Annotated in this window: 52 protein-coding genes (2 of these 52 running past the window's edge); 23 read left to right on the forward strand and 29 right to left on the reverse strand. The window is 72.6% G+C overall.

From position 1 onward, the window contains the following. Positions 1-991 carry the 3' portion of an exonuclease SbcCD subunit D gene (locus JW592_RS24390; RefSeq protein ID WP_209267357.1) on the forward strand. The gene continues 290 nt to the left of window position 1, outside the view, so only the last 991 of its 1,281 coding nucleotides appear in the window; the start codon falls outside the window, past its left edge; the stop codon is at positions 989-991. Next, positions 988-4,221, forward strand: coding sequence for an AAA family ATPase (locus tag JW592_RS24395; RefSeq protein ID WP_209267358.1), 3,234 nt, complete (start codon positions 988-990; stop codon positions 4,219-4,221). Before JW592_RS24390 ends, JW592_RS24395 begins: the two co-directional genes overlap by 4 nt. Before the next feature lie 92 nt (positions 4,222-4,313). Here the strand turns inward: JW592_RS24395 and JW592_RS24400 are convergent, their stop codons facing one another. The 4 genes from JW592_RS24400 to JW592_RS24415 form a co-directional block, all read right to left on the reverse strand. After that, positions 4,314-6,026 carry a DUF885 domain-containing protein gene (locus JW592_RS24400; protein ID WP_209267359.1) on the reverse strand — a complete coding sequence of 571 codons (1,713 nt, stop codon included), beginning with the start codon at positions 6,024-6,026 and terminating at the stop codon, positions 4,314-4,316. Positions 6,027-6,118: 92 nt separating this feature from the next. Beyond that, a complete protein-coding gene (locus JW592_RS24405; protein ID WP_209267360.1) occupies positions 6,119-7,333 on the reverse strand; it encodes a GNAT family N-acetyltransferase in 1,215 nt (404 codons plus the stop codon). Positions 7,334-7,441: 108 nt separating this feature from the next. Then, positions 7,442-7,972 (reverse strand): DUF1990 domain-containing protein, encoded by a 531-nt coding sequence (locus tag JW592_RS24410; RefSeq protein ID WP_209267361.1) that lies wholly within the window; start codon positions 7,970-7,972, stop codon positions 7,442-7,444. Between the two features lie 16 nt (positions 7,973-7,988). Next, positions 7,989-9,572, reverse strand: coding sequence for an alkaline phosphatase D family protein (locus JW592_RS24415; RefSeq protein ID WP_209267362.1), 1,584 nt, complete (start codon positions 9,570-9,572; stop codon positions 7,989-7,991). A gap of 225 nt (positions 9,573-9,797) precedes the next feature. Between JW592_RS24415 and JW592_RS24420 the strand changes: the two genes are divergently transcribed. Continuing rightward, entirely contained in the window at positions 9,798-13,004 is a 3,207-nt protein-coding gene (locus JW592_RS24420; RefSeq protein WP_209267363.1) for a hypothetical protein, read from the forward strand. Positions 13,005-13,024: 20 nt separating this feature from the next. Here JW592_RS24420 and JW592_RS24425 read toward each other — a convergent pair whose 3' ends face one another. After that, the gene (locus JW592_RS24425; RefSeq protein WP_209267364.1) at positions 13,025-13,900 is read right to left on the reverse strand and encodes an alpha/beta fold hydrolase; all 876 of its coding nucleotides are present in this window, start codon (positions 13,898-13,900) and stop codon (positions 13,025-13,027) included. A gap of 179 nt (positions 13,901-14,079) precedes the next feature. Between JW592_RS24425 and sigJ the strand changes: the two genes are divergently transcribed. After that, a complete protein-coding gene (gene sigJ / locus JW592_RS24430) occupies positions 14,080-14,982 on the forward strand; it encodes an RNA polymerase sigma factor SigJ (RefSeq protein WP_209267424.1) in 903 nt (300 codons plus the stop codon). A gap of 19 nt (positions 14,983-15,001) precedes the next feature. Here the strand turns inward: sigJ and JW592_RS24435 are convergent, their stop codons facing one another. Further along, positions 15,002-15,775: an SDR family oxidoreductase gene (locus JW592_RS24435; RefSeq protein ID WP_209267365.1), complete on the reverse strand. Its 774-nt coding sequence runs from the start codon at positions 15,773-15,775 to the stop codon at positions 15,002-15,004. A gap of 228 nt (positions 15,776-16,003) precedes the next feature. Here JW592_RS24435 and JW592_RS24440 point away from each other — a divergent pair, with 228 nt between their 5' ends. After that, positions 16,004-16,759 (forward strand): GntR family transcriptional regulator, encoded by a 756-nt coding sequence (locus JW592_RS24440; protein WP_209267366.1) that lies wholly within the window; start codon positions 16,004-16,006, stop codon positions 16,757-16,759. 62 nt (positions 16,760-16,821) lie between these two features. Here the strand turns inward: JW592_RS24440 and JW592_RS24445 are convergent, their stop codons facing one another. Continuing rightward, the gene (locus tag JW592_RS24445; protein ID WP_209267367.1) at positions 16,822-17,985 is read right to left on the reverse strand and encodes an ROK family protein; all 1,164 of its coding nucleotides are present in this window, start codon (positions 17,983-17,985) and stop codon (positions 16,822-16,824) included. Positions 17,986-18,139: 154 nt separating this feature from the next. Here JW592_RS24445 and JW592_RS24450 point away from each other — a divergent pair, with 154 nt between their 5' ends. Further along, positions 18,140-18,550 (forward strand): hypothetical protein, encoded by a 411-nt coding sequence (locus JW592_RS24450; protein ID WP_209267368.1) that lies wholly within the window; start codon positions 18,140-18,142, stop codon positions 18,548-18,550. On the opposite strand, the gene mug is transcribed toward JW592_RS24450, so the two are convergent. From mug to bioB, 10 genes are all read right to left on the reverse strand, one after another. After that, positions 18,536-19,039 carry a G/U mismatch-specific DNA glycosylase gene (mug, locus tag JW592_RS24455; RefSeq protein ID WP_209267369.1) on the reverse strand — a complete coding sequence of 168 codons (504 nt, stop codon included), beginning with the start codon at positions 19,037-19,039 and terminating at the stop codon, positions 18,536-18,538. The two genes, JW592_RS24450 and mug, sit on opposite strands and share 15 nt — an antisense overlap. Positions 19,040-19,086: 47 nt before the next feature. Further along, positions 19,087-20,517 (reverse strand): adenylosuccinate lyase, encoded by a 1,431-nt coding sequence (purB, locus tag JW592_RS24460; RefSeq protein ID WP_209267370.1) that lies wholly within the window; start codon positions 20,515-20,517, stop codon positions 19,087-19,089. 122 nt (positions 20,518-20,639) lie between these two features. Continuing rightward, entirely contained in the window at positions 20,640-21,344 is a 705-nt protein-coding gene (locus JW592_RS24465; protein ID WP_229376760.1) for an SGNH/GDSL hydrolase family protein, read from the reverse strand. A 163-nt stretch (positions 21,345-21,507) separates the two neighbouring features. Further along, complete coding sequence (locus JW592_RS24470; RefSeq protein ID WP_209267372.1) at positions 21,508-22,518, reverse strand: hemolysin family protein; 1,011 nt, start codon at positions 22,516-22,518, stop codon at positions 21,508-21,510. Then, positions 22,515-23,876: a hemolysin family protein gene (locus JW592_RS24475; RefSeq protein WP_209267373.1), complete on the reverse strand. Its 1,362-nt coding sequence runs from the start codon at positions 23,874-23,876 to the stop codon at positions 22,515-22,517. The genes JW592_RS24470 and JW592_RS24475 overlap by 4 nt, the downstream gene beginning before the upstream one ends. 221 nt (positions 23,877-24,097) lie before the next feature. Further along, positions 24,098-24,532 carry a GNAT family N-acetyltransferase gene (locus JW592_RS24480; RefSeq protein ID WP_209267425.1) on the reverse strand — a complete coding sequence of 145 codons (435 nt, stop codon included), beginning with the start codon at positions 24,530-24,532 and terminating at the stop codon, positions 24,098-24,100. A gap of 66 nt (positions 24,533-24,598) precedes the next feature. Next, positions 24,599-24,784, reverse strand: a complete 186-nt coding sequence (locus JW592_RS24485) for a hypothetical protein (RefSeq protein ID WP_209267374.1) — start codon at positions 24,782-24,784, stop codon at positions 24,599-24,601. A 157-nt stretch (positions 24,785-24,941) separates the two neighbouring features. After that, positions 24,942-25,703 carry a dethiobiotin synthase gene (gene bioD, locus JW592_RS24490; protein ID WP_209267375.1) on the reverse strand — a complete coding sequence of 254 codons (762 nt, stop codon included), beginning with the start codon at positions 25,701-25,703 and terminating at the stop codon, positions 24,942-24,944. Positions 25,704-25,716: 13 nt separating this feature from the next. Next, positions 25,717-27,069, reverse strand: a complete 1,353-nt coding sequence (locus JW592_RS24495) for an adenosylmethionine--8-amino-7-oxononanoate transaminase (RefSeq protein WP_209267376.1) — start codon at positions 27,067-27,069, stop codon at positions 25,717-25,719. Further along, on the reverse strand, positions 27,062-28,147 hold the full coding sequence (gene bioB / locus JW592_RS24500; RefSeq protein ID WP_209267377.1) for a biotin synthase BioB: 1,086 nt from the start codon (positions 28,145-28,147) through the stop codon (positions 27,062-27,064). Before bioB ends, JW592_RS24495 begins: the two co-directional genes overlap by 8 nt. A gap of 161 nt (positions 28,148-28,308) precedes the next feature. Between bioB and JW592_RS24505 the strand changes: the two genes are divergently transcribed. After that, positions 28,309-29,493 carry an 8-amino-7-oxononanoate synthase gene (locus tag JW592_RS24505; protein WP_209267378.1) on the forward strand — a complete coding sequence of 395 codons (1,185 nt, stop codon included), beginning with the start codon at positions 28,309-28,311 and terminating at the stop codon, positions 29,491-29,493. 226 nt (positions 29,494-29,719) lie between these two features. Beyond that, a complete protein-coding gene (locus tag JW592_RS24510) occupies positions 29,720-30,151 on the forward strand; it encodes an ATP-binding protein (protein WP_209267379.1) in 432 nt (143 codons plus the stop codon). Positions 30,152-30,193: 42 nt separating this feature from the next. Here the strand turns inward: JW592_RS24510 and JW592_RS24515 are convergent, their stop codons facing one another. From JW592_RS24515 to JW592_RS24530, 4 genes are all read right to left on the reverse strand, one after another. Next, on the reverse strand, positions 30,194-30,853 hold the full coding sequence (locus JW592_RS24515) for a GNAT family N-acetyltransferase (RefSeq protein ID WP_209267380.1): 660 nt from the start codon (positions 30,851-30,853) through the stop codon (positions 30,194-30,196). Positions 30,854-30,862: 9 nt separating this feature from the next. Further along, complete coding sequence (locus JW592_RS24520; RefSeq protein WP_209267381.1) at positions 30,863-31,831, reverse strand: DMT family transporter; 969 nt, start codon at positions 31,829-31,831, stop codon at positions 30,863-30,865. Positions 31,832-32,071: 240 nt separating this feature from the next. Beyond that, on the reverse strand, positions 32,072-32,395 hold the full coding sequence (locus tag JW592_RS24525; protein ID WP_209267382.1) for a hypothetical protein: 324 nt from the start codon (positions 32,393-32,395) through the stop codon (positions 32,072-32,074). A 7-nt stretch (positions 32,396-32,402) separates the two neighbouring features. Continuing rightward, the gene (locus JW592_RS24530; RefSeq protein ID WP_209267383.1) at positions 32,403-33,050 is read right to left on the reverse strand and encodes an ATP-dependent Clp protease proteolytic subunit; all 648 of its coding nucleotides are present in this window, start codon (positions 33,048-33,050) and stop codon (positions 32,403-32,405) included. A 195-nt stretch (positions 33,051-33,245) separates the two neighbouring features. Between JW592_RS24530 and JW592_RS24535 the strand changes: the two genes are divergently transcribed. Then, positions 33,246-33,569, forward strand: coding sequence for a type II toxin-antitoxin system Phd/YefM family antitoxin (locus JW592_RS24535; RefSeq protein ID WP_209267384.1), 324 nt, complete (start codon positions 33,246-33,248; stop codon positions 33,567-33,569). Between the two features lie 18 nt (positions 33,570-33,587). Here the strand turns inward: JW592_RS24535 and JW592_RS24540 are convergent, their stop codons facing one another. Further along, entirely contained in the window at positions 33,588-34,532 is a 945-nt protein-coding gene (locus JW592_RS24540; RefSeq protein ID WP_307805529.1) for a M28 family metallopeptidase, read from the reverse strand. 452 nt (positions 34,533-34,984) lie between these two features. Here JW592_RS24540 and JW592_RS24545 point away from each other — a divergent pair, with 452 nt between their 5' ends. The 7 genes from JW592_RS24545 (at position 34,985) to JW592_RS24575 (ending at position 41,382) form a co-directional block, all read left to right on the forward strand. Next, positions 34,985-35,287, forward strand: coding sequence for an urease subunit gamma (locus JW592_RS24545; RefSeq protein ID WP_209267386.1), 303 nt, complete (start codon positions 34,985-34,987; stop codon positions 35,285-35,287). 22 nt (positions 35,288-35,309) lie between these two features. Further along, positions 35,310-35,621 carry an urease subunit beta gene (locus JW592_RS24550; RefSeq protein ID WP_209267387.1) on the forward strand — a complete coding sequence of 104 codons (312 nt, stop codon included), beginning with the start codon at positions 35,310-35,312 and terminating at the stop codon, positions 35,619-35,621. Next, positions 35,614-37,335: an urease subunit alpha gene (locus JW592_RS24555; protein WP_209267388.1), complete on the forward strand. Its 1,722-nt coding sequence runs from the start codon at positions 35,614-35,616 to the stop codon at positions 37,333-37,335. The genes JW592_RS24550 and JW592_RS24555 overlap by 8 nt, the downstream gene beginning before the upstream one ends. A 15-nt stretch (positions 37,336-37,350) precedes the next feature. Beyond that, on the forward strand, positions 37,351-38,016 hold the full coding sequence (locus JW592_RS24560; RefSeq protein WP_209267389.1) for an urease accessory protein UreF: 666 nt from the start codon (positions 37,351-37,353) through the stop codon (positions 38,014-38,016). Between the two features lie 104 nt (positions 38,017-38,120). Beyond that, positions 38,121-38,834: an urease accessory protein UreG gene (gene ureG / locus JW592_RS24565; protein ID WP_209267390.1), complete on the forward strand. Its 714-nt coding sequence runs from the start codon at positions 38,121-38,123 to the stop codon at positions 38,832-38,834. Beyond that, positions 38,831-39,598, forward strand: a complete 768-nt coding sequence (locus JW592_RS24570) for an urease accessory protein UreD (protein ID WP_209267391.1) — start codon at positions 38,831-38,833, stop codon at positions 39,596-39,598. The genes ureG and JW592_RS24570 overlap by 4 nt, the downstream gene beginning before the upstream one ends. Before the next feature lie 119 nt (positions 39,599-39,717). Beyond that, positions 39,718-41,382: an alpha/beta hydrolase gene (locus JW592_RS24575; protein WP_209267392.1), complete on the forward strand. Its 1,665-nt coding sequence runs from the start codon at positions 39,718-39,720 to the stop codon at positions 41,380-41,382. Between the two features lie 184 nt (positions 41,383-41,566). Here JW592_RS24575 and JW592_RS24580 read toward each other — a convergent pair whose 3' ends face one another. Next, on the reverse strand, positions 41,567-42,316 hold the full coding sequence (locus tag JW592_RS24580) for a lysophospholipid acyltransferase family protein (RefSeq protein ID WP_209267393.1): 750 nt from the start codon (positions 42,314-42,316) through the stop codon (positions 41,567-41,569). A 701-nt stretch (positions 42,317-43,017) separates the two neighbouring features. On the opposite strand from JW592_RS24580, the gene JW592_RS24585 reads away from it, so the two are divergent. Genes JW592_RS24585 through JW592_RS24600 form a run of 4 tightly spaced genes read left to right on the forward strand, consistent with a single transcriptional unit; the run spans position 43,018 to position 48,351 of the window. Continuing rightward, positions 43,018-43,827, forward strand: a complete 810-nt coding sequence (locus JW592_RS24585) for an AfsR/SARP family transcriptional regulator (RefSeq protein WP_209267394.1) — start codon at positions 43,018-43,020, stop codon at positions 43,825-43,827. A gap of 6 nt (positions 43,828-43,833) precedes the next feature. Further along, complete coding sequence (locus tag JW592_RS24590; protein ID WP_229376728.1) at positions 43,834-46,824, forward strand: beta-ketoacyl [acyl carrier protein] synthase domain-containing protein; 2,991 nt, start codon at positions 43,834-43,836, stop codon at positions 46,822-46,824. Continuing rightward, positions 46,814-47,977, forward strand: a complete 1,164-nt coding sequence (gene redW, locus JW592_RS24595; protein WP_209267395.1) for an L-prolyl-[peptidyl-carrier protein] dehydrogenase — start codon at positions 46,814-46,816, stop codon at positions 47,975-47,977. The genes JW592_RS24590 and redW overlap by 11 nt, the downstream gene beginning before the upstream one ends. 56 nt (positions 47,978-48,033) lie before the next feature. Continuing rightward, entirely contained in the window at positions 48,034-48,351 is a 318-nt protein-coding gene (locus JW592_RS24600) for a RedY/HapK family protein (protein WP_209267396.1), read from the forward strand. A 118-nt stretch (positions 48,352-48,469) separates the two neighbouring features. Here the strand turns inward: JW592_RS24600 and JW592_RS24605 are convergent, their stop codons facing one another. The 6 genes from JW592_RS24605 to JW592_RS24630 all read right to left on the reverse strand — a co-directional run bounded on the left by JW592_RS24605 (position 48,470) and on the right by JW592_RS24630 (position 53,865). Beyond that, positions 48,470-49,120 carry a response regulator transcription factor gene (locus tag JW592_RS24605; protein ID WP_209267397.1) on the reverse strand — a complete coding sequence of 217 codons (651 nt, stop codon included), beginning with the start codon at positions 49,118-49,120 and terminating at the stop codon, positions 48,470-48,472. Between the two features lie 386 nt (positions 49,121-49,506). Beyond that, complete coding sequence (locus JW592_RS24610; protein ID WP_209267398.1) at positions 49,507-50,673, reverse strand: nitroreductase family protein; 1,167 nt, start codon at positions 50,671-50,673, stop codon at positions 49,507-49,509. 9 nt (positions 50,674-50,682) lie between these two features. Further along, positions 50,683-51,486: a 4'-phosphopantetheinyl transferase family protein gene (locus JW592_RS24615; RefSeq protein WP_229376730.1), complete on the reverse strand. Its 804-nt coding sequence runs from the start codon at positions 51,484-51,486 to the stop codon at positions 50,683-50,685. After that, positions 51,473-52,360 carry a DUF6206 family protein gene (locus tag JW592_RS24620; protein WP_209267399.1) on the reverse strand — a complete coding sequence of 296 codons (888 nt, stop codon included), beginning with the start codon at positions 52,358-52,360 and terminating at the stop codon, positions 51,473-51,475. The genes JW592_RS24615 and JW592_RS24620 overlap by 14 nt, the downstream gene beginning before the upstream one ends. Positions 52,361-52,393: 33 nt before the next feature. Beyond that, positions 52,394-53,623 (reverse strand): beta-ketoacyl-[acyl-carrier-protein] synthase family protein, encoded by a 1,230-nt coding sequence (locus JW592_RS24625; protein ID WP_209267400.1) that lies wholly within the window; start codon positions 53,621-53,623, stop codon positions 52,394-52,396. Continuing rightward, complete coding sequence (locus JW592_RS24630; protein WP_209267401.1) at positions 53,620-53,865, reverse strand: acyl carrier protein; 246 nt, start codon at positions 53,863-53,865, stop codon at positions 53,620-53,622. Before JW592_RS24630 ends, JW592_RS24625 begins: the two co-directional genes overlap by 4 nt. A gap of 350 nt (positions 53,866-54,215) precedes the next feature. Between JW592_RS24630 and JW592_RS24635 the strand changes: the two genes are divergently transcribed. The 3 genes from JW592_RS24635 to JW592_RS24645 form a co-directional block, all read left to right on the forward strand. Then, on the forward strand, positions 54,216-55,217 hold the full coding sequence (locus tag JW592_RS24635) for a beta-ketoacyl-ACP synthase III (RefSeq protein WP_209267402.1): 1,002 nt from the start codon (positions 54,216-54,218) through the stop codon (positions 55,215-55,217). Positions 55,218-55,279: 62 nt separating this feature from the next. Continuing rightward, the gene (locus JW592_RS24640; RefSeq protein WP_209267403.1) at positions 55,280-55,543 is read left to right on the forward strand and encodes an acyl carrier protein; all 264 of its coding nucleotides are present in this window, start codon (positions 55,280-55,282) and stop codon (positions 55,541-55,543) included. After that, a protein-coding gene (locus JW592_RS24645; protein WP_209267404.1) for an aminotransferase class I/II-fold pyridoxal phosphate-dependent enzyme crosses the window boundary here: on the forward strand, positions 55,540-56,810 show its 5' portion. 667 nt of this gene lie beyond the right edge of the window; only the first 1,271 of its 1,938 coding nucleotides appear in the window; it begins with the start codon at positions 55,540-55,542; its stop codon lies off the right edge, out of view. The genes JW592_RS24640 and JW592_RS24645 overlap by 4 nt, the downstream gene beginning before the upstream one ends.

A 56,810-nucleotide genomic window follows, 5' to 3' on the forward strand; every position in this document is an offset into this window, starting at 1 on the left:
GGGCCGCGCGGGCGTCCATCTGCGCACCGACCCACGCGAGTGCGGCACACCCGTGCTGCTCGACGGCGCCGACTCCGGCGGCCAGGTCGCCGTCTACGGGCTGCCCTATCTGGAGCCGTCGCTGGTGCGGCAGACGCTCGGCGCCGAGGGCACCGGGCACCCGGCGGTGCTCCGCGCCGCGATGGACCGGGTCCGCGCCGACCTGGCCACCAGGCCCGCCGGCACCCGCTCCGTCGTCCTGGCGCACGCCTTCGTCACCGGCGCCGAAGTCTCCGACAGCGAACGGGACATCACCGTCGGCGGGGTGGCCTCGGTGCCCGCCTCCGTCTTCGACGGCGTCGACTACGTGGCCCTCGGCCACCTGCACAACTGTCAGAGCATCACCGAACGGGTGCGTTACTCCGGCACGCCCCTCGCCTACTCCTTCTCCGAGGCCGGGCACCCCAAGTCCATGTGGCTGGTCGACCTCGGCCCCGCAGGGGAACTCGCCGCGGAGCGGCTGCACTGCCCCGTGCCACGCGCACTCGCCCGGCTGCGCGGCACACTCCGGGAACTCCTGGAGGACCCGGCGTACGAGCAGCACACGGAAGCCTGGGTGGAGGCCACCCTCACCGACGCAGCGCGCCCGCACGACCCGATGGCGCGGCTGACCAAGCGCTTCCCGCACACCGTCAGTCTCGTCTTCGCACCGGAGCGGGAGGAGACCGACGACGGGCGCTCCTATGCCGTACGGCTCAAGGGCCGTACCGACCGGCAGATCGCCGAGGACTTCGTCGGTCATGTACGCCCCGGCAGGCGGGCCGCGCCCGAGGAACGCGACATGCTGGGCCAGGCGCTGGAGGCGGTGCGGGTCGCGGAGGCGACCGAGCCGGACGACTCGCCCGCCGTGTCCCGTACGGGACCCGCAGCCGGGCCGCATACATCCGGGCAACACGCCGGTACGGGCAATGGCCCAGCGGCGCGCGAAGGCCACCGCGAGGTGGCCCGATGAGGCTCCACAGGCTCACCCTCACCGCCTTCGGCCCGTTCAGCGGCACCCACACCGTCGACTTCGACGCCCTCTGCTCGGCCGGGCTGTTCCTGCTGCACGGTCCCACCGGCGCGGGCAAGACCTCCGTGCTGGACGCCGTCTGCTTCGCCCTCTACGGCGGCGTACCCGGCGCCCGCCAGCAGCCGGGCGGCACCCTGCGCAGCGACCACGCCGACCCGCGCACCCGTACCGAGGTCGTCCTGGAACTCACCGTCGCCGGCCGGCGCCTGGAGCTGACCCGCGCTCCGGAACAGCTCCGACCCAAGGCCCGCGGCACCGGCCTCACCCGCGAACGGGCCCGCTGCGAACTGCGCGCCTGGGACCCGGCGACCGGCCAGTGGCACGGCCTCAGCCGCTCGCACCAGGAGACCGGGGAGGAGATCAAGCAGGCGCTCGGCATGAGCAAGGACCAGTTCTGCCAGGTGGTCCTGCTGCCGCAGGGCGACTTCGCACGATTCCTGCGCTCCGGCGCCGAGGACCGCGCCAAGCTGCTGGGACGCCTCTTCGACACCGGCAGGTTCGCCGCGGTGGAGGAAGAGCTGGCGCGGATGCGCAAGGGCGCGCAGCAGGAGGTCGCCACCGCCGACGAGGAACTGCTGGGCCTCGCCCACCGGATGCGGCAGGCGGTCGGGGACCCGCCGGAGCTGGCCGGAGGTCCCACGGACGCCTCCGAAGCGGACCCGTTCCCGGACCCGCTCCCGAGCCAGCGCACCGCCCCGGCGGCCGGTGCCCGCGCGGGCGGGCGCGGCGCGCGACGCGGTGGCTCGCGTGCCCAGCAGCCCAAGGCCCCCGGGCGCGCCGGGCTCGCTCCCGGCGACCCCGGCCTCGCCGACACGGTGCTGATCTGGGCCGCGCAGGCCCGCTCGTACGCCCGTGAGCGCCTCACGTGCGCCGCGCTCGCCGCCGAGACCGCCCACGAGCGGCACGGGGCCGCTGCGGGGGAACTGGAGGCGGCCCGCGAACTGGCCCGCGAGCAGCAGCGGTTCGCCCGCGCCCGGCAGCGCGCCGACGAGCTGGCGGCCAGGGCAGGGGAGCGTGAGGCGCTGCGGCGACAGCTGGAGCGGGCGCAGTCCGCCGAGGCCGTGGCCCCCGCACTCCACCTGCGTCGCGCGGCACACGACGGACACTCCCGCGCCCAGGAGGCCGAGCGGGAAGCACGTGCCCGTCTGCCCGGGACCCTGGCGGGGGCAGCGCCCGAGCAGCTGGCGGAGTTCGAGCGTGAGCTGCGCCAAGAGCTGGGCGCACTGTGCGCCGCCCGCGAGGAGGAGCCGCGAGCCGCCGGGATCGAGACCGAACTGCGCCGCTTGGACGCCGAGTCCAGGGCCGACGAGGAGGTGCTGCGCGAGGCGGGGGAGTGGCTCGCGGGCTGGGAGGAGCGGCGGCCCGCACTCGAACGCCGTATCGAGGAGGCCCGGGACGCCGCTCTCCGCGCCGAGCACCTCGGTGGCCGGCTCCACCCGGCCCGCGCCCGTCTCCAGGCCGCGCGCCGCCGTGACCAGCTCGCCGGCGAGATCGAGGCAGCCGTGGAGAACCTGCGGGGCGCCCGCGACGAGGCAGCCGAGGCCAAGGAGCGCTGGCTCGCCGTGCGCGAGCAGCGGCTGCGCGGTGTCGCGGCCGAACTCGCCGCGAACCTGACCGAAGGCGAGCCCTGCGCGGTCTGCGGCTCCACCTCCCATCCGGACCCCGCCCGCGAGGAGCCCGGCCACGTGGACCGCGCGGCCGAAGAGGCAGCGCTCACCGTCTCCCAACAGGCGGTGGAGCGCCGCCAGTCGGCCGAACAGCGGCTCGCCGCGCTCCGCGAGAACCACGCCGCTGCCGAGGAGGAAGCGGCAGGCGGCCGGACGGAAGCCGTGACCGAGGGAGAAGCCGACAGCGAGGGAGCCGCCGTCGGCGAGGGCGCGGAAGCGGAAGGGCCCCCGAGCACCGAGGCCCTCGCGGACGCCGTCGCCTCGCTGGAGCGGGAGCACGCGCAGGCCCGTGCCCAGGCGTCCGGCATCCGCGAAGCGGAGGAGGAACTGGCGGTCGCCGAGCGCGAGTACACCGAGCGGCAGGCGGCGCGCCAGGAAGCCGAGCGCCGCCTCGCGGCCGGCACCTCCACTCGGGACGCGCTCCAGCGTGAACTGGCCGCCCTCACCGAGCGGCTGACGCGGGCCCGGGGCGAAGCACCCAGCGTCGCGGCCCGCTTCGCGGAGCTGGAGCGCCGCGTCGGACTGCTGTCCCAGGCGGCGGAGGCCGGCCACGCGGCGGCCCGCGCCGCCGACCGGCTCACCGAGGCGGCGGAGCAGCTGGCCGAGGCCGCCGACCGGGCGGGGTTCAGCACGCCCGAAGAAGCCGAGCGGGCCGTACTGCCCGAGTCCGAGCAGCATCGGCTGCGTAGCCTGCTGGAGCAACTGCGGGCCGAAGAGGCGGCCGTCCGCGAGGAGTTGGCCGACCCCGTGCTCGCGGCGGCGGCCGCCAGGCCCCCGGCGGACCCGGAGCGGGCGCAGGCCGCTGCGGAGGCCGCCGAAGGGCGGCTGCGCGCGGCGGACGCCGAACACCACGCCGCGCGCGCCCGGGTCGAGGCGTTGGACGGGCTGGGTGCGCGCGCCACCGACCGCGCCCGCAGGCTGGCTCCACTGCGTACGGCCTACGACCGTATCGCCCGCCTCGCCGGTCTCGCGGCAGGCACCTCGGCCGAGAACGAGCGCCGGATGCGCCTGGAGTCGTATGTGCTGGCAGCGCGGCTCGAACAGGTGGCCGCTGCGGCATCCACGCGCCTCGCCCGGATGTCCGGCGGCCGCTACACGCTGGTGCACTCCGACGAACGGGCCTCGGGGCGGGGCAGATCCGGGCTCGGGCTGCATGTGGTGGACGCCTGGACCGGCGCCGAGCGGGACACCGCCACACTTTCCGGCGGCGAGACCTTCTTCGCCTCGTTGGCTCTCGCCCTCGGCCTGGCCGACGTGGTGACCGAGGAGGCAGGCGGCACCCGGCTGGAGACCCTGTTCATCGACGAGGGCTTCGGCACCTTGGACGAGCAGACGCTGGACGAGGTGCTGGACGTGCTGGACTCGCTGCGCGAGAGGGACCGCTGTGTGGGCATCGTCAGCCATGTGACGGACCTGCGGCAGCGGGTGCCCGCACAATTGGAGGTCGTCAAGTCACGGTCCGGCTCCACATTGCGCCACCACACCACCCCGGCGGATGTCTGACGTCCGCCCCCCGACGCACCCGTCCGGCGGTGCCGGACCCGCCCCGGCCCAGGGCGAATCCGGCACCGTCACAGAGCGGGAAGAGCGTCAGCTCACAGCACCGACAACTCCGCGACCAGGTCGTCCAGTCCCAGCGAACCCAGCGAGAGCGCTGCCATGTGCCACGCCTTGGCATCGAAGGCGGCGCCGCGCTCGCGCCGCGCCGCGTCGCGGCCCTCGAGCCAGGCCCGCTCGCCCAGCTTGTAGCCGATCGCCTGGCCCGGAATGCCCAGGTAGCGCACCAGCTCGCTCTCCACGAAGTCCGCGGGCCGGCCGCTGTGCATACCGAAGAACTCCTGTGCCAGCTGAGGTGTCCAGCGTTCACCGGGGTGGAAGGGGGAGTCGGCCGGGATCTCCAGCTCCAGGTGCATGCCGATGTCGACGATCACCCGGGTGGAGCGCATCATCTGGGCGTCCAGGTAGCCCAGCCGCCGCTCCGGGGTGGTCAGGAAGCCCAGCTCGTCCATGAGCCGCTCGGCGTACAGGGCCCAGCCCTCGGCGTTGGCGCTGACCATGCCGACGGTCGTCTGGTAGCGCGAGAGCTTGTCGGCGACGTACGTCCACTGCGCCAGCTGCAGATGGTGTCCCGGCACGCCCTCGTGGTACCAGGTGGTGACCAGGTCGTAGACGGGGAACCGGGTCTCGCCCATGGTGGGCAGCCAGGTGCGGCCCGGCCGGGAGAAGTCCAGCGACGGCTGGGTGTAGTACGGGGCCGCCGCGCTGCCGGGCGGGGCGATCATGGCCTCCACCCGGCGCACCGGCTCGGCCAGCTCGAAGTGGGTGCCGTCCAGCTCGGAGATGGCCTCGTCCATCAGTCCCTGGAGCCACTCGCGCACCGCCTCGACGCCCTCGATGGCCTCGCCGTGCGTGTCCAGGTGGCGCAGCGCCTCCCAGGGGGTCTTCGCGCCGGGCAGGATCTTCGCCGCCTCGGTGCGCATCTCGTCGAGCAGCCGGTGGAACTCCTCCCAGCCGTAGCGGTATGCCTCTTCCAGGTCGAGGTCGGCGCCGTTCCAGTAGCGCGCCCAGCGCGCGTACCGCTCACGGCCCACCGTCTCCGGGGCGCCGACGATGCCCGGTGCGTACACGTCCCGCAGCCAGTCGCGGATCTCCGCGACGGCGCGGGTGGCTTCGGCGGCGGCCTCGCCGAGCTCGGCGCGCAGCGCGTCGGGACAACCGCCGGCGAACTGTGCGAACCAGCCGCGGTCGTCGTCCGAGTCCTTCTCGCCCAGCCACTGCGCCAGTTGCCCCAGCACGGTGGAGACCTGCCGAGGTCCGGTGTACAGACCGCGCGAGAGCCCCTCGGCGAGGGAGGCGCGGTAGCCGTCGAAGGCGAGGGGCATGGCCCGCATCCGGTCGGCGACCGCCTTCCAGTCCTCTTCCGTCTCGGTGGGCATCACGGTGAAGATGCCACGCACCGAGTGGAGCGGCGAGCTGATGTTGCTGAGGGCGCGCAGTCCCTCGCCGGCCTCGTGGATGGCCAGCTCGGCGGTCAGCCGCTCGCGCAGCAGCCGCGCGCAGCGCCGCTCCTCGTCGTGGTCGCCGCCGGGCCGCGCCTCGGCCGCGGCCAGCTCCGCCAGGGTGGCGCGGCTCAGCGCTGCGATCGCCTCCTGGCCCTCGGGAGAGAAGTCGGGCAGCTTGCTGTGGCTCTCGGGCACCCCGAGGTAGGTGCCGGCGATCGGGTCGAGTTCGACGAGCGCGTCGACGTAGGTGTCGGCCACCTGACGGGGCAGGGAGCCGGTGGTCGCTGTGTTGATCGAATCGGACATGGGCCCCATCCTCGTATGCCGGTCGCCCTGCCGTCAGCACCGGGAGGCGCCCGGGAGATGCCGGGATGTGCCATGTCACGCCGCCCGGCGGGTCAGCGCCGGGCCACCGCCGCCGGGGTCAGCGCGGCGGTCACCACCAGGGTGCCCTCCTCCACCTGGTAGTCGAGCGGCAGCCCGAGCCCCCGCATTGTCGCGGCCATGCCCGTGTTGGACGACTGGGTGACCGCGTAGACGCTCTCGCAGCGCGCCTCGCGGGCCATCGCGACCAGCCGCCGCAGCAGTGCCGAGCCGATGCCGCGCCGCTGCCAGGCGTCCTCGACCAGCAGCGCGGCCTCCGTCTCGTCGCCGTCCCACAGCAGATGGCCGAGGGCGACCAGCTCACCGGCGGGCGACTCGACGGCCAGGGTGCGGCCGAAGCGCGGCGAGAGCAGGTGCCGCAGATAGCGGTCGGCGTCCTTGACCGGCCCGTGGTAGCGGCGGCCGAGCGTCTGCCGGGAGCAGCGGGCGTGCATCGCCAGCGCGGCCTCCAGGTCGCCCTCGTCGGCCCGGCGGATCGTGACGGCACGGCCCTCGGGAAGGGTGTACGCGTGCTGCTCGCGCGGGGTACGGCGCCCCAGCCGCGCGTCGAGCTCCACCAGGGCCTGTGCCCGCGCGAACTCGGTGGGGGTGAAGGGCACATGGTGCCGTTCCACGACGATTTCTCCTCCGGCAGGGTCGGGCAGGCGCAGCGACGTTCCCTCCAGTGTGCCCTCCCGAGGTGTACTGCCGGGGACCGAACGGATGGTGCAGCGGCCCAGCAACGTGCGCAGCGCCATGGGGAGTTCGGCGGTGTCGACGGCTGCGCGGGTGGCCAGGCCCAGTATCCGGGTCGGGGTGTCGACCAGATCGTGCGCGTCGGCCCGCTCGCTCCAGGTGTCGCTGCCGCCGGCGTGCGACAGCAGCCGTGTCAGCTCGTGCGGCTCCAGCGCCGCGGGGGCGCGCAGCAGGAACTCGTCCACTGTGCGGTCCCCGAGCGGGTGGGTCTGGAGGGTCAGGATGTCGACTCCGGCAGCCGCCAGCGCGCCGCACACCCGCGCGAGGGAGCCCGGTTCCTCCCGTACGGTCGTGCGCACCCGCCACAGCGTGGTGGCGTCCTTGTGGCGCGGACGGTCACCCGCCACGCGGCCCCCGCCGGTGCGCCCGTCGCGTGTCCGCCGGGCGTGCCACGCCCGCCACCCGTCCCGCGCCGCCGTCCTCGCGCGGAGCCAGGGGCGTGTCGCCGCTCCGGTCGTGGTGCCGGTCTTCCCGTCGGCAGAGTCATCAGCCATACGTCCACCCTTCTGGACGGTCATTGCCTGACCACGAACGAGGCGTGACAGGTGCGTAAAAAGAGCACCTGGCGGCCAAACGTCCTATTCAGGCCATCTGTTGACCATTCATCCTCCGGTGGGTCGCTCCCGGACCAGCCGCCGCAGCACCTGCCCGCACCGGTGCGCGTAGAGCCGCTGCAGCGCCGGCACCACGGGGCCCGCCGCACGCGTCCACCACACAGCCGGCCTGCTGTAGGCCCACACGGACAGCCGGACCCGGCCGTCCTCGGCGTGCTCGACCCAGAACGCCTCCTCGCCGCACTGCGGGTGCCCCGGCAGCGTTCCGTACGCCCAGCCGGCCCGCCGCTCCCCGTCGACCGCCCACACCACCCGGCACGGCCCGTGCACCCGCAGCCGACCGGCGCCGAGGCCGACCGTCACCCGGACGCCGGGCGCCGCTCGTTCGGCGTCGGTCACCATCCGCACGCCCATCGCGCGGTGCATACGCCACTCCAGCACGGCCCGCGAGGCCGCCGCGAAGACGGCCTCGCCGGAGCCCAGCCAGGTGTGTACGCACAGCGCGCGGAAGGCGGGCGGCGTCACCCCGTGGGCGGTGCGGCCGACGGGCGTGTAGCTGAAGTCGGGGCGTGCGGTCACGGCCTCGCCGCCCGCGCTACTGGCCCACCCGGCCCGGCTGCAGAACCTTGGTGAACAGCACCGCGCCGCTCTCCTCGCGCAGCCGTACCGTCAGCTCGCCGGTCGAGCCGTCGATGTCCACCTGGCCGAAATACTGCCCGCCCTCGGTCGGCGGCGTATTGGCGCGGTCCGGGGCCTTGAGGAACTTCTGTTCGGGGCCGAAGGTGCCGTCCAGCTTCAGCGCCTTGAAGCCACCCGCGTTCAGCGGCCCGGAGACGAACTCCCAGAACGGCGCGAAGTCCTTGAAAGCCGCCCGCTCGGGGGCGTACCGCTGGGCGCTGGTGTAGTGCACATCCGTGGTGAACCACACGGTGCCGGTGATCCGCCTGTGCTTGATGTGCCGCAGCAGCTCCGCGATCTGCAGTTCCCGGCCGAGCGGCGCGCCCGGATCGCCCTGCGCGACGGCCTCGAAGTCGGTCTTGCCGTCCGCTACGACCAGCCCCAGCGGCATGTCAGAGGCGATGACCTTCCACACCGCGCGGGAGCGCGACAGTTCCCGCTTGAGCCACTTGAGCTGCCGCTCGCCGAGGATGCCCTGGGTGTCGTCCGGAAGGCGGCCCGGCGAGTTGGCGTTCCGGTAGGAGCGCATGTCCAGCACGAAGACGTCCAGCAGCGGCCCGTGCCGCACGACCCGGTAGACGCGGCCCTCTTCGTCCTTCGGCGGCAGAGTGCTGATGGGGAAGTACTCGCTGAAGGCCCGCAGCGAACGGGCCGCGAGGGTGGAGACATCCTTGACGGTGTAGCGGTCGTCGTCCAGGATCTCGCCCGGATACCAGTTGTTGAGCACCTCGTGGTCGTCCCACTGCACGACGCACGGCACCTGCGCGTTGAACCGGCGCAGGTTCTCGGCCAGCAGGTTGTAGCGGAAGTTGCCGCGGAACTCCGCCAGCGTCTCGGCGACCTTGGACTTCTCCTCGGTGGTGACGTTCCGCCACACCCCGCCGTCCGGCAGCTCCACCCGCTCCTGGATGGGGGAGTCGGCGTAGATGGTGTCGCCGCTGTTGAGGAAGAAGTCCGGGTCCAGCTTCCGCATCTGATCGAAGATCGGATAGCCGCCCCGGTCCGGGTTGATGCCCCAGCCCTGGCCCGCCAGGTCACCCGACCACAGGAACCGCACATCGCGGCGGCGCGCCGGCGCGGTACGGAAGGTGCCCTCGACCGGCCGTCCGGAGCGCCGCGGGTCGTCGGGGTCGGTCAGCGTCACCCGGTAGTGGATCTGCTCGCCCGGCGGCAGCCCGTGCAGCGCCGTACGCCCCGTGAAGTCGGTCTGAGGACCCACCACGGGCCCGTACCACCGCTTCGGGTTGCGGAACGTTTCGGTGGCCGAGGTCTCCACCACCATCCGCGCCGGGCGGTCCGCACGCACCCACACCAGCCCCGAGGACATCGTCACGTCCCCGGCCTGCACCCCCCACTCGGCCGACGGGCGGCCGCGCCGCGCCTGCGCCGGTGCCGCGCCGCTGAGCAGCGGCACGGACAGCGTCGCCCCCGCACCGACCGTGCCGCGCAGCACCGCCCTCCGCCCGGGGGATCTGCCGGTCGCCGGATCGCCTTGTGCCATGTGCGGGCCTCCCTGCAGCGTGTCAGCTCTTACCGGTCTCTCGGATACCTGTATCCCGGTCGTGTGCCGTGCACACGAAGCCCCAGTGAACACCGGTGTCACACCGGACAGAAGGGGGCAGCCCGCTACGGGTGTCCCGCAGCGCCGGGCGGCCTAGGATGCCGCTCCACGGACCACTCCACCCGCATGCCGCCCGCTCCCCCCCACCCCGGCCCAGGAGGCCCGATGAGCACCAGCCGTACGCACGCGCAGCTCCGCGCGGACATCCGGGCGTGCGGATCGGAGCCGCACGGCCCCGAGCGCGTCGCCCGCGCCGCCGACCTGGTGGCGGAAGCCGAGGCCCTGGTGGCGGAAGACGAGGCACGCGCGGCGGAAGGCGAGGTATCGGCGGCGGGCACCCGGGAGGCGCGTGCCGCGCTGGGAGCCGCGCTGGTGCACCTGGCCGCGAGCCGCGCCTTCGGCTCCGCCGGACGCACCACAGCGGCCCCCGTGGCCCGCGCGCTGCGGCTGCGGGACGAGGACCCGGAGGCGTTCGACGACGAGACCGCTTTCGCACTCCTGTGGTCCCTCCGATGGGCGGTGGAGGACCTGATCGCCGACCCGGCGACACCGGTCGCGGACGTCGAGGAGTGGCTCGCCCTGATGGCCCGCGCGCACACCGAGGCGGGACTGTCACAACGCGCCGTACACGCCCGCGAGTTCCTCGCCGCGCAGCGGTTCGGCGACCGGCAGCGTGCCGCCCGCGCCTACGACGCCTGGCTGGAGGCGGAACGCGACCGCGGCGCCGACTGCGCGGGCTGCGAGCTGGCCTGGCGCGGCCGGGCGCACGCCGCACGCGCCGAGGAGGCCGAGGTCCGGGCACCTGGCAGTGGCGCCGCCGAGGACGAGGCGGCGCTGCGGATGTGGGAGCCGGTGCTGCGCGGCGAGTACCCGTGCGCCGAACAGCAGCCGTACCTGCTCGCCGCCTCGCCGGCCCCGCTGCTGCGCCTCGGCCGCACCACCGAGGCCCGCAGCAGGCACCTCGCGGGCCAGTTGCTGGTCCGTGAGGACCCGACCGGCCGCGGTGCCCTCGCCCGGCACGTGGAGTTCTGTGCCCTCACCGGCAACGAGCCACGCGGACTGGAGATCCTCGCCGAGCAGGACGAGACCCGCTGGGAGTGGCAGGACGACGCCCCCGGCCACCAGGCGTGGATGTGTGCGGTGGCGCTGCTGATGCGGCGGCTGGACGAACAAGGGCAGGGCGCCCTCCCCGTCCCCGGGCCCCGCGGGCGGGCGTGGAACGCGGCCTCGCTGCTGGAGTACGCGGCCGCCCAGGCGCAGGACGTGGCCGACCGCTTCGACCGGCGGGCCGGCACCACGGTGCACGGCGCCGCCGTCCGGGCCCGGCTCGCCGCACCGCAGCTGGTCCCGTTCCTGCCGCTCGGCCTCGGCGCGGTGGTACTCCCGCAGGCCGGGCCCGTCGCGGGGACCACCGAGGCCGCTGATCCGTACCGGCTGCTGGACGAGGCGCGGCGGTTGAGCGCCGAAGGGCACCCGGACGCGGCAGCCCGGTGGGCTGCAGCCGAGGACGCGGTCGCCCGGGCCGGCCTGCGGCTCCCGCAGCGCGAGCGGGCCGAACTCCTCGACCACCGCGCCATGGAACAGGTCCGCACCGCCCCCGGCGCGGCTGCCGCCCGCTTCACCGAGGCGGCGAGCCTCTTCGCCGGTGCCGGACTGCCCGGCGAGGCCCTCGCCTGCCGGGCGCGCGCCGTCTTCTCCGCCTCCTTCGCGCCGGAAGGCGATGCCGTGCCGCCCGAGCCGGTCGACGCGCTCTGCGCCGAGGCGCTGCGCCTGCACGCCGACGGGCGCGTCGGGACCCGGCACGCCACCGCCGTACTGCTGACCCGCGCCCGGATGCGGGCCCACCACCTCGGCGGGACGCGGGACGGCGAGGCGGGCGGCGAGGGTACGCCGTTCGACGCGGGCTACCCGGCCCGGGCGACCGTCACCGGGACGGAGCACACCGACGGCGCCGCGGACCGGCCGGGGCCGGCCGCCCACCCGTTGGGACCGGCCGCCGACCCGCTCGGACCGGCCGCCGACGCGCTCGACGCGGAACTGGCCGACCTGGTCGTCCTCGCGCTGCCCGACAGCTCCGAGCCCGCGGTCCGCGCCCGGATCGCCGAGGCCACCGAGACCCGCGGGCGGCTGGCAGCCCGGCGCGGTGACGCGGTACGCGCGAGCGAGCTGTTGGCCGAAGCCGCCGGTCTCTTCCACGAGGCGGGCCGCCCCTGGTCGGCCACCGGGCCCGAACTCGCCCTGGCCCGGCTGCTGAGCGAGACCGGCGACCACAAGCGCGCCGCCGAGGTGCTGCGCGGCGCCCTGTACGACCGCCGGGGCGCGACCCGCACCCCTGCCGACCTCGCACGGCTCCATCTGGCGCACGCTGATGTGCACGCGGCCCAGGGCCTGCTGGCCGAGGAGGCCGAATCCCTCCGGTACGCCGTGCACGCGCTCCAGAGCTCGGGCGGCGACGCCGAGGCCACCCGTGCCAGGCTCCGGCTCGGTGGCTGCCTGCTCGCCCTCGAACAGCCCGACGAGGCGGCGGCCTTCCTGGTCGCGGCCCTCGGCGAGCTGCTGGAGGAGCCCGAGCCGGCCGACGAACCGGGCATCGTGCAGTCCTGTGTGTGGCTCGGCCAGTCCTGCGCGCGGCCCGCACAGCTCAGTGCTGCCGCAGGATTGTTCCGCCGGGCGGCCGAGCCGCCGCGTCCGTGGCGGGACCGGCACGGGTGTGCCGTCGTCACCCACCTGGCCGCCGACACCCACCGCGCTTCCGGCCGGTACGCCGTCGCCGCGGAGCTGTACGCGGGCGCCGAGGGGCTGTGGCGGGAGGTGGGCGACCCGCACGCGGTGATCCGTACGCTCCACGCGCGCGGCTGGCTGGCGATGGAGTCGGGTGCCCCGGTGGAGGAGTCGCTGCGCTTCATGGACGCGGCCCAGCGCGAGATCGCCCAGGTGCTCGGCGACCCGGAGGGCGTACTGGACGAGGAACAGCGGCTCAGGCTGCGGCTGGAGACGGGCCACACCTACCGGCAGACCGCCGAACTGCTGGTGGAGCCGGTGGCGGTGCCGCCGGCTGCGGCGCCCGGCGAGCCGGGCGCCGTGCGGGGTGCGGCCGCGCTGGACCGCTTGGCGCGCGGCATCGAGTACGCGGACCGAGCCGTGAGCGCCTTCCACGCCTGCGGCGAGGCGGGGCTGCACGAGGCGACGAGTGCCCAGCTGCGTGCCGCCGGACTCGAAGTGGAACTAGGGCGGTACGACCAGGCCGTCGACCGGCTCACCCGGGTGCGGGCCGCCTACCCGGCGGGCACGCCCGACCCGTACGGTGCGGTGGCGGAGCGGGTGAGCGAGGCCGAGGCGCTGGAGCTGCGGATCGAGAGCGCGCTGAGCTGAGCGGCGCCTCAGTCTCAGTCTCAGGCGAGGGCGCGGGCGGTGTCCGTGATGACGCGGGCGACCGTGGCGGGGTCGTCGTTCATGGGCACGTGACCGCAGCCGCGCAGCCGGACGAGGCGGGCGCCGGGGATCGTGCGCTTGGCCCGTATGCCCTGCCGCCGCAGCAGCAGCCGGTCGCGGTCGCCCCAGCCGATGGTCACCGGGATGTCCGGGACGTCCTGGCTGAAGAGGGCTCCGGGACGCTGCCCCTCGGCCAGTACCGGCGCGAAACCGGGCGCCTGCCGCAGGGCGCGGGTCTCGGCGACCACCGCGTCGGCGGAACGCCGGCCGGGGCGGGCGTAGATGGTGCTGGTCAGCGTGGCACGTCCGGCGGCGGTACGGGCGAGCAGCGAGAGAACCGGGTCCGGCAGCGCCCGTGCGCCGGCGCGCATCCCGCGCAGCACCGCGTAGGCGTAGACGCGTTCGGGACGGGTGAAGAATCCGGCGGGGGAGAGGGCGGTGACCGAACGGGCGGAGCCGTGCAGCCCCATCTCCAGTGCCAGCAGGCCACCCAGCGAGTTGCCCACCACGTGCGGGCGGCCCACACCGAGCGCCGCACAGGCTTCGGCGAGCAGCGGCACCACGCTCTCCAGCCCGTAGGAGACGCCCTCGGGCAGTCCCGGCGAGTCACCGAACCCCGGCAGGTCGAGGGCGATCACGTCGTAGCTTCCCGCGAGCACGGTCAGTACCGGCTCCCACGCCTGCCAGTGGTGTCCGATGCCGTGCAGCAGCAGCATCGGCTCGCCTCGGCCCCGGCGCTCGTAGGCGAGCTGGACCGTCGGCCGCCCGTCGGCCCCGACCTCCACGACGGAGGCGGAGCGTCGGGCGGGAGTCTGCGGGGTGAAGACGGCTGGCATGGCCACTCCTACGGTTCCTGCGGTGCTGGGCGGCGGGGCGCGGGGCCGGTGAGCCTGGGCCCGGGCGCCGCCGCGGCTCATGGGCTCGTTGACACGATGTCAGCAAGCGTCCGTCCGGGGAAGCCCCCGGGTGGCCCGCCGCCGCGTGCCCGGTGCATGATGACGGCGTGAGCGCTGACCTGACCGCTGATGTGACCAAGGTCTTCGAGGAGCACCGGCAGGTCCTCGACGGGGTCGCCTACCGGATGCTGGGCCGGGTGGCCGACGCCGAGGACGTGGTGCAGGAGGCGTGGCTGCGGTGGTCGGCGGCCGACCGCGCGCAGGTGCGCGAGCCGCGCGGCTACCTGGTGCGGATCACCACCCGGCTGGCGATCGACCGACTCCGTCAGGCCCAGGCCCGGCGGGAGTCCTACGTCGGCTCCTGGCTCCCCGAGCCGCTGGTCACCGACCTGGCCCTGACGGCGGGGCGCACACAGGATGGCGAGGAACGGGCGGTGCTGGCCGAGTCGGTGTCCCTGGCGGTGCTGGTGGTGCTCGAATCCCTCTCACCGCTGGAGCGCGCGGTTTTCGTACTGCGCGAGGCGTTCGGCTTCCCGTACGCGGAGATCGCCGAGACGCTGGAGCGCAGCGAGGCCGCCGTGCGCCAGCTCGCCGGACGAGCCCGGCAGCACGTGGCGGAGCGCAAGCCGCGCTTCGAGGTCGACCCCGAACAGCGCCGGAATCTCACCGAGCGCTTCTTGAAGGCCGCCGTGGAAGGCGATGTACAGGGGCTGGTCTCGGTGCTGGCGCCGCAGGCACGGCTGGTCTCCGACAGCGCGGGCGGTGCCAAGGCGCCGCGCCGCGTCATCCTGGGCGCCGACAAGGTCAGCCGCTTCGTCGCGGCGGTCGCCCCGGAGGGTGCGCGCGACCCGGCGTTCGGCATCCGGTTCCTGGAGCTCAACGGCGGCCCCGCCGTGCTGACGACCTACCAGGGACGGCCCGACACGGTCTTCTCCGTGGATGTGGCCGACGGGGTCATCCGGGCCGTCTACCTGATCAGGAACCCGGCCAAGCTCGCCCACCTGGCTCAGCTCGCGGAGTGAGGCGCCCGGCGGCTCGCCGTCACAGGCCGCCCGCGACCCTGAGTACGGCGCCCGAGGTGTAGGACGCCGCGTCGGAGAGCAGCCAGGCGACGGCGTCGGCGATCTCCTCCGGCTCGCCGGGGCGCCCGGCCGGGGTGATCCCGGCCTTCTTCCACGCCCTGTCCGGGTCGCCCATCTTGGCGTGCATCTCGGTCAGCACCGAACCCGGCTGTACGCAGTTGACGCGTACGCCCTCACCGCTGAACTCCTTGGCCAGCCCCACCGTCATGGCGTCTACGGCCGCTTTCGAGGCGGCGTAGTGCACATATTCACCGGGGGAGCCGAGGGTGGCGGCGCTGGAGGAGATGTTCACGATGGCGCCGCCGGACCCGCCGTACGCCGTGGACATCTCCCGCAAGGCACGACGCGCGCACAGCAGTGTGCCCGTCACGTTGACGTCCACCACCCGGCGCATCACCTCCGGCGACGTCTCGGTGAACCGGCCGAGTGGCCCGGAGACGCCCGCGTTGGCGACCAGCCCGGTGACCGGACCGAGCGCTTCGCGCACGGTGCCGAAGAGGCGGTCCACGGCGTCGGCCTCGCTGATGTCCACCTGGACGGTGACGGCTTCGCCGCCTGCCTCGCGTACCACGGCCGCCGTACGGGCCGCGGCCTGCTCGTCGGTCGCGTAGCCGATGCCCAGGTGGTGGCCGTCCCGGGCGAGCCGCAGCGCTGTGGCGGCACCGATGCCGCGGCTGCCGCCGGTCACCACGGTGACCCGTTGCCGGGAGGCGGGGCTGAGGGGACGGGCCATGGGGTCCTCCGGGCGTCGGTGACCGGTGGCGGTCGAGGGATGATCGATGATCGATCAAAGCACTCGCGCCGCAGGTCGGCAAGTGCCAGGGGCCAGGGGCATTGGTCTTGACCAAGGGTGGGGGCCGTCCTATGGTCTGGGCATACGCAAGAACCTTTAAAAAACAAGTGCACGTAAACACCGCCACACACACCGCCCGTTGGGCGCACGGGGATCGCGGAGGCAAGGGTGGGGACCACGCAGCTGGAGACGGTGCCGGAGCCGAAGTACTGGCACTTGAAGACGGTGCTCTCCGAGGCGCTCGACTCCGAGTTCACGGTCGGCGAGATCCTGCCGAACGAGCGCGAGCTGGCCGCCAGATTCGGCGTGGCCCGCGCGACGCTCCGTCAAGCCCTCGAACAGCTGGAGCTGGAGGGCCGCCTCCAGCGTCGCCGCGGCGTCGGCACCACCGTCGCGCCGCCCCGGATGGGCGTGGACGTCGGCTCCGAAGCCGGTCCGCACGCCTGGCCGGGCGCCCCGGGCGACGCCTGGCACACCGAGGAGCACCGGACGGCCCCCGCCCCGGCGCCGGTGGCCCGGATGCTCGGCGTGGCGCGTGACGCTGCCGTGCACGCGGTGCTCCGCAGCCGGACCACCGGTGGCCAGCAGGTGGCCTCCGAGGTGCTGTACGTGCCGGCCGAGTCGGTCCCCGCCATTCCGGCCGGTGCCCAGGAGGAGCCGAACACAGCGGCCAGGGCCCGCGCTGTGCTGCGCGAACTCCACCGGCTCCAGCTCGCCGGGCAGGACCGTACGGTCGAGCTGGGCTCGGCGCGCGCCGACGACGCACGCCGGCTCGACCGGCTGCCCGGCGCCCCGGTGCTGGTCGTCACGACGCGGTACGTCGCCGAGGGCGGCACCGCCGCGGTCTCCGTCGCGACCTACCGCGCCGACACCTGCCGGCTCTCGTTCAGCGACGGTGAGGACGTCTCGCTGCTGGCGAGCTGACTCAGAGCCGGGCCGACCCAGAGCCGGGCCGACCGGGGGCCGGTCGCGGCTCGAGGCGGCCGTCAGCGCGCCGGCTCGGTCTCCTCCAGGGTGAACAGCTCGCTCTCCGCGTGGTCCAGGGCGACTCGCAGCGCCCCTGTCGCCACCGCCGTCTCGCCCAGCCGGGAGAGGGCCACCCGCGGCGGGCGCAGGCAGTAGCGCTCCAGTTCGGCGCGCAGCGGGTCCAGCACGCCGTCCAGCCCCGAGGCCCAGCCGCCGACCACCAGCAGCTCCGGGTCCAGCGCCAGCACCAGCGCCGCCACGTCGTGCACCAGCCGGGCCAGGAAGCGGTCCATCGCCCGGCGCGCCCGGTCGTCCCCGCCCCGGGCCCGCGCGAACACCTGGGCGACGGCGGCTTCGTCGAGCGGGTGCAGCGGCTCGTCCGTCGTGGACAGCAGCCGTTCGGGCCTGGCCTCCCTGCCGAGCAGGTGCAGCGCCCCGATCTCCCCGGCCGCACCGCCGAACCCACGGTGCAGCCGACCGCCGATCAGCGAACCCGCGCCAGGACTCAGCCCCGCCAGCACCATCACCACATCGTCCACGCCGCGCGCCGCGCCCTTCCAGTGCTCGGCCAGCACCGCCGCGTTGGCGTCGTTCTCCACCAGCACCGGGCAGCGGAACGACCGCCGCAGCCGCTCGCCCAGCGGCAGGCCCGTCCAGCCGGGCAGCGCCGTGCCCAGCCGCACCGTTCCGTCGGCCTCCACGATGCCGGGGGTGCCCACCCCGACCGCGCGCAGGGTGTCGCGCGCGGTGCCCGTCCTGCGCAGCAGTTCGGCGACGGTGGCGCGGATACGCTCCAGCCGCGCGTCGGCCTCCGCCGTCTCGACCACCTCTCTGGAGAGGGAGCCGGTGAGGCGGCCGGTCAGGTCCGAGAGGACGGCCGCCACCCGGTGCGGTCCGATCTCGAGCCCCAGCAGCTGGCCCGCCTCGGCACGGAAGCGGAATCTGCGCGCCGGGCGTCCCCGTCGTGCCGTACCGCCCGGCTCGTCGGCGGCCTCGGCCACCAGACCCGCCTCGATCAGATCCTCGACCACGCCCTCGACCGTGGGCCGGGACAGCTCGGTGGCGTGCACCAGCTCGGTGAGGGTCAGCGCCGACGGGGTCGTGGTGCCGCGCAGCGCCCGCAACACGACCGTGGAGTTGATCCGCCGCAGCAGGGACGGGTCCCTTCCGGTCAGCCTGCTCACGCTCCGCCTCCCTGCCTGTGCGCGTGGGGCGGATCGTAACCGCTGTGGGGAGTCACGGCGAGCGGCCGGGGTACTCCGGCCGACCCCACGGTGACGCCCTGCGTCCCCATCGGCCGTTCAACCGGCTGTCAGTGCCGGGAGGTTGACTGTTCTCATGCGACTCGCACAGCATCTCGCCGCCATCGGCAGCCTGCAGGCCGAGCCCGCCGCCCAGGCCGCCGTCTTACGCACGGCCGACCCGGACCCCGAGGGCGACCCTGTCGCGCTGCTGGAGGCCGAGCAGGAAGTGCGGGCCGACCACGAGGCGCTGGTCGTGCTGCTGTCCCAGCAGTGGGGCGAGCCGGAGACCGTCGATCTCGACGCGCTGCTGCTGGCAGCCGCCGAGGGGAAGCCGCTGCCCGAACCCGAGCGCACGCTGTGCTGGCGCGTCGCCCAGCTGTCCGTGTGGCGCGTGGACCAGCGCTGGATGGGCGTCGGCCTGGCCCGCCGCGGTGAGGAGATACCGCTGCAACTGCTCGCGGCGGTGGGGGAGCCGGGCAGGAGCGCGGTCTCAGTCCTCGGCTGAGGCGCTCACCCGCAGCTTGCCGAACTCCTCGGCCAGCGCCGCGGGCGTGTAGTGCGCGTTGAGCCCGCTGGGGTTGGGCAGCACCCACACCGGCACCCCGCCGACCAGCCGCTCCTGCGGCCCCACAGCAGCGGCCGGCTCGTCGAAGGCGGCGCGGTAGGCCGTTATGCCCAGCACCGCCAGCCACTTCGGTCGCAGCCGCGCCATCTTCGCCTCCAGCTGTCGGCCGCCCTCGGTGAACTCCGTGCGGGTCAGCTCATCGGCACGCGCCGTCGCCCGTGCGACGACGTTGGTGATGCCCAGCCCGTACGACAGCAGCTCACGCTCCTCGTCCGGGCGCAGCCTGCGCGGGGTGAACTCGGAGGCGTGCAGTGCGGGCCAGAAGCGATTGCCGGGGCGGGCGAAGTGGTGCCCCGTCGCCGCCGAGAGCAGCCCCGGGTTGATGCCGCAGAACAGCACCCGCAGCCCCTCGGCGGCCACATCGGGCACCAGCTTGCCGCGGGCCGCCTCCAGCTCCTGCTTGGTGAACCGCGGACTCAGAGGATCGCTCCCGGACGGTAGGCGGCGGCCTCGGGGTGCAGCTCGGCGACCTCCTGGACTCGGCTGACCACTTCGGCCGTCTGCGCTGCGGCAGCGCCGGTGAACGACAGCCGGTCCGCCATCAGCTCGCCGAGCGCCGCGCGGTCCAGCGGGATGCGCGAGTCCGCCGCCAGCCGGTCCAGCAGCTCGTTGTGCTCGGCGCCCTCGCGCATCGCCAGCGCGGACGCCACCGCGTGCTCCTTGATCACCTCGTGTGCCACCTCCCGGCCGACCCCGGCGCGCACGGCGCCCATCAGCACCTTGGTGGTGGCCAGGAACGGCAGGTAGCGGTCGAGCTCCCGGGAGACCACGGCAGGGAAGACACCGAACTCGTCCAGCACCGTCAAGAACGTCTCCAGCATCCCGTCGAAGGCGAAGAACGCGTCCGGCAGTGCCACGCGCCGTACCACCGAGCAGGACACATCGCCCTCGTTCCACTGGTCACCAGCCAGCTCGCCCGCCATGGAGGCGTAGCCGCGCAGGATCACCATGAGGCCGTTGACGCGCTCGCAGGAGCGGGTGTTCATCTTGTGCGGCATCGCCGAGGAGCCGACCTGCCCCTCCTTGAAGCCCTCGGTCACCAGCTCCTGGCCCGCCATCAGCCGGATCGTCTTGGCCAGCGACGAGGGGGCACCTGCGAGCTGCACCAGCGCGGTGACCACCTCGTGGTCCAGCGAGCGCGGGTAGACCTGCCCGACGGAGGTGAACACGCGGCCGAAGCCGAGGTGCTCGGCGATCCTCCGCTCCAGGTCGGTCAGCCGCTCCTGGTCACCCCCGAGCAGGTCCAGCATGTCCTGCGCGGTGCCGACCGGGCCCTTGATGCCGCGCAGCGGGTAGCGGCGCAGCAGCTCCTCCAGCCGCTCGAAGGCGACCAGCAGCTCGTCGGCGCCGGTCGCGAACCGCTTGCCCAGCGTGGTGGCCTGTGCGGCGACGTTGTGCGAGCGGCCGGCCATCACCAGCGCCGCGTGCTCGCCCGCCAGCGAGCCCAGCCGGTGCAGCAGCGCGACCGTACGGTCGCGGGCCAGCTCCAGGGAGAGGCGGATCTGCAGCTGCTCGACGTTCTCCGTGAGGTCGCGCGAGGTCATGCCCTTGTGGACGTGCTCGTGGCCGGCCAGCGCGTTGAACTCCTCGATCCGCGCCTTCACGTCGTGCCGCGTGATCTTCTCGCGCTCCGCGATCGAGGCGAGGTCGACGTTCTCGACCACCCGCTCGTAGTCGGCCAGTGCCTCGTCCGGCACGGCGATGCCCAGGTCCCGCTGCGCCTTGAGGACGGCGAGCCACAGCCGCCGCTCCAGCACGATCTTCGACTCCGGGGACCAGATGCGGACCAGTTCGGGGGAGGCGTAGCGGGACGCCAGGACGTTCGGGATGCGCGGCTTGTCACTCACGTCGCCCGAGTCTACGGGCCGCTGCGCGGTGTCTGGACCGCCCCTCGCGGGAGGGGTGCCCCCCTTGCTCGAAGAGCTTGGGGGAGCAGGGTCGGCAAGCGCAGCCCCCATGCCGGGTGCGCCTACATGGGGGCCAGCTCCGGCCGTTTGGGGGTGCGGCCGTCGCCGGAGGAGCGGCCGGTGAGGCGGCGCCCGATCCACGGCAGCAGATGGATGCGGGCGAACCGCAGGTCCGCGGCCCGGCGCGCGGGCCAGGAGGGTGGGGCCGCAGGGGGCAGCGGGGCGTTCCAGTCGGACTCGGCGGGCAGCCCGAGGCGTTGCCAGACGGCCTCGGCCACCCGCCGGTGCCCCTCATCGGTGAGGTGCAGCCGGTCGTCCGCCCACATCCTCGGGTCGCCCAATGCCTCCGAGGCGAAGAGGTCCACCACCACAGCGCCGTACCGGCCGGCCAGGTCCTCGATGAAGTCGAACAGCTGCTCCATCCGGGGCCGGTAGCGCTCCAGTACCGGGCCGCGCCGGCCCGGGCTGCGCATCAGCACCAGCGTGCCGCAGGAGGGCGCGAGCGTGGCGACCGACTCCTCCAGCAGCGCGCACACCCGCGCGGTGTCGCAGCCCGGCCGCAGGACGTCGTTGAGGCCGCCCACCAGCGTCACAAGGTCGGCCTTCATCGCGGCGGCCGGGGCGATCTGGTCGGCCGTGATCTGTCCGATGAGCTTGCCGCGCACCGCGAGGTTCGCGTACCGGAACCCGGGCTCCAATTCCGCCAGCCGGGCCGCCAGCAGGTCGGCCCAGCCCCGGTAGCTGCCGTCCGGCAGTACGTCCGACATGCCCTCGGTGAAGGAGTCGCCGAGGGCGACGAAGGAGCGGAAGGCGGGAGACGGTTGAGTGCCTTCCGGGGAGGCGGTGATCGCTGCACTGGTCACGGTCGCCGATGGTATCCGGTTGCCCGGAGCAACGACTGCCCGCCCAGTGCAACGACCTCCGGTGGGGCTACGCCTGCCCCACCAGCTCCCGCAGCACGTCCTCCATCGTCACCACGCCCGTCGCGCGCCCGTCCGGCCCGGTGACGGCCGCCAGATGGGTGCCGCTGGAGCGCATCGCGGCCAGCACGTCGTCCAGCGGCAGCGAGGCGCGCACGCGGGCGATGGGGCGCATCGCCGTCAGCGGGAACGGTGCCTCCCGGGGCGCGGCGTCCAGCGCGTCCTTGACGTGCAGATAGCCCAGCACGCGCCCGTCGTCGTCCACCACGGGGAAGCGGGAGAAGCCGGACCGCGCCGAGAGGTTCTCCAGCCCCTCGGGCGTCACGCCACGGCCTGCCGTGACCACCTTGGGCAGCGGCTGCGCCACATCGCCGATCGGTCGCCTGCCCAGCTCCAGCGCGTCCCGCAGCCGCTCGGTCGAGCGGTCGTCCAGCAGCCCCGCCTCACTGGAGTCGGCCACCATCTGTGCCAGGTCGTCGTCCGAGAACGCGGCCTCGACCTCGTTCCTGGGCTCGACCCGGATCAGTTTGAGCAGCCCGTTGGCGAAGGAGTTCACGGCGAAGATCACCGGGCGCAGCGCCCGCGACAGCGCCACCAGCGGCGGACCCAGCAGCAGCGCAGCACGCTCGGGACCGGCCAGTGCGATGTTCTTGGGCACCATCTCGCCCAGCAGCATGTGCAGGTAGGTGGCCAGCGACAGCGCGATGACGAAGGAGACACCGTGTGCCACGCCGTCGGCCACGCCCATCGCATGGAAGACCGGCTCCAGCAGGTGCGCGATCGCCGGCTCGGCCACGGCGCCGAGCACCAGGGTGCACAGCGTGATCCCGAGCTGGGCGGCGGCCAGCATCTGCGACACATGCTCCAGGCCCCACAGCACCTTGCGGGCCCTCTTGTCGCCGTCCTCGACCAGCGGTTCGATCTGGGCGCGCCGCACCGAGATCAGGGAGAACTCGGCGCCGACGAAGAACGCGTTGGCGACCAGCGTCAGCAGTCCGAGCAGGAGCTGGAGTACCGTCATCGTCGCGCCTCCGCCCGGTCGGTGTCCTCCGCGTCGGCCGCCTCGTCGCCCGGCCTCGGTCCGTGCAGCCGCACCTGCGCCGCCCGCCGTCCGGTCGCGTCCATGACCTCGATCAGCCAGCCGGCGACCGAGACCGTGTCACCGGCGGCCGGGATGCGTCCCAGCTCGGTGGCGATCAGCCCGGCGAGGGTCTCGTAGGGGCCCTCAGGGGCGCGCAGTCCGATGCTCTGCAGCTGGTCGGTGCGGGCGGAGCCGTCGGCGACGTAGAGGCGCCGGCCCTCCGCGTCCTGCCCGGCGGGTGCCAGGTCGGGCACCTCCAGCGGGTCGTGTTCGTCGCGGACCTCGCCGACGACCTCCTCGATGATGTCCTCCAGGGTGACCACGCCCGCTGTGCCCCCGTACTCGTCGATGACCACCGCGATGCTGCGGTCACCGCCCGAGAGCTGGTCCAGCAGCCGGTCCACGGTCAGCGACTCGGGCACCAGCAGCGGCTCGCGCATCAGGTCGGTCACCGGGCGCAGCCGCCGCTCTGCTGCGGGTACCGCCAGCACGTCCTTGATCCGTACGATGCCGACGACGGTGTCCAGGTTCCCCCGGTAGACGGGGAAGCGGGACAGCCCCGTGGCGCGGGTGGCGTTGGCGACATCCTCCACCGTGGCCTGTACCTCCAGCGAGGTGACCTGCACGCGCGGCGTCATCACGTTCTCCGCCGTCAGCTCGGCCAGGTGCAGGGTGCGCACGAACAGATCCGCGGTGTCCTCCTCCAGCGCGCCCTCCTTGGCGGAGTGCCGGGCCAGCGCCACCAGCTCCTGCGGCGAGCGGGCCGAGGCCAGCTCCTCGGTGGGCTCGAGGCCCATCCGCAGCAGCACCCGGTTGGCGGTGTTGTTCAGGTGGCGGATCAGCGGGCGGAAGGCGGCCGAGAAGACCCGCTGCGGGGTGGCCACCCTCCGGGCCACCGGCAGCGGCTTGGAGATCGCCCAGTTCTTGGGCACCAGCTCACCGACCACCATCAGCACGATCGTGGAGAGCCCGGTACCGAGCACCAGGGCGACCGACGGGGCGGCCGAGGCCGGTACGCCGAGCGAGCGCAGCGGTCCGGCGATCAGCTTCGCGACGGACGGCTCAGCGAGCATACCGACGATCAGGTTGGTGACGGTGATGCCCAGCTGTGCGCCGGAGAGCTGGAAGGTGAGGGACCGCACAGCCGACAGCGCGCTGGCGGCGCCCCGGTCGCCGCGCTGCTCGGCCCGCTCCAGCTCGCTGCGCTCGACGGTCGTCAGGGAGAACTCGGCCGCCACGAAGCCACCGCAGGCCAGCGACAGCAGCAGTGCCACGAGCAGCAGCAGAACTTCCGTCATCGGCCCTTCACCTCCTTCCCATCGTGGGGCAGGGGGCGCCGGGGCGCGCGATGTCGGTGGTTGCTACGGGAGCCACTACTGGGAGGGTCGCCCATGGGCGGACGCTCACACCTTTCGAATCCGATGACTGTGCCGGGCCCGCGGGAATGCGGGCCCGGCGCTGTACAGCGTAAACGGAGCGGACGGCTGACCGGTTCCCCGCGCCGGCGCGAGGGCGCGCCTCACGGGGTGAGCGTTTTGACCCAGCGGCTCCACTGGGGTTGCGGGGTGTAACCGGCGGCCTGCCATGCCCGGTGTGCCCGCTCGTTCTCGTCCAACACCATGGCGTCGCCGCGCCGCCCGCCCAGCGCGGTGAACCGCTCCTCGGCCGCGGCCAGCAGGGCGCGGGAGATCCCCCGCCGCCGCTGGGACGGCAGCACGGCCAGCCGGTAGAGCGAGCAGCGCCAGCCGTCCCACCCTGCGATCACGGTGCCGACCAGGTGCCCTTCACGTTCCGCCAGCAGCAGGGCCTCCGGATCGCGGGCGATCAGCCGGGCCACCCCCTCCCGGTCGTCGCTGACGCTGGTGCCCTCGGCTGCCTCCCGCCAGAAGGCCAGTACCTGGTCGATGTCCCGCTCGTCGGCGGCCCGTATCGAAAGATCGCTCATGGGCCGCATCCCAGCACCGCCCGCGCGTCGGCCGCCACCGCGTTTCGCCTGGTGAGCCACTGGCCGACGGTGTGGCTAGCGCTCCCGGTGGGCGCGCAACTGCTCGGCCATCTCCCTGGAGGAGCCCAGGAGGAGGGCCGGATACGCCAGCAGCTCCTCGTCGCTCATCGCCGGACCGTACGGGCGCAGACGCTCCAGCGCCTCGCCGGGGTCGGCCAGCAGTCGGCTCACCTCGGCGACGACGTGCTCCAGGTGTGCCACCCGACCACCCGGGGAGGCCCACGGCAGACCCGCCTCGCTTGCGTACCCGGCGTCGGGGGCTGCGCTCGCCCACCCTGCTCCCCCGGGCTCCGGCCGGGAGGTGCCCCCACAGCCACGAGGTACCCGCACTCCGCAACCGTCGGACAGGGGCACCTCCTTACCGGAACACGGGGGGAGACACCCCCTCGGCGGTCCCGCCCAGCTCAGGCACCAGCCAGCCAGGCGCCGCCGCAGCGAACCGCGGCGGAGGCAGCGCCCCGGCGCCCTCGGGCAGAGCCCCCAGCAGTGGCAGCCCCGAGTACCGCGGCAGGTCCCCGAGGTTGCAGCGCTCCGCGAGTCCCGGCTCAGCGGGCATGCTGCCGATCACCAGCCCCGCGCCCTCCACCCGCCGGGCCCGCAGCGCCTCGGCCGTCAGCGTCGCCGTGTTCAGCGTGCCCAGCCCCGCCTGGACGACGACCAGCACCGGTGCAGCCAGCAGCCGGGCGGCGTCCGCCAGGGTCGAGCCCAGGTCGTCGAACCGCACCAGCAGCCCGCCCGCGCCCTCGACCAGTACGAGGTCATGCGAGGCCGCCAGCTTTTCGGCCGCCTCCGCGACCTGAGCGGCCGAGACGTAGGGCAGCTCCGCGCGGCGGGCCGCCGTCTCGGGTGCCAGCGGTTCGGGGTACCGGGCCAGTTCGGCGCCGGTCAGCGCGCCCGGCGCCGTGCTCCGGCCACCGGCCAGCCGCAGCACCTCCGCCACGTCCCCCGGCATCCCGGCCGGCACGCCCGTCTGCGCGGGTTTGAGCACGGCCACCGAGCGGCCGGCGCGCAGCGCGCACGCCGCCACCGCGGCGGTCGTCACCGTCTTGCCGATCTCCGTCCCGGCACCGGAGACGCACAACACGCCGCTGGTGCCTGGTATGTCCGGGCTGTTCCGCATCCTCGGCCTCCCGTCAGCCTTCCCGCGCGGCCGCGCACATCGCGGCGGCGATCCGTGCGACGTCCTCGTCCTGGGTGACGTACGGCGGCATGGCGTAGACCATGTCGCGGAACGGCCGCAGCCACACCCCGGCCCGTACGGCGGCCCGGGTCGCCGCGGCGAGGTCCACCTCGTGGTCCAGGCGTACGACGCCGATGGCGCCCAGCACGCTCACCTCCCGCACCCCCGGCAGCGCGGCGGCCCCGGCCAGCCCGGCACGCAGGCCCTCGCCCACCCGCCGCACCTCGCCACGCCAGTCCTGGGAGAGCAGCAGATCCAGCGAGGCGCCCGCGATCGCGGAGGCCAGCGGGTTGCCCATGAACGTCGGGCCGTGCGCCAGCACCGGCACCGAGCCCCTTGCGATCCCCCGCGCCACACGCGGTGTGCACAGCGTGCCGGCCATCGACACATAGCCGCCCGTCAACGCCTTGCCGACGCACATCACATCCGGGGTGACACCGGCGTGCTGCGCGGCGAACAGCTCCCCGGTACGGCCGAACCCGGTCGCGATCTCGTCCAGCACCAGCAGCACACCGTGCTCGTCGCACGCCTCGCGCAGCGCCCGCACATACGCGGGGGAGTGGAACCGCATCCCGCCCGCGCCCTGCACCACGGGCTCGACGATGACGGCCGCCAGCTCGTGCGCGTGCTGCTCCACCATCTTGTGCAGGTGGGCGACGTACTCCTCGTCGGGTTCCGCAGCGAAGCCCGACGGCGGCGCCTCGGCGAAGACCTGCACAGGCAGCGCACCCGACCACAGATGGTGCATACCGCCCTCCGGGTCGCACACCGACATCGGCTGCCAGGTGTCCCCGTGGTAGCCGCCGCGCCAGGTCAGCAGCCGCCGCTTCTCCGGCCGCCCCAGCGAACGCCAGTACTGGAGGGACATCTTGACGGCCACCTCGACCGAGACCGAGCCCGAGTCGCACAGGAAGACGTGCTCCAGGTCGCCGGGTGAGATCTCGGCGAGCCGTGCTGCCAGCCGTACTGCGGGCTCGTGGGTGAGTCCGCCGAACATCACATGGCTCATCCTGCCGAGCTGGTCACGCGCTGCCTCGTCGAGCACCGGGTGGCCGTAGCCGTGGATGGCAGACCACCAGGACGACATCCCGTCGATCAGTTCCCGCTGCCCGTGCGCCGCCTCGGCCAGCCGCAGCCGTACGCCGGAAGCGGACTCCACCACCAGCGGGTCGCTCTTCCCCGGCATCGGCGCGTAGGGGTGCCACACATGCTGCCGGTCCAGCGCGCGGAGTGCGTCGGTGGCGCTCCCGGGCACCTCGCCCGGCTCTCGGCCGTACGGTGTCCCGGGGGTGGTGCTCTCAGGCATTGGGCGGCAGCTCCGTCCCCGCTCCCCGCAGCCGTACGGCCACTCGCTCGTGCGGACGGGCCCGCTCCTCGCGCCGGTGCTCGGGCAGCGTGGTCTCCTCGGTGCCCTCCACCTCGAATCCCGAATCGGCGATCATCTCCAGGTCGGCCTTGCCCGCCTGGCCCTCACTGGTGAGGTAGTCCCCCAGGAAGAGGGAGTTGGCCAGGTGCAGCGCCAGCGGCTGGAGCGAACGCAGATGCACCTCGCGCCCGGCCGCCAGCCGCACCTCCACGTCCGGGCAGACGAACCGCACCATGGCCAGGATGCGCAGCGCGCGCTGCGGCGTCAGGTTCCACTCCTCGGCCAGCGGCGTGCCCTCGAACGGCAGCAGGAAGTTGACCGGCACCGAGTCCGCGTCCAGCTCCCGCAGCGAGAACGCCACATCGACCAGGTCCTCGTCCGTCTCGCCCATCCCTGCGATCAGCCCGGAGCACGGCGAGAGCCCGGCGCCCCGGGCCTGCTTGACGGTCTCCACCCGGTCCTCGTACGTGTGCGTGGTGCAGATGTCGCCGTAGGTGGCCTCGGACGTGTTGAGGTTGTGGTTGTAGGCGTCGGCCCCCGCCTCGCGGAGCCGCTCAGCCTGACCGTCGGAGAGCAGGCCGAGGCAGGCGCACACCTCGACGCCCTCGTTGCGGTCCTTGATGGCCTCGATCGTCCTGGAGACCCGGTCGATGTCGCGGTCGGTGGGTCCCCGCCCGCTGGCCACCACGCAGACCCGCTTGGCGCCCCCCTGCACACCGGCGGCCGCCGCGTCGGCCGCCTCCTCGGGCTTGAGCCAGGTGTACTTGAGAATGCCGGCCTCGGAGCCGAGTCGCTGCGAGCAGTACGAGCAGTCCTCGGGGCACAGTCCGGACTTGAGGTTGACCAGGTAGTTGAGTTTCACCCGCTTCCCGAACCACCGGCGGCGCACCTTGCCGGCCGCCGCCACCACATCGAGCAGGTCGTCATCCGTGGTCCGCAGCACCGCCAGTGCCTCGTCGCGGGTGGGCGTCTCGCCGCGGAGCCCCTTGTTCACCAGTGAGTTCAGCAGGTCGTCCATGGGCACGATCCTTGCCCATGCGACCGTGCCGGGTAATGGAGGAAGCCTACAAGACCGCTTGAGCGAGGTGTGGATGTTGTCACACGTCGACGTCCGGCATGGCAGGTTAGGTTCTATTGACTGCCAACAAACCGAACACTCCGGCGACGAAGAGAGCCGCCATGCCCCAGGACCCCTCAGCCCATGCCGCGGACCCCTTCGGATGGACCGCAGCGGCGCTGGAGACCCGCCGCGCCGCCGGGCTGCTGCGCACGCTCGTGCCGCGCCCTGCCGACTCGCCGCTGCTCGACCTGGCGGGCAACGACTACCTCGGGCTCTCCCGGCACCCCGAAGTCGTCTCCGCCGCCGCCGATGCGGCCCGCCACTGGGGCGCCGGGGCCGGCGGCTCCCGGCTGGTGACCGGGTCCACCGAACTCCACGCCCGACTGGAGCGCGAGCTGGCCGCCTTCTGCGGCTTCGAGGCGGCACTCGTCCTCTCCTCCGGGTACGCCGCCAACCTCGCAGCCGTCACCGCGCTCACCAACGCGCCGGGCGGCGGGGGACTGCTGGTCTCGGACGCCTACAACCACGCCTCGCTGATCGACGGCTGCCGCCTCTCGCGTGCCCGTACCGCCGTCGCCGCGCACGCCGACCCGGAGGCCGTGGCCAAGGAACTTGAGGGGCACACCGACGACGGGCCGGCGCTCGTCGTCACGGACTCCGTCTTCTCCGTCGACGGCGACGCCGCACCGCTGGCCGAACTCGCCACCGTCTGCGCCGCGGCGGGCGCCGGGCTGCTCGTCGACGACGCGCACGGCCTCGGCGTGCTCGGCGACGGCGGCCGCGGCGCGCCGTACGCCGCCGGGCTCGCGGGCAGCACCGGCACGGTGGTGACCGCCACCTTGTCCAAGTCGCTGGGCAGCCAGGGTGGCGCCGTCCTGGGGCCGGCGCACGTCATCGCGCATCTGGTCAACACCGCACGGACCTTCATCTTCGACACCGGCCTGGCACCCGCGGCGGCCGGTGCCGCGCTGGGCGCCCTGCGACTGCTGCGCCGCGAACCGGAGCGCGCGGCGCGCACCCGCGCCGTCGCCACCGAACTGCACGCCAGGCTGACAGCAGCCGGGCTGGACGCCACCCGTCCCGACGCGGCCGTCGTCTCGGTACGCGCGCCCTCGCCGCAGGCCGCCGTCAGATGGGCCGCCGACTGCCGGGCCGCCGGGCTCCATGTCGGCTGCTTCCGCCCGCCGTCCGTCCCCGACGGCGTCTCGCGCCTCCGCCTGACCGCGCGTGGCGACCTGTCCGCTTCCGTGCTCGCCCGGGCCGCCGACACCGTCATCGCGACGGCACCCACCACGGCCGCCTGACCCGGAGCGGGCCGTGCGGCTCGATGTGCGCTCACCTGGCAGAGTTCACCGCTTCGGGCGACAGAACTCCGCGCAAGCAGGGGGATCGGCCGCACGGCGTCGCCGGGAGTGGCACTCTGTCGCGCAGCGGTTCCGGGACGCTCTCCGTCTCTTCGCGAGGGCGGAGCGCGGGCCCGCTGCCGCGCGACTGAGGAGCCAACGGCCCGGGGAAAGGGACGGCCTCGCCATGGCAGACCACCAGGAAGCGACGATCACCCTGCCGAGTGCGCCCGCTTCCGTCACCGCCGCCCGCAGACATCTCACCGACACCCTCCTGGCCTGGGGGCTGCCCGAGGGCGCGGACGCCGTGGAGTCGCTGCGTCTGATCGTCTCCGAGCTGGCCACCAACGCCGTCCAGCACACCTTCGGCAGGTCTCCCACCTTCACCGTCCAGCTGCGGCTGGAGAGGGCCGAAAGGCTGTGCCTCGGCGTCACCGACAGCCACCCCGGCAGGCCGCGCCGGCTACCCGCCGCCGTGCAGCAGGACAACGGGCGCGGGCTGGTGATCATCCGTACGCTGGCTGCCGAGTCCGGTGGCAGGCTGCGGATCACGCCCACGCCGGACGGCGGCAAGACGGTCTGGGTCGAGCTTCCCTGGCTGCCGGTGCCGGCGGCGTGAACCTGCACCGTGCGTTGTGCTCGGCGGTGCGCTGCGCCGTGCTCAGCGCGGGACGTCCGGCAAGGAGAGCAGCACCTCGGCGCCGACCGGTGTGAACCCCGCCGCCAGGAAGGTCCGCAGGCTCGCCGCGTTTCCCGGTGCGACCTGCGCCCACAGCGTCTCGTCCGCCGGTGCCAGGGTCCGGGCCGCCGCGGCCAGCTCCCGGCCCAGTCCGGTGCCGCGCGCCGCAGCGTCCACCTCGACGGCGACCTCCCAGCGGCCCGCGACACCGCGTCCGGTCAGCACTGTTCCGCCGTCCGCCGACGTCCATACGCGCACCTCCGAACGGTGCGCCAGGGCTCTGACCACGCGCGGATGGGACTGGTCCGTGGTCTCCACCAGTTCCTGGGCGGTGGCTCCGTGCCCGGCGGCGCCCCTCCCGGGCGGGAGGGCGAGCAGCACGTCGATGCTGCCCGCCTCCCGGCCGGTACGGGCGCACAGGGCCGTCAGGAACGGCGGCCCGAGCGGAGCGCCGAGATCATCCGGTGGGACCTGGCGCCGTATCCACCCGGATGGCACATCGGCGAAGACGACCGCGTGCCCGGTGAGTGCCAGCACGCCCGCGTCACGCGGTGACGGCTGCGGCAGTACGGTCAATCCGCCGTCAGCGGGCGGGAATTCGCCTCGCGCGGCGGCTTCGAGGATCTTCGCCAGCTCGTCCACCCGTGGAGCCTAAGCGGTCCTCGCCGCCTCGGCACGGGTGAGGAAGACCACTGCGCTCAGCAGCACCAGCGTGCCCACCACCATCGGCACCGTCAGCCGTTCGCCGAGCAGTCCGACCGCCAGCACAGCCGCGCTGACCGGCTCGATCAGCATGACCACCGAGGCGGTGGCGGCACGTACGACTGCCACACCGGCGAAGTAGAGCGGGTACGCCAGCGCCGTGGGCACCGCGCCCACGTACAGCAACAGCAGCAGCACCCGCAGCGGTTCACCGGAGTGCGGCCAGATCCCCTCGGCCACCGCGAACGGCAGCAGGACGACGGCGCCCACCCCGAACGACCACGCGGTGAGGGTGAAGGAGCTCTCCGCCGGCCCGGCGCTGCCCACCCACCGGGCCAGCAGCACCGAGCCGGCGAACGCCGCGGCGGACAGCAGCGCGAGGGCCACACCGCCCAGCCGCGCCTGGCCGCCTTCGTCACCCAGGACCAGCACGGTCAGCCCCGTCAGCGCCGCGGCGACGGCACCGGCGCCGCCCCAGCCGGGCCGCTCGCGCAGCGCTGGCCAGGCACCGAGCGCCACGAACACCGGCGCACCGCCCAGCGTCACGATGGTCGCGACGGCCACCCCGGTCGCCGGTACGGCGGCGAAGTACGCGGTCTGGAAGACGGCCAGCAGCAGCCCGGTCGCCAGCCGCAGCGCGAACCGGGACCGGGGCAGGGCCGGGCGCAGCCGGGGCGATGCAGCCGTGCCGTGTGGACGCAGCCGCAGCAGCACGGCCCGCCCGGTCAGCAGTAGAGCCAGCCCGCTGACATAGCGCCAGAAGGAGGCGGCGACAGGGCCCAGATCGCTGGAGGAGAAGAGGAGATCGATGGCCGCGCCAGTGGTGCCCCAGGTGGCACCGGCAGCGGCGAGGAACAGCAGCCCGCGCCCGACGGGCAGGCCGCAGGAGCCGGCGGAACCGGCGGAAGATGTCGACAAGAGTGCTCTCCGCGCAAGGAGGGTCGGATGGTGGTCCCGTCTGCGGGCACCACCGACCCCCGCGTCGGACGGTCATCCGTCCGACGCGGCAGTCACGCGTGGCCGCCCGCCTTACGCGGTGGGCGGGGAGAGCGTCAGCTTTGCCGAAATCATGGTCGGCACTCTAAACACCCGGCCCGACAGCCGTCACCTGGAATTCGACCGATCCCCGCAGGGGCGCGGGGAAACATCCCCCGCGGTCTAGGACTTACCGGGCTTCGGGCCGGGCGGTCCGACCAGCCCGGCCCGTCGCTCCCCGTCAAGGACCCGCAGCGCCCGCTCCAATGTCGCCGCGTGCAGTTCGTTCTCCCCGCGCTCGTGCATCAGTACGAGCGCGTCCCGCAGTCGTGCCGCCTTGCCGACCAGGCCCTGTGCGGCACGCAGTCCACCGTAGGTGTCGCGGCCGCGTGCCGGGTTGATGCGGCCGAGCAGATCCAGCACCTCCAGGTAGGCGTCCACCACCTCGCACTCGGCGCGGGTCAGCGCGGGGAGCGGTGGCAGCTCCGGCGGCCACTGGCGGTCCATCCGTGCCTCACCGCCGCACCGGCGAGACGGGTGCCGATTTGCGGCTGGTGGTGAGCCGGTCGATGAGGCCGTACTCGACGGCCTGCCGCGCTGTGAAGATCCTGTCGCGCTCGATGTCCTGACTGATCTTGTTGCGCGGCTGTCCTGTGTGGCGCTCGTAGAGCTCCTCCAGCCGTTCGCGGGTCCGCAGCAGTTCCTGGGCCTGGATCTCCAGATCGGTCGCCTGGCCCCGCAGCGGCTCGTGGAGCGAGGGCTGGTGGATGAGGACGCGGGCGCCCGGTAGCGCCAGCCGCTTGCCGGGCGTTCCGGCGGCCAGCAGCACGGAGGCGGCGGAGGCGGCCTGGCCCAGGCAGACGGTCTCGATGTCGCAGGAGACGAATCGCATCGTGTCGTAGATCGCGGTCATCGCCGTGAACGAGCCGCCCGGCGAGTTGATGTACAGCGAGATGTCCTGATCGGGCGCCGCGTGTTCGAGGTGGATGAACTGTGCCATCACATCGTTGGCGGAGGTGTCGTCGATCTGGGTGCCGAGGAAGACGATCCGCTCCTCCATCAGCTTGGAGTACGGATCCATCGTCCGCATGCCGCTGCTGGTGCGCTCGGTGAACTCGGGCAGGACGTACCGGGCCGTCGGGGCTGTCGGCTGGTTCCGCATGGCGTCGCACTCCGCTCTCGGGCGAGAAAATGTACAGGACGTACAGAACGTACGTGTGGCAGCCTGCCACGTCCGGCACCCAACGTCCCCCCGAGCAGGGCGGATTCCGCTGAAGGCGAAGCGGTACGAGCCGGTGAGAAGACCCCGTGATGCCGCTCTGACCTGCGGTTTCGAGCTCGCCCCTAGAATGGCGGCATGGCTTACGAGATTCCGGTGACGCAGGCGCGGGCCGAGCTGGCGGATCTGATCAATCGGGTCGTCTACGGCGAGGAGCGCGTGGTGGTCACCCGGCACGGAAAGCCGCTCGTCGGACTGGTTTCCGCCGCCGACCTGGAGCGCCTGGAGGCCCTGGACGCCGCCGAGCGGGAGCAGCCGGAGTCCGAGGAGATCATCAGCACCGTCTCCGGGTTCCGTGAGATCGGCCAGGGCGCGGTGCCGCGCGAGGCGCGGCGGTTCGGGATCGCCGCCGAACACCGCGGCCCGGCCGCCGGGGAGCGGCGGCCGGGCCGGGAGAAGTGAGCCCCTGCGGGCCGAAGGTCAGGAGCTGAGCTTCCAGACCGCGTGCGCGATGGCGTCACTGTGCAGGTCGAGCACCTTCTCGTCGATGTTCGAGGTGTCGTCGCAGGCCGAGTGGTAGCACGGGTCGTACGGCCGGCCCGCCTCGCCGCCCCACTTGGCCGCCTGCGCCTGGGTCTTCCGCTCGCCCGCGCCCGTGAAGGTGCCGCCGACGGTGACGCCCGCCTGCTTGAACGGGGCGTGGTCGCTGCGCCCGTTGGTCTCCTCGGACGCCTCCGTGGACACGCCCTTGGCGCTGAACCAGTCCTTGAAGACCGACGCGACAGCGGCGTCGTCGTCATAGACGAAGTGGCCCGCGTTGGGTGAGCCGATCATGTCGAAGTTCAAATAGGTGTCGATCTTGCCAAGTTCGTCCTTCGACAGGCTCTTGACGTAGTGGCCCGAGCCCACCATGCCCCGCTCCTCGGCTCCCCACCAGGCGAACCGCAGATGCTTGGCGGGCTTCAGATCCGCCTTGGCGACGGCCAGCGCGGTCTCCAGTATCCCCGCGGAGCCCGAGCCGTTGTCGTTGATGCCAGGGCCCGAGGTGACCGAGTCCAGGTGGGAGCCGGCCATGACGGTCGCGCCCGTGCCGCCCTTGGGCCAGTCGGCGATCAGGTTGTAGCCCGTGGCGCCGCCGCTGGTGAACCTCTGCACGGTGGTCTTGAAGCCGACGGCGTCCAGCTTCTTCCTCACGTGGTCGAGGGAGGCGCGGTAGCCGGGGCGGCCGTGGGCGCGGTTGCCGCCGTTGGCCTCCGCGATGGACTGGAGGTCCTTCAGGTCCCGCTGTACCGCGGCGACGTCGATATCGGGCGCCTCCGCCGCCCTGCCGTCGGAACTGCCGCCGCTCCCGGGGTGGCCGGCGGTGCCTTCGGGGTCCGCCTGCGCGGCTGAGCCGGCCGCGCCGAGCAGAGCGAGTGCGAGCACAGTGCTCGCCGAGGCGGTGAGGGCAGCACGGCGCTGGTGTCTGTGGTGTCCGCGTATCACTGCTGAGCTCTCCGATGGTGTGGGGGTGGTGGGGGGTGGGTTGCCGGGCGCGGCACGTGCCGCCCGGAGCGGCGGCTTGGGGTGATACCGGTACGCACTGGGGGCATCCGGCCCGGCGTGTGCAGCATTTTTGACGCGAGCATGAGAATGCTGCGGGCGCTTCGGCCCGTCAAGAGCGCATACCGGACAGGCAGTTGCGGAGAGCGGAAGGTCATCGCTCTGAACAGGGCCGGAGCATGCCCGGTGAGTGTTAACACCGGTGAAACGGCGCTGCCGTAACCTCCGGGGAGTTGGCGGCTCCATGGCATGTGTGTGATACATCTACCGGGCGTGTGTCGTCGCAGCGAGCGTCCCGGCATCCCGGGCCCGGCGACGACGATGAGGTGGAGAGTATGCGATTGACCCCCCATGAGCAGGAGCGGCTGCTCATTCATGTCGCGGCGGACGTGGCACAGCGGCGCAAGGACCGCGGGCTGCGCCTGAACCACCCCGAGGCCGTCGCCCTCATCACGGTCCATGTCCTCGAAGGCGCCCGCGACGGACGGAGCGTCGCCCAGCTCATGGAGTCGGGACGCGAGGTACTCACCCGCGGCGACGTCATGGAAGGCATTCCCGAGATGCTCCACGACGTCCAGGTCGAGGCGACCTTCCCGGACGGCACCAAGCTCGTCACCGTCCACGAGCCCATCTCCTGACCGCGCCGACGAGGAGTCGCCCATGATCCCCGGAGAGATCCACTACGCCGAGGAACCCGTGCCGCTCAACGCGAGCGCCCAGGTCACCCGGCTGACCGTGCTCAACGCGGCCGACCGGCCCGTACAGGTCGGCTCCCACTACCACTTCGCCGAGGCCAACCCCGCACTTGACTTCGACCGCCAGGCCGCGTGGGGCATGCGGCTCGGCATCGCCGCCGGCACCGCCGTCCGCTTCGAGCCCGGCATCCCCGTCGAGGTCGCCCTCGTCCCCATCGGCGGCAACCGGATCATCGCTGGGCTGCGCTCGGCGGCGGGAGGCGCCCTCGATGCGTGAACTGTCCCGTGCCGAGTACGCCGATCTGTTCGGCCCCACCACCGGCGACCGGGTGCGGCTCGCCGACACCTCGCTCTTCGTCAAGATCGAGGACGACCTCTCCGGCGGTCCCGGACGCGCCGGCGACGAGGCGGTCTTCGGCGGCGGCAAGGTCATCCGTGAATCCATGGGCCAGGCGCTCACCACCCGCGCCGAAGGCGCCCCCGACACCGTGATCACCGGCGCTCTCGTCCTCGACCACTGGGGCGTCGTCAAGGCGGACCTCGGCATCCGCGACGGCCGCATCACCGCACTGGGCAAGGCCGGCAACCCCGACACCATGGACGGCGTACACGCCGACCTCGTCATCGGCCCCGAGACGGAGATCATCGCGGGCAACGGGAAGATCCTCACCGCCGGTGCCATCGACGCCCACGTCCACTTCATCTGCCCCCAGCTCGCCGACGCGGCCCTCGCAGCGGGTATCACCACGCTCGTCGGCGGCGGCACCGGGCCCGCCGAGGGTTCCAAGGCCACCACCGTCACCCCTGGCGCCTGGCACACCGCGCGCACCCTGGAGGGCATGGACGGGCTGCCGGTCAACGTCGGTCTGCTCGGCAAGGGCAACACCGTCTCGCGCGCCGCGATGCTCGCCCAACTGCGGGGCGGAGCTGTGGGCTTCAAGATCCACGAGGACTGGGGGGCGACCCCCGCCGTGATCGACGCCTGTCTGTCGGTCTGCGACGAGACCGGCGCCCAGGTCGCCATCCACACCGACACCCTCAACGAGGCCGGGTTCGTCGGCGACACCCTCGCCGCGATCGCCGGACGCGGCATCCACGCGTACCACACCGAAGGGGCCGGCGGCGGGCACGCGCCCGACATCATCACCGTCGTCGCCGAGCCGAACGTGCTGCCCTCCTCCACCAATCCGACGCGGCCGCACACCGTCAACACCATCGAGGAACACCTCGACATGCTGATGGTCTGCCACCACCTCAACCCGGCCGTGCCCGAGGACCTCGCCTTCGCCGAGTCCCGCATCCGGCCCAGCACCATCGCGGCCGAGGACACCCTGCACGACCTCGGTGCCATCTCGATCATCTCCTCCGACTCGCAGGCCATGGGCCGCATCGGCGAAGTGGTGCTGCGCACCTGGCAGACGGCGCACGTGATGAAGCAGCGGTACGGAGCCCTCGCGGGCGACGGACGCGCCGACAACCTGCGCGCGAGGCGCTATGTCGCCAAGTACACCATCAACCCGGCGCTCGCCCAGGGCATGGACGCCGAGATCGGTTCCGTAGAGGCCGGCAAGCTCGCCGATCTGGTGCTGTGGGACCCGGCGTTCTTCGGCGTCAAGCCGCAGCTCGTACTCAAGGGCGGACAGCTCGCCTACGCCCAGATGGGGGACGCCAACGCCTCCATCCCCACCCCGCAGCCGGTGCTGCCGCGCCCCATGTTCGGCGCCAAGGGCCGCGCCCCGGGCAGCAACTCCGTCAACTTCGTGACGCGGACCGCGCTCGACGACGGGCTCCCGGACCGGCTCCCGCTCGCCAAGCGGTTCGTCGCCATCCGCGACACCCGCTCCGTCACCAAGGCCGATATGCGCCAGAACGACGCCCGGCCCGAGGTACGGGTCGACCCCGACACCTTCACCGTCACCATCGACGGCACCCCGGTCGACCCGTCACCCGCCGAGACGCTGCCCCTGGCCCAGCGGTACTTCTTGTTCTGAGCGGAGGTGAGCACGATGGCTGGTGCAGCCGCACTGCTGTTGCTCGCCGACGGCCGGTTCCCCGCGGGCGGGCACGCCCACTCGCAGGGTGCCGAGGCCGCCGTCAAGGCGGGCCGGGTGCACGACGCGGCCACCCTGGAGGAGTTCTGCAGGGGCCGACTGCACACGGCAGGACTGACCGCGGCGGCGCTCGCCGCCGCGGCCGCGGCCGGACACGACCCTCTCGCACTGGACGAGGCGGCCGACGCCCGTACTCCCTCGCCCGCGCTGCGCCGTACCGCTCGCAAGCTGGGCCGGCAACTGATGCGCGCGGCCCGTGCCACCTGGCCGGGACCGGAGCTGGACGAGCTGGCCGCCGCCCGCCCGCAGGGTGTGCATCAGCCCGTGGTGCTGGGGCTCGCGGCCCGCTCGGCGGGGCTCGGCCCGCTGGAGGCGGCGCAGGCCGCCGCGTACGACAACGTCAGCGGGCCCGCGACGGCGGCCGTCCGCCTGCTGAGCCTCGACCCGTTCCACGCCACCGCCGTACTGGCCCGGCTCACCCCCGAGACGGACGAGGTGGCCCGGCGTGCCGGGACCGCGGGCAGCGGAGCGGTCGAGGACCTGCCGGCCGCCTCGGCACCGCTCCTGGAGATCACCGCCGAGCAGCACGCGACCTGGCCGGTACGCCTCTTCGCCTCCTGACCCGGACCCGCCGTGACCGGACTTGCTCTGATTCGGACTCCCTCTGACCGGGCTTGCTCCGATTCGGACCCGCCCCGACTCGATTCGACCCCCCGGAGAAACCCGTGCACCTCGATCACTCCCACACCGGCCACCACCCCGAGCGGCACAGCGCCTCGGCGGCCCTGCCCGACGGCAGCCGCCGCGCGCTCCGCGTCGGCCTCGGCGGGCCCGTCGGCTCCGGCAAGACGGCCACCGTCGCGGCGCTCTGCCGCGAGCTGCGCGACCGGCTCTCGCTCGCCGTCGTCACCAACGACATCTACACCCAGGAGGACGCCGCCTTCCTGCTGCGCGAGGCCGTGCTGCCGCCGGAGCGGATCGCCGCGGTGGAGACGGGCGCCTGTCCGCACACCGCGATCCGGGACGACATCTCCGCCAACCTGGAGGCGATCGAGGACCTGGAGACCGCGCTGTTGGCCAAGGGGGCGCCGCTCGACGTGGTACTGGTCGAGTCCGGGGGCGACAACCTGACCGCGACCTTCTCCAAGGGGCTGGTCGATGCGCAGATCTTCGTGATCGACGTGGCCGGCGGTGACGACATCCCCCGCAAGGGCGGTCCCGGCGTCACCACGGCGGACCTGCTGGTCGTCAACAAGACCGATCTCGCCCCCTATGTCGGCTCGGACCTGGAGGGCATGGCGCGGGACGCGAAGCAGCAGCGGGGCGAACTCCCGGTGCTGTTCCAGTCGCTGCGCGGTGAGCCTGGGGCGCGTCCGGTCGCCGCGTGGGTGCGTGAGCAGTTCACCGCATGGACGGCGCGGGCGGTTGCGACGGCATGACGGCTCCCGCCACGGGTGTCAGCGCCCGCGCCCGGATCAGAGCCGTACCCGACGGGCGGGGCGGCACAGCGCTGCCGTCGCTGGCCGGCGGGGGACCGGTGGCGCTGCGCCGCACCCGTTCGGCGGACCCGGCAGCGGCCCGGGTGACGCTCGTCGGTGCGATGAGCGCCCCGCTGGGCGGTGACCGGATCGTCATCGAGGCTCGGGCCGAACCGGGCGCCGCGCTCCGGGTCGACGGGAGCGCGGCCACCCTCGCGCTCCCGGGCCGCACGGCCGAGCCCGCCCGCTACGACGTGCACCTGCAGGTCGGCGAGGGCGGCCGGCTGCACTGGCTGCCCGAGCCGCTGATCTCCGTACGCGGCAGCGAGCTGCGGCAGCACCTGAGTGCCGAACTGTCGCCCGGCGCCCGCCTCGTGCTGCGTGACGAGCAGGTGCTGGGGCGCGCGGGTGAGGAGTCCGGCCGGCTGTGCACTCGGCTGAGCGTGCGCCGCGGCGGGCGCCCGCTGCTGGACCAGCAGCTCGATTTCGGTCCTGGCGCGCCGGGTTGGGACGGTGGCGCGGTCCTCGGCGGGCACCGGGCGGTGGGACAGCTGCTCGTGGTCGGCCCGGAGCGGGCCCAAGAGCCCCTCCCGGCACGGGTACTGGGCGATTCGGCGGTCGTGACCCCACTGGCGGGGCCGGGCGTACTGGTCACCGCCGTCGCGCCGGACGCGCTCCGACTGCGGAGGGTGCTCGACTCCGCACTGACGTTCACTTCTTGGTAAAGAACGATCCCCTGCCCTGTCCCTTACCGCCGACGACGATGAAGGATCCGGTCTGAAGACCACCACCGTGGTCACGGACCACCGCCGTCACACTCGGCAGTACCCGGAGGGGGAGAGACGTGAACAGACGGAAGGCGGCCATCGCCGCCGCCGGCACCATCGCCGCCGGAGCCCTCACGGCGGGGCTCATATCCGTGCCGTCCGCCGTCGCGGACGGCACCACCGCTCAGGAGCGGACGGCGAAGCGCTCCGGCGCCGCCGAGGCGCGGGGTGTCAAGATCGCCGCCGCCCGTGCAGCTCGGGCCGGTATCGACTGGAAGGACTGCCCCGCGGACTGGGGCACCAAGGCAGGCGTCGAGTGCGGCTGGGTCACCGTCCCCCTCGACTACGCCAAGCCCCACGGTAAGAAGATCAAGCTCGCCGTCGACCGGGCACGCAGCACCGGGGGCAAGGGCAAGCGGCAGGGCTCTCTGGTCTACAACCCGGGCGGCCCCGGCGGCTCGGGCCTGCGCTTCCCCAACCGCATCCCGGACAAGAACCCGCTGTGGGCGAAGGCCGCGACCGCCTACGACTTCGTGGGCTTCGACCCGCGCGGCGTCGGCCACTCGGCTCCCATCTCCTGTGCCGACCCACAGGAGTGGGTCAAGGCACCCAAGGACGACCCGGTCCCCGACAGCGAGGCCGACAAGCTCGCCCAGCGCAAGCTCGCCAAGGAATACGCGGACGGCTGCAAGGAGCGCAGCGGCGACCTGCTGCCGCAGATGACCACGCCCAACGCGGCACGTGATCTGGATGTCATCCGCGCCGCGCTCGGTGACAAGAAGCTCAACTTCCTGGGCGTCTCCTACGGCACCTACATGGGCGCCGTCTACGCCGAGCTCTTCCCGGGCCACATCCGCCGGATGGTCACCGACAGCGTGGTCAACCCGTCCCGGCGGAAGATCTGGTACGACGTCAACCTCGACCAGGACATCGCCTTCCAGACCCGGTGGGACGACTGGAAGAAGTGGGTCGCCGAGCACGACGACGTCTACGGCATCGGCTCCACGCCCGACAAGGTCGAGGCCAAGTGGCGCGAGCTGCGTGCCACCGCGAAGAAGGACCCCGTCGGCGGCGTCGTCGGACCGGCCGAACTGCTGGGCTTCTTCCAGAGCGCGCCCTACTACGACTCGGCGTGGGCGGCCGTCGCCTCGGTGTGGTCCGCCTACCTCAAGGGCGACGAGCAGCCGCTGATCGAGGCCGCGGCACCGGACATGTCCGATGTGGCGGGCAACAAGCGGAGCGAGAACGGCAACGCCGTCTACAACGCCGTCGAGTGCAACGACGCCAAGTGGCCGCGCGACTGGAAGACCTGGGACCGGGACAACACCCGGCTGCACGAGAAGTACCCGTTCCTGACGTGGGCCAACGCCTGGATGAACTACCCGTGCGCCGTGTGGCCGCTCAAGCAGCACGACGCGCTGGAGATCCGTGCCAAGACCTCGCACCCGGTCCTGCTGATCCAGGCCACCCGGGACGCCGCCACCCCCTACCCGGGCGGTGTCGAGCTGCACAAGCGCCTCAAGGGCTCCCGCCTGATCACCGAGAAGGACGCGGGCTCGCACGGCATCACCAACCTGAAGAACCCGTGCATCAACGAGCGGGTCGACGCCTACCTCCTCAAGGGCACCGTCGACGCCGAGGACGTGACCTGCGCACCGCACGCCACGCCGCAGCCGGTCAAGTCCCCGGCCAAGGCGACGGCCAAGGCCAAGGCCGCGCAGGTCCCGGCGCCCACCCCGTGAGCACTCTCCTGTGAGCGCTCCCCTGTGAGGGCTGGCCCGTGGGCGCTCGCCCGTGAGAGGGCGACCGCGTCAGGCGAGGGGCGGCCCGGACGAGTCCGGGCCGCCCCTCAGCTGTTCGTGTTCCGGCTCGCGTTCGGCTCACGGCTCAGCGACGCTGCTCCGTAAGTCGGCGACCGGGCTGAGTTCAGGGCTGCGCACCGCCGCTCTTCTTCGCCGGCTTCTGGCGGTTCTTCTCCAGCTTCTCCCGGGCCCGCTCCTCGGCCTGCGCCGCCTTGGCGTCGGGAGCGTACATGTCCACATACTCCTGACCCGACAGCAGCATGATCTCGTGGATGATCTCGTCGGTGACCGCGCGCAGCACCGTGCGCTCCTGCTCCATCCCCGCGAAGCGCGAGAAGTCGAGGGGCTTGCCGAACCTGATCGTCACCCGGCCCATACGGGGCACCTTCCGGCCCGGTGGCTGCAGCTCGAAGGTGCCGACCATCGCGCAGGGGACGACCTTCACTCCGGCGCCGAGCGCCATCGCCGCGACGCCTACCCGGCCTTTGTAGAGCCGCCCGTCGTGGGAGCGGGTGCCCTCCGGGTAGATGCCGAGCAGCTCGCCCTTGCGGAGCACGCCCAGCCCCTCGTCGATGGCAGCCTGACCGGCGCCCTTTCCGGAGCGGTCGACGGGGATCTGGCCCACGCTGTGGAAGAACGCGGCGGTCAGCCGGCCCTTGAGGCCCGGGCCGGTGAAGTACTCCGCCTTGGCGAGGAAGGTGATGCGGCGTTTGAGGATCGCGGGCATCACGAAGTGGTCGGAGAAGGAGAGATGGTTTCCCGCGACGATGGCGGGCCCCTCGTCCGGTACGTTCTCCAGGCCCTCGATCCGGGGCCGGAACACCAGCCGCAGCAGCGGTCCCAGCAGTACATACTTCAGTACGTAATAGAACACGGTGCCTCTCCCGGCTCTACCGCGGTGGCTCGGCGGTGGGGTTTCCGCCGGTCGGCGCCGGGACCGGGGGTGTCGGGGTGCTGCGCATGGCTGATCTCCTGTGATCAGGTCCGACCGGACTCATGCTGACCCCCTGTTGGCTGCTGACTGAACGTCACCTCATGTGATCGGGACACGATCGTAGCGCCTCGGCGGGCCTGTGTTCGTGGTACTGCTCTCAGGCATGTTCGTGCTGCGTGGGGGCTGTCCGCCGTACCGCGGCCCTCTTTGCCCCGTTGGTCACCATGGCCCCCTTTGCTGTGGTCCCTGGCGCTCCGTTGAGGTGATCTTGCCGCCGCTCAACGAATGGTTGAGCCGCGGCGGAGGCTTCGATCGTCCGTTCATGAACAAAACGAGTCGGTTGATGGGTGACACCCTCCTGTGTGGCTGAAAGCATGGCTTGCCTGAAAGAAACCGACTCTCTCGACAGAGAGTATCGGCGGAGAAGAAAACAGGTTTCGAGCCACGGTTCTGTGGACAAGCGCTGATATTGAATTCCGCTTTCTGGTGCGGCCGACGAAAAGTACGAGCGCGACAGTGCAACAGCCGTACGGTCTGTCTGCCCGGCGGGTGACGTAGTTCGAGTCACATAAGAATTCAGAGCGCGACTTCTATCGGCTACGGCCGGTACACGAGTTCAAGCGTCATGGGGGAACAACGCTGTGGACATTGACATACTCGGTCCGCTGTCCGTCTCTTGCGAGGGGCGCACCGTCGCGGTGCGTGCCAGCAAGGTCCGCGCCATGCTGGCCACGCTGGCGCTGGAGCCAGGGCATGTCGTCTCGCACGTGGAACTGGCCGACGAACTGTGGGCGGGGCACCCGGTCGGGAATCCCCGTAACGCGCTGCAGGCGCACGCCACGCGTGTCCGTAAAGTGCTGGGCCAGCCCGCAGGGGACGCCACAATCCTGCGCGCCGTACCCAACGGTTATCTTCTGAATGTGTCCCGGGACCGCGTTGACGGAAACAGGTTTCTCGACCACGCGGTGCGGGGCGCGGACGCCCTTCCCGGCGAACCGGAACTCGCGCTCCGGCATTTGGAATCCGCCCTCGCACTGTGGCGCGGGCCCGCATTGCTCGACGCCGGGGACGGCCTCCGGTGCCGCAGCGCGGGAGCGCTCTTCGAGGAACGGCGGCTGACCGTCTGGGAGGACCTGGCGAGCGCCCGGCTGATTGTGGGCGACGAGTCCCGGGCGATCGCCGAGCTGCGCCAGCTCGCCGCTCAGTACCCGCTGCGCGAGCGCTTCTGCGAACTGCTGATGCTCGCCCTGTACCGGACCGGCCGGCAGAGCGACGCTCTGGAGCTCTTCCGCCTCACCCAGCGGCGCCTCGACGAGGAACTGGGCATCCAGCCCGCGGCACCGCTGCAGCGCAGGCACGCGGAGATCCTCGCGCACGACCCCTCGCTCGGCCACCCCAGAGCGCTGTGGGGGCACCGGGAGCGTGGGCGCGACGGATTGCCGACGGGCTGAGACCGGATGACCACCCCCGACGAGGAACAGGAGCGGCCCGGCATGCACGCGGGACGGGGCAGCAGCACCGGCGAGGACCAGGCGGGAACCGCACCCGAGGCGATCGCCGTCGTGGGCATCGCGGCGCTCTACCCGACGGCCCGAGGGGTGGCCGACTACTGGCGGCTGCTCACCGAGGGGACAGCGCGTGACGCCGCGGCCATGCCACAGGACGCCCCCGACACCCCAGAAGCCCCGGACACCCCGGCCTCCCCCGAGAGCCTGGCCGATATCGAGGTCGACGTCGCCCGGTTCGGTATCCCGCCGGCCCAGGCGCCCTCCATGGCCCGGATGCAGCTCCTCATGCTGGAGGCGGCGCGGCAGTGCCTGGACGACGCGGGGTACGGGCAGCGGCCGTTGCCCTCCGACCGCACTGACGTGGTGACCGGCACCTGCTTCGGGCTCGACCGGCAGTACGCCAACGCCCTGCGGGTGGCCAGCAGCTGGTATGCGCGCGATCTGGAGCGGGTGATGGACTCCGCCGAGCACCCCGATCTCGGCGGAGCCGCAGCCCGTGCCGCGGAGGAACTCCGCTCCGCCGCGTTGCGGCACCTGGGTGCCTCGCCCCACGACCGGATAGGTGAGATGGCGAGCACGATCCCGGCCAGGGTGGCGGCGGCGTTCGGCCTGCGCGGCCGGACTCTGGCGTTGGAGTCGGCCGACGCCACCTCCTACCTGGGCATCGCTCACGCGATGGACAGCCTTCGCAGCGAGGTCACGGACGCCGTACTGGTGCTGGCAGGCCAGTGCCGCGAGGGCCGCTTTCCCGCCCGTGCCCTGGCGGCCAAGGGGCTGTCCGCCGCCGGATCCGGCCACCCGGACGGCGATCCGGCCGTCGCCGACAGCCGCCCCGCTGTCGGCGAAGGAGTGGGAGGGCTGCTGCTCAAACGGCTGTCCTCGGCCCAGCGCGACGGCGACCGCATCTACGCGACGCTGCTGGACTGCACCCTCCAGCAGGACGCGCGCCCCGGTGTGTTCCGCTACCCGACCTCGGCCGAGCTGTACCGGCGGACCGCCGCCGCGAGTCGGCGGCGTTCGGGTGTGCCGGCGGCCCGCGTCCAGTACGTGGAGTACACCGGGAGCGGTCCGGAGGGCGAGCCCGGGGCCTGGGCCGGCCTCGCGGACGGTGCGGCAGCCCCCATACCCGCCGGCACCGTCAGGGACCGGCTGGGGCACACCTTCGCCAATGCCGGGGTGGCCGCCGTCAGCAAGGTCGCGCTGGCGCTCCACCACCGGCGGCTGCCGCCGCTGCGTACGGACGCCGGTGCGCGCCCGCAGTTCCCGCTCGCGGAGGGACCGTTCCGCGCGGTTGGGGAGACGCCGTTCCGTGGCGTCGCGGAGGCGGAGGAGTGGCAGCGGCCCGCGGACGGCGGACCCCGCCTCGCCGTGGTCACCGGCGCCTCGCTGACCGGCACCGTGTGCCACCTGGTCGTTCAGGAACACCGGGGCACCGGGGGTATCCGGGCGCCGGAGCAGTCCGCGGGGCACCAGGGGGACGCGGGGCCGGTGAGGCGTACGGGACAGGGTGTGGCCGGCTCGGGGCGGACGGCGGCCGGTCCCGAGCCGATCGCCGTCGTGGGGTTCGGCGGGCGGTTCGCCGACGCGGCCGACGCCGACGCCTTCTGGGCCGCGACGCTGTCCGGCCGGGACCGTATCCGGCCGGTTCCCGGGGAGCTGCTCGACCGGGAGCTCTACCACAGCCCGGAAGCGCTCGGCCTCAACCGCAGCTACGCCGAGCAGGGCGCTCCGATGCCCGTACCCGGCGCACCGCCGCCCGGGGTGCGTATCCCGCCGAGCCGGTACCAGGCACTGGACGCGGCACAGCGGGTCGGACTGGCCGTGGCCGGGGAGCTCTTCGCCCGCAGGGGGGCGCCGGCCGGGACCCTCACCGGGACCGGGCTCGTGGCCGTGGGCAGCAATCTGGGCCTCTCCCGGGAGCGGCAGCTGAACACGGTGCTGTGCCTGGATGTGCTCGAGGACCTGGTGCGCTCCCTCGACACGCTCGCCCCGTGGTCCCGGGAGGAGGTGGAGCCCCTGCTGAAGTCGGTCCGTGAGCTGTACGGCGAGCCGGGGCCCGTCGATTCCCCGGTGGCGCTCGACGGCTGCCTGGCCAGCGGTGTGGCGGCGCTCATCGCGAACGAGTACGGGCTGGCCGCCGTCCCCGTCGCGGTGGAGGCCGCCTGCGCTTCCTCGCTCGCCGCCGTGGACATGGCGGTCAGCCGGCTGCGGACGGGCGGCGCGGACTACGCTCTCGCCGGCGGCGTCGAACTGCCCTGCAACGCACGCGACATGATCCTCTGCTCGGCGCTGGGGCTGCTCTCGCACGGCAAGATCACCCCCTTCGACCTGGCGGCCGACGGCTTCAGCCCGGGTGACGGCTGCGCGCTCTTCCTTCTGAAGCGGTACGACGACGCCAGACGCGACGGCGATCCGATCCTCGGTCTGCTGCGCGGCGTGGGAGGGTCGAACGACGCCAAGTCCCTGATCGCGCCCGATGCGGCAGGCCAGTCGCGCGCCATGCGGCAGGCTTTCGAGCAGGTCGACTTCGCCCCAGGTGCCGTCGACTACGTGGAGGCGCACGGAACCGGCACCCGGGTGGGCGACCGGGTGGAGGCCGCCGCCATGGCAGAGGTCTACGCGAGCCCGGAGCGCGGGGCCCCTCTGGAGATCGGTTCGGCCAAATCCTTCTTCGGGCACACCTTCGCGGCCGCCGGCGCCGCGGGACTGCTGCGGGCGCTGCTGGCCGTCGGCGCACGCACCCTTCCACCCAACGCCAACCTGCGGAAGGTGGACCCCGGGCTGGAACTCGATCTGATCCCCGCCCGCGTCTGCGGCGAAGCGCGGCCCTGGCGCACGGAGCCGGGCCGGCCGCGGCGTGCGGGCGTCAGCTCCTTCGGTACCGGCGGCATCAACTATCACCTGCTCCTAGAGGAGTACACGGACAGCCATGGACTTTGACCTCTCACCGGAAACGGAAGAGATGCGCGACATGGTCGTGCGTTTCGCCCAGCGTGAGCTCACCACGCCTGCCGAGTTCGACACCGAGGACTTCCGCCGCCGTTGGCGCTCGGCAGGACAGCAGGGGCTCGTCGGCAGCTGCGTCCCTCGTGCCTACGGCGGCAGCGGCCTCGACGCGGTCGAGGCCGCTGCGACGATGGAGGCCCTCGGGTTCGGCTGCGAGGACACCGGTTTCGCGTTCTCCGTCGCCGCGCACCTGTTCGCCGCCGTGATGCCCGTCGTGGAGTTCGGTACCGAGGAGCAGAAGAAGCGCTGGCTCCCCGCGCTCGGTTCGGGGGAGCTCATAGCGGCGCACTGCATCACGGAGCCGGAGGCGGGCTCCGACACCCTGCGGCTGCGGACACGTGCCACGCGGGACGGCGCCGGCTACCGGCTCGACGGCCACAAGTGCTTCACCACCAACTCCCCGGTGGCCGACCTGTTCATCGTGCAGGCCGCCACCGACCCGGGCGGCGGCTTCTTCGGGCTGACCACCTTCGTCGTCGAGGCGGGCACCCCGGGGCTGAGCGTGGGGCAGCGCTACGACAAGGTCGGACTGCGCGGCTCGCCCATGGCGGACGTCTACTTCGACGGCTGCGTGGTGCCCGACACGCAGGTGCTGGGCGCCGAGGGATCAGGCGCCGCCATCTTCTCCTGTTCGATGAAGTGGGAGCGCACCTGTCTGTTCGCGGCCTACCTGGGAGCCATGAAGCGGGTACTGGATTCCACGGTCGCGCACGTCAGGGAGCGCGAGCAGTTCGGCACGCCGATCGGTGCCTTTCAAGCCGTCAGCCACCGCGTCGTCGACATGATGGCGCGCCACGAGGCGGCCAGGCTGCTGCTGTACAAGGCGGCCCGGGGGCTGGCCGACGGCACCGACGACGAGATCGGCCCCGCGCTGGCGAAGATCGCGGTGAGCGAGGCGGCGGTGCAACTGGGTCTGGACGCGGTGCAGTTGCGGGGCGCGCTGGGTGTCCTGGACGGCGAGGCCGAATGCCTTCTGCGTGATGCCCTGCCCGCCAGGATCTTTTCCGGAACGAACGAGATCCAGAAGAACAATGTGGCCCGCGCGCTCGGTCTCAACCCTCCTCGGCGCAGCGCCAAGCGCCGGTGAAGCCGCGGCGCCGGCCTGTGTGCGGGGCCGTCGCGCAGGAAGAGAAAGGGAACGGAATGGACATCATCATTCACCGCATCCGACTGCGGGACGGGGTCGACCGGGCCACGTTCGAATCATGGGTGCGGGAGACGGACTACGCCACCTGCCCTTTGCTGCCCAGTGTCCTCTCCTTCGATGTGCAGCGGGCCGAGGCCGATACCGCCGCGGCCTTCCACTACTTCGAGGTGATCTCGGTCAGCAGCCGCGAGGACTTCCGCAGGGATATGGAAGGAGACACCTTCCACGGGCTGGCGGCCGAGTTCGAGAAGCTGGCGACCGTCGTGGACGAGCTGGCGGGCGAGCGGCTGGAGCCCGGCTACCGCGCGGCGTGAGGGCCACAGGGCGGGCCGTGCGGCGCTGTCGCCCGCTCCGGGCGGGGCGACACCCCGCGGCCCGCTCCGGGCCCTGCGGCCCCGCTCCGCTGCGGGCGGCAGCGCGGCCGCGGGTAGCTCAGCGGCGGGTGACCTTCTGCTCGATCGTGTTGATGAGCCCGGTCTCGTAGGCGACGGCGACGGCCTGCGCGCGTGACCGCACACTGAGCTTGTGCAGCACATTATGGACGTGAGAGCGAATGGTGGCACTGGAGACCGACAGTTTCTCGGCGATCTCGTCGTTGGCCATTCCCTGGGCCAGGAGCAGCAACACCTCGTTCTCCCGTCCGGTCAAGGTGTTTGCTGCGGGGGGTAAGCAGCAGGAGCGCGCCATCATTTCCACGGATTTCCGTGCGGCGACCGGCACCACAATCGCATCCACTTCGACCAGAGTTCTGATCACATGAATGAGTTCTTCCACCGAGCTTTCCACGGAAATAACGGCGCGTACTCCCACGCGCAATGCCTCGAAAGCGCGGTGCATGTTTTCCGCCTTGGCGAGCATGAGGACTTTGCTCAGCCGCGCCAGGGCTGTGAGCTCATTCCGGTCGTCGACGGTGAGCACCGGGCTCACCACGACGATCACCTCGGGCGGGTCCTCGGCGGCGAGGGCCACCGCGCGCTGTACCGAGGTCTCCCCTGTGACCTGCATGTCGTGCTGCTCGAGCAGTGCACGCATGCCTTCGCACATGATGAGTTTGTCGCAGCACATCAGTATGCGGGCGCTCATGACCGACCCCCCCGGGCGAGGTGCCGAGGGGGTTGTTCGAACGCGTGTGCTTCCCGCGGGAGGGTCCGAGGCGGTTTGCCGTAAGTCCAGGTAATTGAGCGATACGTCAACAACCACACCCTCATAAGCATCCGTCCCCCGTCTGCTGGAATGCGTCACTTTAACACGGTCTGCAGGTGGTAGCCAGGGCAATGGTGGTAAGTGAATCGCGGGTAGTTGAACACTATTCAAACGCATGGGAATGGGGCAACCAGTTCCCTGACGCAACCGCATTGTGACGTGTTCTCCTGGCAAGGCGGACGGCGCGGGGGAAACGCGCGCTCTCCCCGGGCTCAACGGACGGACCGCCCCGCCGCCGGGCCGCGGATCCCGTCCCCGGCGGGCCGTCAGAGCGTCAGATGAGCCGTGGCGTCGGGACGTCTCGCCGTCGGAGCCGCCGAGTCCACGGGCCGTCCGAGGCGGCTGACGAAGAACGTCCGGCCCTCGAGGCCGAACTGGTCCCGCAACTCCTGCCTGAGATCCTCGTGCTGGACCACGACGCTCACCGGATGCAGCGCGAGCCCCGCCTCCGTCGCCGCCAGCCAGTAGTCCGCCAGCCGGGCGCCGCCGGCCAGCGCGTCGGCAGGCCCGGGCCGTGCGGCGGTGAAGCCCATGGCGACCAGGGCGGGGGTACCGGTGCGCACGGTGGCGGCGAGACCGCCGGCCAGCCGGTGGTGATAGCCCAGCCGACACAGTGGCAGCAGCACCCGGGGATGGAGCAGCACACGCTTGGCCAGGTGCCGGACGGGGGAGAGGGGACCGAAGAGCTGCGGCAGTGTGAAACCGTCTCCCTCGGACTCGGCGTGTGCGGGGCTCCAGCGCAGATAGGAGTGGGTCTCCCGCCACGCCCGTGGGTGGCTGAAGTCCCGCCCGGCTCTCCGGGCGCAGAACGCGGCGAACTCCGCGCACTGGTCACGGCTCGTCAGATGCTGGACGACCACCGCGTCCGGTTGCGGCTGTGCGACGGGCCGGGCGGTCTCCAGGGCGTCGAGGAGACCGGCAGCGAGCGGCTCCGTGCGGTAAGGGCCGCGCCGGGTACGGCGGTCGCGGGCGAGCGCGTGCAGGTCCTCGAACCGTTCGCCGGACCCCTCGCCGTACCGCACGGCCGCCACGCACAGCGGCGACCACTCCGGCGGCCAGCCCCGGACGGGCAGGGCACAACCGTTGCTGGAGACCTCCATCCGGGAGGGGACCCAGCCCTGCGCCGCGAGTCCGCGCAACAGTGTCCGCCAGTAGGCGCCGCAGCTCACCCGCATCTCCACGGCGTGGGCCGGCAGGGCCACCAGTTCGCGGCGTCGGTCCAGGGCGAGCACCAGGTACTCCTCGTCCCGCCCGCACGCGCGGCCCAGCAGCGCGGCCGCGGCTTCCCGCGCGTCCTCGCTGACCAGCCGGGCCAGGCCCCAGGGCTGACAGTTGTGCGACGAAGGACCGAGGCCGGCCACCGCGGCAGCGCCGGCGAGAGCCTCACCGAAACGCCGCTCCAGCTCGGGCGCCACAGGGCCCGTCGGCTGCATGCTTCCTCCCTAGGTGCTCACCACGGCCAGGAAATACCCGTCGATCTCGAACGCCCAGCTCTCCTCGAGCCCGTCGGCCGCGGCGGGCGCGTGCCGGAGCAGCCCGGAGCGGGCCCGCCAGGAGAAGCGGCCGTCGGGCCGCCACCCGGTCAGTGCCACCTCGCAGGCGTCGACCCGGAGCCCGAAGCCGTAGTGTTTGAGCACGGCCTCCTTGCACGCCCAGCGCAACGGCAGCGGCATCCCCGCCAGGAGCCGCTGCCCGGGCTCCGTCGGATGCGGTTCGCCCTCGGCGAGCAGCAACTCGGCGAGCAGCGGCGGAACTTCCCGCCGGTGCTCCAGATCGACGCCGACCGCGTGCGGACCGCAGACGGCCACCGCCAGGCCGGCCGAGTGGGACAGCCCCACCTCGACCGGCGCGTCCACCACCGGCTTTCCCGCCCGCATGCCGCCTGTCACGGTGTCGACGCGGATGTGGCGGCTGCTGACGAGCCTGCCCCAGTGCCGCAACTGGTGGGCGCAGACGCTGTGTTTGAGCGCGAGCCGCCCCGCGAGCCACTCGCACCGCCGCTGTCGCAGCGGCAGCGAGGCCACGTACGCGGCCTCGTGCGCGGACAGATGACGCGATGCCAGCCGCTCCTGCATCGCGTCCCCGGCCGCGTCCAGCCAGGCGATGGACACCACCGCCAGGGTCAGCCGCCGCGCGAGATGGTACACGCGCAGCGGCGAGCCCGGGTCGAGTGCGATGCCCAGGGCCGCGCCGGTGGCTGGGCGCGGCGGTGCGAGGGCGCGGGGCGGGGCGTCAGCGGTCGACATCGGGCGGCAGCAGGAACGGGTAGGGGCGGCGCAGTGCCCGGTGCCAGAACCGGTCGGCCTTACGGAGCCGCTGGATGAGGGCCCACGCACGCGCGTCGGACCGGTAGTAGTCGGCGACCTCCTGCTCGCTGAGGGGCACCTCGAGCCGCGCGTTGGCCTGTTCGAGGAAGCCGGGTATCAGCCCGCTCAGGCGCTCCTTGTGCAGGTTGCCGAGGAAGTCGAGGACCACGCCGCGCGTCGAATAGAACTTGTCGAAGATCGATCTGGCCGTGGCGATACGGACGATGTCGCGCACCAGCCAGGGGAGCGAGGCGAAGAACAGCCGCACATCGAGCAGTTCGCGTCCCGAGGCGTCCCGCATCAGCGGAGAGGTCACATCGATGTAGAGCAGCTCGCCGTCCAGGTCGACCCAGTTGGACGCCTGCGCGTCCAGCCCGAGGGTGGGGGAGACGGCCCCGTCGACCTGGTCCAGGAACCGGGCGAAGAAGTCCGAGGCCCACGCCTCGCTCTCGCTGTGCAGGAGGTTGGAGCACAGCCGCTTGCGGGGCAGTGTCTCCTGGACGCAGTAGCCGACGATCCCGCCCCCCGGCCGCCGCTGGTGCCACAGCCGGGTCTCGGCGACCCGGACACCTCCCTGGCGCAGCCGCCGCAGATACGTCCACAGGGTCTGCTCGTAGTCGCGGAACCGGGCACTGTCGGGGAAGACCGGGAGACGCTTGCAGGCGAAGGAACCTCTCGCGGACTCCAGTTCCAGCACCAGGGTCACCTCGCCGTAGCCCAGCAGGTTCAGCGTGGAGTCGTCACTGGTCCTGAGCGCTGTCTGCACGCGCTCTTCCAGGGAGCCGAGATCGCTGTCAGGGACGGTGAACGTCATGGCGGCGCCACCTCCTTCCGGTCGGGCACGGCATCAACTGCCGGGCGTGAAGATCAGGACCGCGTTCTGGCCGCCGAAGCCGAACGAGTTGCTCATGGCGACCTCGACCTTCTCCTCGCGCGGTTCGCCGGTCACGATGTCCAGTTCGAGCGCCGGGTCCTGGTGCCGGAGGTTGGCGGTCGGCGGGATCGTGGACCGCTCCACGGCCAGCACCGTCAAGGCCGCCTCGATCGCGCCGGCCGCGCCGAGGGTGTGGCCGAGCACCCCCTTGGTGGAGGTGACCGCAGCGCCGTCACCGGTCAGCCGGCGCAGCATCCGCGCCTCGACGGCGTCGTTCAGCGGCGTCGAGGTGCCGTGCGCGTTGACGTGCCGGATCTCGTGCGGACCGGCCCCGGCCTGACCCAGAGCGGTGTGCACGGCCCGCAGCACGCTGGCGCCCTCCGGCTCGGGCGCGGTGATGTGGTGCGCGTCGGCCGAGGCGCCGTAACCGGCCAGCCGCGCCCGGACCCGGGCACCGCGGGCTGCCGCGTCCGCTTCCCGTTCCAGCACGAGGATGCCGCTGCCCTCGCCGATGACGAATCCGTCGCGGTCCTGGTCGAAGGGGCGGGAGGCGGCCTCCGGCTCGTCCACCCGACGCGAGAGCGCTCCCATCTGGTTGAAGCCGGTGACCATCAGCGGTGTCACGTTCGCCTCGGTGCCGCCCGCAAGCACGACGTCGCACGAGCCGTCGCGCAGCAGGCTCGCCGCGGTGCCGATCGCCGTACCGCCCGAGGCGCAGGCCGTCGCGGTCACGAAGTTGGGCCCGGTGGCCCGCAGATCGATCGCCAGGTGGCCCGCCACCATGTTGGGCACCAGCATCGGCAGCAGCAGCGCCGAGACCGACTCCGGGCCGCTCTCCAGCAGCCGGCGGTGCTGGGTCTCCATGGTGCCGATACCGCCGAGTCCGCAGCCCACCACCACGCCGACCCGGGCCCCGTCCCAGGTGTCCGGGTCGAGTCCGCAGTCGGCGACGGCTTCGCGGGCGGCGACGATCGCCAGCTGGATGAAGCGGTCGTGCATCAAGGGGCTGCGCCTGCCGACGTGCCGCGCCGGGTCAAGTCCCGGCACCGTGCACGAGATGTCGACGGGGAGTCCTTCGAGGCGGGGGTCCCTCGCCGCCGCCGAGCGGCCCCGGCAGACGCCCTCCCAGGTCTCCTCCACCCCGATGCCGGCCGCTGTGACCAGCCCCAGCCCGGTGACGGCGACGGGTGAGGGGGCTGTCACTGCGCCGTGGCCTTGGTCTGGTCCTCCAGGAGCCGCGCCACATGGCCGATGGTGTCGGTCAGCGTCGCGGCGTCGTCGTCGAGTTTCACATCGAATTCCGACTGGATCACCAGCAGGAATTCGACGAGGAAGAGGGAGTCCATCTTGAGCTCTTCGAAAGTGGCTTCGGGGGTGATCTTTCCTCGGTCCACGGCGAAGTGATTGACGAGTATGTCAACCAGTTTCTCGTACATGGCACTCATGACTGTGTCTTCCCTTCTGAGGAACAGACCGACCGACTCGTCGTGTCGACGCGTCCCGAATGTGCGGTACCGCGCCGGTACCGCACCGCGTGAAATGCGCTGTGACGCGTTGCGGCAACTATGCGGTCGCCGGCTGACCGTGCGCTGACCGATGCCTGACGGGACGAGGGGTCAGCAATCGGTCAGCGCGCCGTCAGTCCTGACTCATACGTTGCGAGCGACCGAAGCCCACGGGCTGTCATCCACGGGGAGGAGCACGCGGTGGTTCCCTGCCGTCGTCTTACGTCTCGGCCACGTCCAGCGCCTCGTCAAAGGATTCGTACCGGTAGCCGTCCAGCGGGCAGCGCCCGGTGACCCGCGCGGCCGTACTGGCCGGCATCGGCGCCTGCCTGCCGCGCAGACTCGTCACCAACGAGGAGCTCGCCGCGCGGCTGAACAGCTCGGACGAGTGGGTGCGTTCGCGGACCGGGATCAGGCAGCGGTACGTGGCGGAAGAGGGCGTGCTCACCTCCGACCTGGCCGTCGGCGCCGGCTCCAGGGCGCTGAAGTCCTCCGGCGATCCGCACGTCGACGCCCTGGTCGTGGCCACCACGACGCCGGACCGCCCGTGTCCGGCGACGGCGCCCACCGTGGCGGGCAAGCTGGGCCTGGGGCACGCGGCGGCCTACGACGTCTCCGCCGTGTGCTCCGGATTCCTCTACGCGCTGGCCTCAGCCGCCGGACTCATCGCCACCGGTGTCGCCGAGCGCGCGCTGGTGATCGGCGCGGAGACCTTCTCCCGCATCCTCAACCCGGCCGACCGCTCCACCTCGGTGATCTTCGGTGACGGAGCCGGCGCCGTGGTGCTGCGCGCGGGCAGCCCGCATGAGGACGGAGCGCTGGGCCCTTTCGACCTGGGCAGCGACGGCGAAGGGGTGGAGCTCATCACCGTGCCGGCCGGCGGCCCCCCGCCCGGCGGCGCCCACCCTGACCCGGTACCCGACGACTACTACTTCACCATGCAGGGCAAGAAGGTCTTCTGGCTGGCGGTGCAGCGGATGGGCCAGAGCGCCCAGTCGGTTCTGGACCGTACCGGGTGGCGGGTCGAGGACGTGGACCATCTCGTCGCCCACCAGGCCAACCACCGGATCACCCGACGGCTGGCCGACGAGATCGGGCTCCCGCGCGAGCGGGCCGTCAGCAATATCGCCGAGGTCGGCAACACCGCAGCGGCCTCCATCCCCCTGGCACTCGCCCACGCGCACGCCGAGGGCGTGCTGACGTCCGGCGACCGTGTGCTGCTGACCGCGTTCGGCGGCGGCCTGACGTGGGGCGCGACGACGCTCACCTGGCCCGCTGTCGAACGGAGCTGACCGACGGACCGTGAGCAGCGCTGCCGGACAGGCACGCCACGGCGACCGAACCGAGGACGGCAATGACACCTCAGAAACTCATCAGCGACTACATCGTCGATGTCTGGATGGACGGCGACGCCGAGAGCCTGGAACCGGACACCCCGCTCACCGAACTCAACATCATCGACTCGATGGGAATCTTCGACCTCGTCGGATTCCTCCAGCGTGAATTCTCCATCACGGTCCCCATTCAGGAGGTCACGCTGAAGAACTTCCGTTCCGTGCGCACCATTTCCGCGCTGGTCGGCCGGCTGCGCCAGGACGAGGGGGGAAATGCCGCATGACGGAGACCGGTGCAGAACATTCCGACCTCGCGCGCCTGCACGAGCAAGTGGTGGAAATCGTCGCCGAGCGCACTCTGTACGACGAGTCCTACCTGCTGCCCGACAGCCATTTCGAGGCGGACCTGGGCATCGACTCGGTCATCCTGGAGTCGATCCTCGCCGCGGTGAAAGAGCACTTCGGTCTGCGCGACAGGCTGAGCGGGCAGGTGACCACCCTCCGCGAACTGGTCGCCGCCGTCGCCGCCGAACTGGAACAGGGCGCTGCCGGGGCGGCCTGGGCCGACGGCCCAGACGCCATCCTGACGGCCCTCCTGTCGGCGGCGCAGCGTCAGACGCAGTACCGGCCGGAACAACTCGGCCTCGACGCCCACCTGGAACGGGACCTGGGCATCGACTCGGTGATCCTGACCTCCGTCGTGGCGGAGGTGGCGCAGTCCTTCGGGGCGCCGGAAACAGTGCCCGGTTTCGGCGAGGCCACCACGCTCCGGGAGCTGGCCGACCGGCTGAGCGCGGCCTGGTCCCAGCACACCCCCCGCACCATGGCCCCCCGCACCGTGGCCCCCCGACCGGAACCGGTACAGGCGGCGCAGGCCGAGGCGTCCCCGGCCCCGGACCTGCCCGCACCGGACGGGGACGCGCAGCGGCAGCCGGTACCCGACGCGGCCGCGGACGGGTGGGACGGCCGCTCGATGAAGGACTTCGTGGAGCAGCGCGACCCCGACATCTTCGCCAAGGCCCGCACCTTCGGCACCTATCTGCGCGGCCGCGAGGCGGACCAGCTCTACTGGTACGGCATGCCGCTGCACTCCCGCTGCGAGAACCGCGCGGTGATCTTCGACGAACTGGCCGGCCGCAAGCGCGAGTTCCTGATGTTCGCCTCGAACAACTACCTCGGCCTCGCCAACCACCCCAGGGTGATCGAAGCCGTCTGCGACGCCACCCGCGCCTACGGAGCGACACACACCGGATCGCGGTTCATCGGCGGGACCAACATGCTCCACAAGGAGCTGGAACGCCGCCTGGCCGCCTTCAAGCAGCGCCCGGCCTGCATCGTCTACCCGGGCGGCTACTCCGCCAATCTGGGCGCCATCTCGGCCCTGGTCAAAAGCTACGACACGCTCGTCGTCGACAAGCTCAACCACATGAGCATCGTCGACGGCGCCAAGCTCTCCGGCGCCGGCCGCAGGATCTACCAGCACAACGACATGGCGGATCTCGAACGCGTGCTCAAACGCGGCGCCGACTCGCCCGGCGGCACCCTCATCGT

The sequence above is a fragment of the Streptomyces spirodelae genome, from assembly GCF_017676385.1.
GTDB lineage: Bacteria > Actinomycetota > Actinomycetes > Streptomycetales > Streptomycetaceae > Streptomyces > Streptomyces spirodelae.

Coding starts and splice junctions, on each gene's coding strand:
- JW592_RS24505 (WP_209267378.1), top strand. CDS start 28,309: ATGCCCCAGGACCCCTCAGCCCATGCCGCGGACCCCTTCGGATGGACC.
- JW592_RS24470 (WP_209267372.1), bottom strand. CDS start 22,518: ATGACGGTACTCCAGCTCCTGCTCGGACTGCTGACGCTGGTCGCCAAC.
- JW592_RS24425 (WP_209267364.1), bottom strand. CDS start 13,900: ATGCCAGCCGTCTTCACCCCGCAGACTCCCGCCCGACGCTCCGCCTCC.
- JW592_RS24535 (WP_209267384.1), top strand. CDS start 33,246: ATGGCTTACGAGATTCCGGTGACGCAGGCGCGGGCCGAGCTGGCGGAT.
- JW592_RS24475 (WP_209267373.1), bottom strand. CDS start 23,876: ATGACGGAAGTTCTGCTGCTGCTCGTGGCACTGCTGCTGTCGCTGGCC.
- bioD (WP_209267375.1), bottom strand. CDS start 25,703: ATGCGGAACAGCCCGGACATACCAGGCACCAGCGGCGTGTTGTGCGTC.
- JW592_RS24415 (WP_209267362.1), bottom strand. CDS start 9,572: ATGGCACAAGGCGATCCGGCGACCGGCAGATCCCCCGGGCGGAGGGCG.
- JW592_RS24435 (WP_209267365.1), bottom strand. CDS start 15,775: ATGGCCCGTCCCCTCAGCCCCGCCTCCCGGCAACGGGTCACCGTGGTG.
- JW592_RS24545 (WP_209267386.1), top strand. CDS start 34,985: ATGCGATTGACCCCCCATGAGCAGGAGCGGCTGCTCATTCATGTCGCG.
- JW592_RS24400 (WP_209267359.1), bottom strand. CDS start 6,026: ATGTCCGATTCGATCAACACAGCGACCACCGGCTCCCTGCCCCGTCAG.
- JW592_RS24560 (WP_209267389.1), top strand. CDS start 37,351: ATGGCTGGTGCAGCCGCACTGCTGTTGCTCGCCGACGGCCGGTTCCCC.
- JW592_RS24530 (WP_209267383.1), bottom strand. CDS start 33,050: ATGCGGAACCAGCCGACAGCCCCGACGGCCCGGTACGTCCTGCCCGAG.
- JW592_RS24605 (WP_209267397.1), bottom strand. CDS start 49,120: ATGAGCGCCCGCATACTGATGTGCTGCGACAAACTCATCATGTGCGAA.
- JW592_RS24550 (WP_209267387.1), top strand. CDS start 35,310: ATGATCCCCGGAGAGATCCACTACGCCGAGGAACCCGTGCCGCTCAAC.
- JW592_RS24405 (WP_209267360.1), bottom strand. CDS start 7,333: ATGGCTGATGACTCTGCCGACGGGAAGACCGGCACCACGACCGGAGCG.
- JW592_RS24610 (WP_209267398.1), bottom strand. CDS start 50,673: ATGCAGCCGACGGGCCCTGTGGCGCCCGAGCTGGAGCGGCGTTTCGGT.
- JW592_RS24510 (WP_209267379.1), top strand. CDS start 29,720: ATGGCAGACCACCAGGAAGCGACGATCACCCTGCCGAGTGCGCCCGCT.
- redW (WP_209267395.1), top strand. CDS start 46,814: ATGGACTTTGACCTCTCACCGGAAACGGAAGAGATGCGCGACATGGTC.
- JW592_RS24640 (WP_209267403.1), top strand. CDS start 55,280: ATGACACCTCAGAAACTCATCAGCGACTACATCGTCGATGTCTGGATG.
- JW592_RS24525 (WP_209267382.1), bottom strand. CDS start 32,395: ATGGACCGCCAGTGGCCGCCGGAGCTGCCACCGCTCCCCGCGCTGACC.
- JW592_RS24495 (WP_209267376.1), bottom strand. CDS start 27,069: ATGCCTGAGAGCACCACCCCCGGGACACCGTACGGCCGAGAGCCGGGC.
- JW592_RS24600 (WP_209267396.1), top strand. CDS start 48,034: ATGGACATCATCATTCACCGCATCCGACTGCGGGACGGGGTCGACCGG.
- JW592_RS24480 (WP_209267425.1), bottom strand. CDS start 24,532: ATGCGGCCCATGAGCGATCTTTCGATACGGGCCGCCGACGAGCGGGAC.
- JW592_RS24630 (WP_209267401.1), bottom strand. CDS start 53,865: ATGAGTGCCATGTACGAGAAACTGGTTGACATACTCGTCAATCACTTC.
- bioB (WP_209267377.1), bottom strand. CDS start 28,147: ATGGACGACCTGCTGAACTCACTGGTGAACAAGGGGCTCCGCGGCGAG.
- JW592_RS24555 (WP_209267388.1), top strand. CDS start 35,614: ATGCGTGAACTGTCCCGTGCCGAGTACGCCGATCTGTTCGGCCCCACC.
- JW592_RS24395 (WP_209267358.1), top strand. CDS start 988: ATGAGGCTCCACAGGCTCACCCTCACCGCCTTCGGCCCGTTCAGCGGC.
- JW592_RS24570 (WP_209267391.1), top strand. CDS start 38,831: ATGACGGCTCCCGCCACGGGTGTCAGCGCCCGCGCCCGGATCAGAGCC.
- JW592_RS24465 (WP_229376760.1), bottom strand. CDS start 21,344: ATGTCGGACGTACTGCCGGACGGCAGCTACCGGGGCTGGGCCGACCTG.
- JW592_RS24620 (WP_209267399.1), bottom strand. CDS start 52,360: ATGACGTTCACCGTCCCTGACAGCGATCTCGGCTCCCTGGAAGAGCGC.
- JW592_RS24590 (WP_229376728.1), top strand. CDS start 43,834: ATGACCACCCCCGACGAGGAACAGGAGCGGCCCGGCATGCACGCGGGA.
- JW592_RS24420 (WP_209267363.1), top strand. CDS start 9,798: ATGAGCACCAGCCGTACGCACGCGCAGCTCCGCGCGGACATCCGGGCG.
- JW592_RS24450 (WP_209267368.1), top strand. CDS start 18,140: ATGCGACTCGCACAGCATCTCGCCGCCATCGGCAGCCTGCAGGCCGAG.
- JW592_RS24615 (WP_229376730.1), bottom strand. CDS start 51,486: ATGTCGACCGCTGACGCCCCGCCCCGCGCCCTCGCACCGCCGCGCCCA.